This window comes from Streptomyces sp. NPDC050423 (assembly GCF_040655445.1).
Lineage (GTDB): Bacteria > Actinomycetota > Actinomycetes > Streptomycetales > Streptomycetaceae > Streptomyces.
This window is the reverse complement of the sequence record NZ_JBFAJY010000009.1, coordinates 111,187-166,457: the sequence shown is the minus strand read 5'-3', so window position 1 is coordinate 166,457 and position 55,271 is coordinate 111,187. Positions and strand designations below refer to the sequence as shown.

41 protein-coding genes, 2 tRNA genes and 1 pseudogene (1 of these 44 running past the window's edge) are annotated in these 55,271 nt (G+C 68.7%); 22 read left to right on the top strand and 22 right to left on the bottom strand.

What is annotated here, in order from left to right; translation table 11 throughout:
* Positions 1–1,414: 1,414 nt before the first annotated feature.
* A pseudogene (locus AB0I52_RS10030) lies at positions 1,415–1,905 on the bottom strand (DUF4157 domain-containing protein); the annotation flags it as partial.
* Positions 1,906–2,355: 450 nt separating this feature from the next.
* On the opposite strand from AB0I52_RS10030, the gene AB0I52_RS10025 reads away from it, so the two are divergent.
* The 4 genes from AB0I52_RS10025 to AB0I52_RS10010 all read left to right on the top strand — a co-directional run bounded on the left by AB0I52_RS10025 (position 2,356) and on the right by AB0I52_RS10010 (position 5,733).
* Entirely contained in the window at positions 2,356–2,631 is a 276-nt protein-coding gene (locus AB0I52_RS10025) for a hypothetical protein (RefSeq protein ID WP_363070732.1), read from the top strand.
* A 636-nt stretch (positions 2,632–3,267) separates the two neighbouring features.
* On the top strand, positions 3,268–3,894 hold the full coding sequence (locus tag AB0I52_RS10020; RefSeq protein ID WP_363070730.1) for a hypothetical protein: 627 nt from the start codon (positions 3,268–3,270) through the stop codon (positions 3,892–3,894).
* A 70-nt stretch (positions 3,895–3,964) separates the two neighbouring features.
* Positions 3,965–4,801 (top strand): hypothetical protein, encoded by an 837-nt coding sequence (locus AB0I52_RS10015; protein WP_363070728.1) that lies wholly within the window; start codon positions 3,965–3,967, stop codon positions 4,799–4,801.
* Positions 4,802–5,148: 347 nt separating this feature from the next.
* A complete protein-coding gene (locus tag AB0I52_RS10010; protein ID WP_363070726.1) occupies positions 5,149–5,733 on the top strand; it encodes a hypothetical protein in 585 nt (194 codons plus the stop codon).
* 168 nt (positions 5,734–5,901) lie between these two features.
* On the opposite strand, the gene AB0I52_RS10005 is transcribed toward AB0I52_RS10010, so the two are convergent.
* Positions 5,902–6,111: a helix-turn-helix transcriptional regulator gene (locus AB0I52_RS10005; protein WP_363070756.1), complete on the bottom strand. Its 210-nt coding sequence runs from the start codon at positions 6,109–6,111 to the stop codon at positions 5,902–5,904.
* A 45-nt stretch (positions 6,112–6,156) separates the two neighbouring features.
* On the opposite strand from AB0I52_RS10005, the gene AB0I52_RS10000 reads away from it, so the two are divergent.
* The 3 genes from AB0I52_RS10000 to AB0I52_RS09990 all read left to right on the top strand — a co-directional run bounded on the left by AB0I52_RS10000 (position 6,157) and on the right by AB0I52_RS09990 (position 8,746).
* Positions 6,157–6,318 (top strand): hypothetical protein, encoded by a 162-nt coding sequence (locus tag AB0I52_RS10000; RefSeq protein WP_363070758.1) that lies wholly within the window; start codon positions 6,157–6,159, stop codon positions 6,316–6,318.
* A gap of 794 nt (positions 6,319–7,112) precedes the next feature.
* The gene (locus AB0I52_RS09995; protein ID WP_363070724.1) at positions 7,113–8,222 is read left to right on the top strand and encodes a hypothetical protein; all 1,110 of its coding nucleotides are present in this window, start codon (positions 7,113–7,115) and stop codon (positions 8,220–8,222) included.
* On the top strand, positions 8,219–8,746 hold the full coding sequence (locus tag AB0I52_RS09990; RefSeq protein WP_363070722.1) for a hypothetical protein: 528 nt from the start codon (positions 8,219–8,221) through the stop codon (positions 8,744–8,746). Before AB0I52_RS09995 ends, AB0I52_RS09990 begins: the two co-directional genes overlap by 4 nt.
* A 233-nt stretch (positions 8,747–8,979) precedes the next feature.
* Here the strand turns inward: AB0I52_RS09990 and AB0I52_RS09985 are convergent.
* The 7 genes from AB0I52_RS09985 to galU form a co-directional block, all read right to left on the bottom strand.
* Positions 8,980–9,053: transfer RNA gene (locus tag AB0I52_RS09985), tRNA-Ala, on the bottom strand.
* Between the two features lie 95 nt (positions 9,054–9,148).
* The gene (gene glpR / locus AB0I52_RS09980) at positions 9,149–10,300 is read right to left on the bottom strand and encodes a gephyrin-like molybdotransferase receptor GlpR (protein WP_363070720.1); all 1,152 of its coding nucleotides are present in this window, start codon (positions 10,298–10,300) and stop codon (positions 9,149–9,151) included.
* 162 nt (positions 10,301–10,462) lie between these two features.
* Positions 10,463–11,077 carry a GNAT family protein gene (locus tag AB0I52_RS09975; RefSeq protein WP_363070718.1) on the bottom strand — a complete coding sequence of 205 codons (615 nt, stop codon included), beginning with the start codon at positions 11,075–11,077 and terminating at the stop codon, positions 10,463–10,465.
* Between the two features lie 17 nt (positions 11,078–11,094).
* Complete coding sequence (locus tag AB0I52_RS09970) at positions 11,095–11,613, bottom strand: MogA/MoaB family molybdenum cofactor biosynthesis protein (RefSeq protein ID WP_363070716.1); 519 nt, start codon at positions 11,611–11,613, stop codon at positions 11,095–11,097.
* Complete coding sequence (gene moaC / locus AB0I52_RS09965) at positions 11,610–12,110, bottom strand: cyclic pyranopterin monophosphate synthase MoaC (RefSeq protein WP_363070714.1); 501 nt, start codon at positions 12,108–12,110, stop codon at positions 11,610–11,612. Before moaC ends, AB0I52_RS09970 begins: the two co-directional genes overlap by 4 nt.
* A gap of 122 nt (positions 12,111–12,232) precedes the next feature.
* Entirely contained in the window at positions 12,233–13,543 is a 1,311-nt protein-coding gene (gene glp / locus AB0I52_RS09960; RefSeq protein ID WP_363070712.1) for a gephyrin-like molybdotransferase Glp, read from the bottom strand.
* Positions 13,544–13,547: 4 nt separating this feature from the next.
* Positions 13,548–14,450 (bottom strand): UTP--glucose-1-phosphate uridylyltransferase GalU, encoded by a 903-nt coding sequence (gene galU / locus AB0I52_RS09955; protein WP_363070710.1) that lies wholly within the window; start codon positions 14,448–14,450, stop codon positions 13,548–13,550.
* Between the two features lie 107 nt (positions 14,451–14,557).
* On the opposite strand from galU, the gene AB0I52_RS09950 reads away from it, so the two are divergent.
* Positions 14,558–15,142 (top strand): 5-formyltetrahydrofolate cyclo-ligase, encoded by a 585-nt coding sequence (locus tag AB0I52_RS09950; protein ID WP_363070754.1) that lies wholly within the window; start codon positions 14,558–14,560, stop codon positions 15,140–15,142.
* Between the two features lie 70 nt (positions 15,143–15,212).
* Here the strand turns inward: AB0I52_RS09950 and AB0I52_RS09945 are convergent, their stop codons facing one another.
* Positions 15,213–17,963 carry a penicillin acylase family protein gene (locus AB0I52_RS09945; protein WP_363070708.1) on the bottom strand — a complete coding sequence of 917 codons (2,751 nt, stop codon included), beginning with the start codon at positions 17,961–17,963 and terminating at the stop codon, positions 15,213–15,215.
* Positions 17,964–18,239: 276 nt separating this feature from the next.
* On the opposite strand from AB0I52_RS09945, the gene AB0I52_RS09940 reads away from it, so the two are divergent.
* The 5 genes from AB0I52_RS09940 to AB0I52_RS09920 all read left to right on the top strand — a co-directional run bounded on the left by AB0I52_RS09940 (position 18,240) and on the right by AB0I52_RS09920 (position 23,694).
* Positions 18,240–19,862, top strand: coding sequence for a potassium/proton antiporter (locus tag AB0I52_RS09940; RefSeq protein ID WP_363070706.1), 1,623 nt, complete (start codon positions 18,240–18,242; stop codon positions 19,860–19,862).
* Between the two features lie 399 nt (positions 19,863–20,261).
* The gene (locus tag AB0I52_RS09935) at positions 20,262–21,545 is read left to right on the top strand and encodes an MFS transporter (protein ID WP_363070704.1); all 1,284 of its coding nucleotides are present in this window, start codon (positions 20,262–20,264) and stop codon (positions 21,543–21,545) included.
* A gap of 66 nt (positions 21,546–21,611) precedes the next feature.
* Positions 21,612–21,977, top strand: a complete 366-nt coding sequence (locus tag AB0I52_RS09930; protein WP_363070702.1) for an FmdB family zinc ribbon protein — start codon at positions 21,612–21,614, stop codon at positions 21,975–21,977.
* Positions 21,978–22,061: 84 nt separating this feature from the next.
* Positions 22,062–22,895: an S-methyl-5'-thioadenosine phosphorylase gene (locus AB0I52_RS09925; protein ID WP_362965113.1), complete on the top strand. Its 834-nt coding sequence runs from the start codon at positions 22,062–22,064 to the stop codon at positions 22,893–22,895.
* 289 nt (positions 22,896–23,184) lie between these two features.
* Entirely contained in the window at positions 23,185–23,694 is a 510-nt protein-coding gene (locus tag AB0I52_RS09920; RefSeq protein WP_363070700.1) for a hypothetical protein, read from the top strand.
* 56 nt (positions 23,695–23,750) lie between these two features.
* Here the strand turns inward: AB0I52_RS09920 and AB0I52_RS09915 are convergent, their stop codons facing one another.
* On the bottom strand, positions 23,751–23,966 hold the full coding sequence (locus AB0I52_RS09915) for a hypothetical protein (protein ID WP_363070698.1): 216 nt from the start codon (positions 23,964–23,966) through the stop codon (positions 23,751–23,753).
* A 183-nt stretch (positions 23,967–24,149) separates the two neighbouring features.
* Between AB0I52_RS09915 and AB0I52_RS09910 the strand changes: the two genes are divergently transcribed.
* Both AB0I52_RS09910 and AB0I52_RS09905 read left to right on the top strand, forming a co-directional pair.
* On the top strand, positions 24,150–25,307 hold the full coding sequence (locus tag AB0I52_RS09910; RefSeq protein WP_363070696.1) for a P1 family peptidase: 1,158 nt from the start codon (positions 24,150–24,152) through the stop codon (positions 25,305–25,307).
* 134 nt (positions 25,308–25,441) lie between these two features.
* A complete protein-coding gene (locus AB0I52_RS09905) occupies positions 25,442–26,212 on the top strand; it encodes a DUF6227 family protein (protein WP_363070694.1) in 771 nt (256 codons plus the stop codon).
* A 110-nt stretch (positions 26,213–26,322) separates the two neighbouring features.
* Here AB0I52_RS09905 and AB0I52_RS09900 read toward each other — a convergent pair whose 3' ends face one another.
* A complete protein-coding gene (locus AB0I52_RS09900) occupies positions 26,323–27,900 on the bottom strand; it encodes an MFS transporter (protein WP_363070692.1) in 1,578 nt (525 codons plus the stop codon).
* A 62-nt stretch (positions 27,901–27,962) separates the two neighbouring features.
* On the opposite strand from AB0I52_RS09900, the gene AB0I52_RS09895 reads away from it, so the two are divergent.
* Complete coding sequence (locus AB0I52_RS09895; protein WP_363070690.1) at positions 27,963–28,940, top strand: YafY family protein; 978 nt, start codon at positions 27,963–27,965, stop codon at positions 28,938–28,940.
* A 146-nt stretch (positions 28,941–29,086) separates the two neighbouring features.
* Here AB0I52_RS09895 and AB0I52_RS09890 read toward each other — a convergent pair whose 3' ends face one another.
* Positions 29,087–30,085: a sigma-70 family RNA polymerase sigma factor gene (locus AB0I52_RS09890; protein WP_363070688.1), complete on the bottom strand. Its 999-nt coding sequence runs from the start codon at positions 30,083–30,085 to the stop codon at positions 29,087–29,089.
* A gap of 605 nt (positions 30,086–30,690) precedes the next feature.
* On the opposite strand from AB0I52_RS09890, the gene AB0I52_RS09885 reads away from it, so the two are divergent.
* A complete protein-coding gene (locus tag AB0I52_RS09885) occupies positions 30,691–31,731 on the top strand; it encodes a questin oxidase family protein (RefSeq protein ID WP_363070686.1) in 1,041 nt (346 codons plus the stop codon).
* A 121-nt stretch (positions 31,732–31,852) separates the two neighbouring features.
* Here the strand turns inward: AB0I52_RS09885 and AB0I52_RS09880 are convergent, their stop codons facing one another.
* Positions 31,853–32,635, bottom strand: coding sequence for a class III extradiol ring-cleavage dioxygenase (locus tag AB0I52_RS09880; RefSeq protein ID WP_363070684.1), 783 nt, complete (start codon positions 32,633–32,635; stop codon positions 31,853–31,855).
* A gap of 134 nt (positions 32,636–32,769) precedes the next feature.
* Here AB0I52_RS09880 and AB0I52_RS09875 point away from each other — a divergent pair, with 134 nt between their 5' ends.
* Complete coding sequence (locus AB0I52_RS09875) at positions 32,770–33,282, top strand: MarR family transcriptional regulator (protein ID WP_363070682.1); 513 nt, start codon at positions 32,770–32,772, stop codon at positions 33,280–33,282.
* 83 nt (positions 33,283–33,365) lie between these two features.
* Here the strand turns inward: AB0I52_RS09875 and AB0I52_RS09870 are convergent, their stop codons facing one another.
* Together AB0I52_RS09870 and AB0I52_RS09865 are read right to left on the bottom strand one after the other, a co-directional pair.
* A complete protein-coding gene (locus AB0I52_RS09870) occupies positions 33,366–34,904 on the bottom strand; it encodes an MFS transporter (RefSeq protein ID WP_363070680.1) in 1,539 nt (512 codons plus the stop codon).
* Between the two features lie 202 nt (positions 34,905–35,106).
* Positions 35,107–35,769, bottom strand: a complete 663-nt coding sequence (locus tag AB0I52_RS09865; protein ID WP_363070678.1) for a TetR/AcrR family transcriptional regulator — start codon at positions 35,767–35,769, stop codon at positions 35,107–35,109.
* A 305-nt stretch (positions 35,770–36,074) separates the two neighbouring features.
* Between AB0I52_RS09865 and AB0I52_RS09860 the strand changes: the two genes are divergently transcribed.
* Positions 36,075–37,352: a M6 family metalloprotease domain-containing protein gene (locus tag AB0I52_RS09860; protein ID WP_363070676.1), complete on the top strand. Its 1,278-nt coding sequence runs from the start codon at positions 36,075–36,077 to the stop codon at positions 37,350–37,352.
* Here AB0I52_RS09860 and AB0I52_RS09855 read toward each other — a convergent pair.
* The 3 genes from AB0I52_RS09855 to AB0I52_RS09845 all read right to left on the bottom strand — a co-directional run bounded on the left by AB0I52_RS09855 (position 37,339) and on the right by AB0I52_RS09845 (position 46,222).
* The gene (locus tag AB0I52_RS09855) at positions 37,339–39,129 is read right to left on the bottom strand and encodes a class I adenylate-forming enzyme family protein (RefSeq protein ID WP_363070674.1); all 1,791 of its coding nucleotides are present in this window, start codon (positions 39,127–39,129) and stop codon (positions 37,339–37,341) included. The two genes, AB0I52_RS09860 and AB0I52_RS09855, sit on opposite strands and share 14 nt — an antisense overlap.
* A 627-nt stretch (positions 39,130–39,756) precedes the next feature.
* Positions 39,757–40,023: a hypothetical protein gene (locus tag AB0I52_RS09850; RefSeq protein ID WP_363070672.1), complete on the bottom strand. Its 267-nt coding sequence runs from the start codon at positions 40,021–40,023 to the stop codon at positions 39,757–39,759.
* 58 nt (positions 40,024–40,081) lie between these two features.
* Positions 40,082–46,222 carry an RHS repeat-associated core domain-containing protein gene (locus AB0I52_RS09845; RefSeq protein ID WP_363070670.1) on the bottom strand — a complete coding sequence of 2,047 codons (6,141 nt, stop codon included), beginning with the start codon at positions 46,220–46,222 and terminating at the stop codon, positions 40,082–40,084.
* 613 nt (positions 46,223–46,835) lie between these two features.
* On the opposite strand from AB0I52_RS09845, the gene AB0I52_RS09840 reads away from it, so the two are divergent.
* Positions 46,836–49,892 carry a VCBS repeat-containing protein gene (locus AB0I52_RS09840; RefSeq protein WP_363070668.1) on the top strand — a complete coding sequence of 1,019 codons (3,057 nt, stop codon included), beginning with the start codon at positions 46,836–46,838 and terminating at the stop codon, positions 49,890–49,892.
* Positions 49,893–50,757: 865 nt separating this feature from the next.
* Here AB0I52_RS09840 and AB0I52_RS09835 read toward each other — a convergent pair.
* Entirely contained in the window at positions 50,758–50,913 is a 156-nt protein-coding gene (locus tag AB0I52_RS09835) for a hypothetical protein (protein ID WP_363070666.1), read from the bottom strand.
* Positions 50,914–51,368: 455 nt separating this feature from the next.
* Between AB0I52_RS09835 and AB0I52_RS09830 the strand changes: the two genes are divergently transcribed.
* Positions 51,369–51,441, top strand: a tRNA-Arg gene (locus AB0I52_RS09830).
* A 463-nt stretch (positions 51,442–51,904) separates the two neighbouring features.
* Here AB0I52_RS09830 and AB0I52_RS09825 read toward each other — a convergent pair.
* Entirely contained in the window at positions 51,905–52,243 is a 339-nt protein-coding gene (locus AB0I52_RS09825; protein WP_362963815.1) for a MerR family transcriptional regulator, read from the bottom strand.
* A 1,377-nt stretch (positions 52,244–53,620) separates the two neighbouring features.
* On the bottom strand, positions 53,621–53,866 hold the full coding sequence (locus tag AB0I52_RS09820; RefSeq protein WP_363070664.1) for a hypothetical protein: 246 nt from the start codon (positions 53,864–53,866) through the stop codon (positions 53,621–53,623).
* An 836-nt stretch (positions 53,867–54,702) separates the two neighbouring features.
* On the opposite strand from AB0I52_RS09820, the gene AB0I52_RS09815 reads away from it, so the two are divergent.
* A protein-coding gene (locus AB0I52_RS09815) for an immunity 49 family protein (protein WP_363070662.1) crosses the window boundary here: on the top strand, positions 54,703–55,271 show its 5' portion. It continues 934 nt past the right edge of the window; the window shows 569 of its 1,503 coding nt (coding positions 1–569); its start codon is at positions 54,703–54,705; its stop codon lies off the right edge, out of view.

Here is a 55,271-nt window from a genome sequence, read left to right as displayed (position 1 = left end):
CGGTTGCGGCGGTGGCGGCGCTCTCCGCCCATGGTGGGTCCGGCGCGGCCGTGCGCGCGGGCGCGCCCCCGCCCCCGCCCGCCGCCTCGTCGGGGGGGGGGGGGGGGGGGGGGGGGGCAGAAAGCAACCGCATACGGTGCTGAAGACGTGCTCAGGGAATCAGCAGCTGGCCCAGCTGAGCCCCGCAACGTAGATCGGGTTCCCGGCAACGAGTGGCTTTGACCAGCACTGTCGCAACAGGCCCCAAGGGCTTACAGGGAAGCAACGCGTTGTTTTTTTACGAGCTCTTAGCTTAGCGGCTGGTCCGGATCACCACGCTTTTGAGGGTCGTGCCCTCCAGCGTGTACTCGGCCCTGTCTCCCATGACGCCGTCCAGGACGATTTTGTCGACATTCTTATGACCCAGGACTTCAGTGATTTGTCTATTCACGGTAGTGGTGGCGCCTCCGACTTCTTGGGTGAGGGCTACGTAGATGCTTCCAGTGTGATTGCTCCCCGCTGTTCCCTCGGGGCTGCGCAGGGCGACTTCCGGATTGGTAGGCGAAGTTCCTTTACCACTTCCGTTCAGTCCAGCCAGCTGGCTGGCTGGCTGGCTGGCTGGCTGGCTGGCTGGCTGGCTGGCGGCCGATTTCATCATCTCCTTGAGATTGGTCAAATTGGTCTGCTTGAGCTGGGAGAATTCACCGACATAGTCCGACTGCTCCGGGCTGGAGCTGTTCTGCTCGGCTTGAGGGATCGGGACCCAGAACACCAGGTCGGCGCCGATCTTCCCGTCCTTCTTCTTCTGGTACGCGGCGATTCCTCCCGGAAGCGCATCGTCAATGTCAAGTGTGCTCAGTGCTCCGTACTGAACCCAGCAGGTGGGGTCTTTCCTGATGGCCTCGGCCCCGAGCTCCAGCTCGTAGGCGAACCCTCCCGGACGCTTTCCCACTGCCTTGGCTGCCACGGCGTCGACCTCCGCCATCGGAAAGGCGCGTTCACTTTCCTGCAGGGTTTTGACGTTGGCCCGAATGTCCGCGTGCCCAGAAAGGGCGTCTGCATCCACAGGTGTCGAAGCAGTCATGCGCGCCGACGATGCGTTAAGTGCCTGTCGTTCGCCTCGCTTCTGCCTCAGGAAATCCTTCGGATTGGCCGTGGTCGTTGAGAATTGATCGCCCTCTGCGGTCAGGAGGTAGTTCAGGGTCTCCTCCAGATCCTGCCTGTAGTCCTTCTCATTTACCCTTTGCTTGTAGAGCTCCTTCTTCTTGTCCTTGCTGAGGGTGAAGAGAAGGTCATAGGCGGAAGTGCCGATGCCTGCCTTCAGGTCCGGCAAGTTCGTGTACTCCTGGAGACCGACCTTGAGCGTTCGCTGCCCCGAGGGGTTCGCTGGGGCGGCGGCCGGGCCGGTCACCTCCCGGCCCTCGGGTCGTTCGATGGACATCGCGCGGACGGCGTTGGCCTCAGCTTCGCGTTCGAACCGGTCGGACGGGTCGGATACCTTCAGTCCCGACCCGTTGTCACTGCCGGCGACAGGCCCCCGGCGTTGCTGGATCACATGGGTCAGCTCATGGGCGAGGGTATGGCTGTCCGTACCGCCCTCGCCGATCACGACGTGGTTACCGGACGTGTAGGCGCGGGCGCCGACCTCGGCTGCGGAAGCCTTTGCCGCGGCGTTCGTATGGACCCGTATGTCGGAGAAGTCCGCGCCCAGGCGTAGCTCCATGTCGCTGAGGGTCCCCTGGTCCAGGGGGCGGCCACTGGTGCGCAGCACATCGTGGACTGTGGAGCGCTGCACGGCGGGTGTCTCCGGCTGGTACCCGCAGCCGCCGGTGTGCTGGTGCTGCTCGGGCTGGGCCCAGGGGGCCCGGCCCGCCGGAGCATCTGCACGACCGAGGCGTTGCCGGCCGTGGCCTGCAGGCCGAGCAGGCTCTGCAGGTGTCCGGGGAGGGCCGGTCCGGGCCTGTGGGACGAGGGCTTGACCCTCTTGGCCTCGTCTGCTTTGGCGTTCTCGTGACTGTGTAAGGGAGCACCTCTGGTGGCGTGGGTTCATCGGCTCTTCCCAGGTACACCGCGCGGACTGCTGACGCCAGGTACTTTCGGGCACTACGAGCTGACCGGACGGGCGACTTCCGGCCTTGGGCGCGGCGGCGGCCGGGGCGGTCCTTCAGGTGCGTAGTCCTGCGAGCAGGATGCCGACGAGCGCGGTGGCTCACTCCCCGGAGGCAGCGGCGTTGCCCGTCAGGAGCTGGTACAACAGAGCGCTGAACGCCGTCGCCGAGACGCTGCGGGGCGAGGGACATGATGTCGTGACGCGGCCCGTCGACTTCTCCTCCCGCCGAACGCCTCGCGCCACCACCGAAGGAAGCCCTGCCCGCGGTGTGCGTGGCAGGCTCGGTCACCGTGCCCGCCGACGCCAAGGGGGCCGACTGGCGTCAGGCCAAGTACCGCCAGGACGTCCCCTACCTCCACACCCCCTGGCTGAACACCTACAAACCCATCCGCAGCCACAACGAAGGCGCCAACGGCCGCTTCAAGAGCGGGACCCTCGACATCGGCAACCGCAAGCACCGACCCGCCCCGGGCCAGGTCACTCAGGCCCTCTTCCTCGCCCTGATGCTTACCGTCGCGAACCTGAGAACCCTCGAGACCTGACTCACCGAACGGGACGGACCCGGCGAGCTCACCGACGCCGACTTCGACACCACCGGCCCGCTGCCCCCGCTCAGTACCCCGGCCATCACGCTGCCGAGGACAAGCAGAGGGCGCCACCCGCCCCCACGCTCTCGCTGAAACCAGCCCCGTACGACAACTCCAGCCCACCCACGCACGCCGATCACCCCACAGACCGGCGTGCACACCCATGCCCACACACAGGCAGACGCCGGTACGGCGCCCACCGAACCACCCCGACGCACGCACCCAGACCTCCCGACGAGCCCAGAAACGACGAAATCCCGTCCGATCGAAGCGATCGGACGGGATTTCGTGAACCGCTTACGAGCTAACTCGTGAACGGCCTTGCGGTGGGGAGTTCACGAGTACCTCTGATCAGCCTGATTCGCCACTTTGTGGCCCTCTCCCCGACAGGTCAGTGATCGTTCCCCGACTATGTCGCTACAGACAAGGACGACCGCAAGGGCATGCGTACTCCATGCGAGGCGTGTGCTCACCCTTTAGGTGGACCCTCCCTCTCGTTTGTGGCTGAACGGAAGCACCGGATCAGAAACTGGCTCGGCCCGCAGCAACTACAAGATGCGGCCACGCACGTACTCACGGAACAGGAAGTACATGTCGAACCGGGGACTCCGCCGCACTGCCATCGCCGTACTCACCGTCCTCGCGGTGGGAGGCGCGTCCGCGTCCACAACCGGCGCCTCCGGTCACGAGAAGCATCTTCAAGGTGACCCCATCTCTCGGGTTACCGCGTCAGCGGCCGAGCCGGGTATCGCTCCACCCGACCCCGGCAACACAGCCGTCTACCTGGGCCAGGCAGGGCAGGTCCTGGACATGTCCCCGAGCGCGGGCGCGACCTCGAAATCCCCCAAATCCTCGAAGGTGGGCGGGCTCCACTGCACACCGATCAGCGGGAGGGACAACCCTCACGTCTCCGAGAACAAGATCGACATGTCCGGGCACGGGTGGTGGAAGAAGGGGGACTGCTCCAATAGTCGTGCCAAAGTATTCAATTGCATCTACGAATACTTCACGGATCACAGTTGGCGGCAGCAGGCGTGCTCGCCCACCAAGGAACTCAAGCCGGGTGGTGGCAGCTCGAACCGTACGGTGGCCCGCATCAACTGCCGCACGTTCCAGCAGACGTCGTGGCGCAACCACGTGGAAGTCGACGTTATCGGCGAGCTCGACACCGGGGAGAAGCCGATGAACCAGGCCAAAGCCGCATGCCGAGCGCAGTAACGGAAGTCGCCACCCCTCCGTGACGTGAGGGCCGGTCAATGAACAGCCGCAGCAGGACCGAGGGGATCAGTTGTCCGAGCAACACGACGTCGTCCAGCCAGGGATCGACCCCGCGGGCTTGTCCACGGCAGGCCCCATGTTCGCCGCGTTTCATGGCGAGCTGGTCCCGCACCCGTGGCGCGACCCCGAGTCCGAGCATGACGCGTACCAGCTGTTCCACCAGCGGTCGATTGCGATGGGCTGGCTGGACGAGCAATCGAGCGCCGCACGGGACGAACGCGCGTCCAAGGCTCCGGGCCTGTGGGCCATGAACAACGCCTTCTGCAGTACCCGCCATGCCGCTGCCGAGCCCTTCGCCCGGTTCCAGGTCGAGTGCAGTATGCCGGCGAACGACCGGCCGTTGCCCGTGCAACCGTTCCTGCGCTGCGCCGAGGACACCACCGCGCGCATCGGCACGGCACATCTGTCCGCGGTACAGCTCCTACTGCCCCTTCAAGGGATCGACCCCGCCTCCCGCCCGCGCAACGCGCTCGTGCCCTCCATGGAGACCTGCGACTGGTTCGGTGAGCACGCCCCGCAGGCCCAGACACCGGTGAAGGTCACCATTGACAGCGGGCGCACCCCCTCCATCCCTGCCATCGCGCAGCAACTCGTCAGGCTCATCGGGCACTTGCAGCAAGACGCATTCATCCCGGGCAAGTCGGGAAGAGCCGACGAGGACGAGACTCTGCCACCGCCGTTCGCCGACGGATTCTGGAACGGCCCACCCCTGCACGGCATGACCCTACGAGGTGAACTCGCCGAGTGGTCCTGCGACGCAGTCGGCTGGCTGGCCGCGACGATCGCCGACTCCGCATCCCACCTCGGCGTGCGCACCCCCCTGCTGCTTTCTGTCGTACGAGGCTGAACGACGGCGATTGGCTGCACTCCGGCCGGGCCAAGAAGAAGGCGAGCTGCCGGTCCTGGAGTTCAGCGAACACGCATGTCGGCGTCGCTTGAACCGCGCCCCTCTGACGGCGGAACTCGGGAACACTGGCGCGATCAGCCCAGAGGGACTGACCTGTTCCGCCCCTGATCCGTCTACAACTGCCCCCGCCTCGTGCAGCAAGTGGCATTGGGTGAACGCGCGTTGTCGTTTGCGGTCTTCAGCGAACAGCTCCTGCGATCTTGCGGCTTTGGCTCATACGGTGTGGCGAAGGCTCCGGCGGAAGCGCTGGGGGCTTCAGGGATGTCGCCCAGGACCGGGGGCTGGTTGTGACGTCGGTGTACGACCGTCTGAAGCGGGAAGTGGCCACCGTCCGCGCCAGTGCGGCCTCGCTGCACGAGGATATCGGGACGATCCGCCGGCAGATCGCGGCAGCCGAGGAACTGCTGCGCGATTTGGCACTGACCCAGAAGACGCTCGATTCGCTGCCTCCGGATGATGCCGAGGATCCGGGTGGCTCTGCTACACCGACGGGCGAGCCAGACGGTCAGGACGCGGGCGAAGCGGACACAGGCTCCGGCACCGCGCAGGATTCCGACGCGGTCGACGACTCTTTGCCCGGAGTCGACACCGGGTCTGCTGGCTCGAAGCCGTCTCTCGAGTGGGAGGAGGGCAGATGCCGGATGCTGTCGGTGCTGACGACAGCCGGGCCGGAGCGGGGGATGAAGGCGAAGGCGGTCGCCGCCGCCATCGGCGAGGACGTGTCCACCCCGGCGCGGGTGGAAACGACCCGGGCCCGGCTGAAGAACTTGGTGAAGGAAGGGCTCGTCATCGAGGACTCCGCCTCCCGGCTCGCCATCGCGACCACCGACAACACGGCTACTGCCGACGAGGGGGCGCCCAGGGCCGCCTGAACCCAGACTCCCGTCCCACGTTTCACTGGTGGCACGGGGAGGTCCGGCACCGCCGTCAAGCCGTGGAAAGCGTCGGCGGTGCCGGCACGTGAGCACCCTGCAGGTGGCTCCCGGGTGTCCGAGCGTAGGCGAGACGCGCTGCGCTCGGCGGGCGGAGCCACGAAAGCGTCATGTCCGATCGCGAAGTGAGCGAGTTCGGACACGAAGTGAGGCTTCATGCCCGATCTCCCTTTCACATGCGACTGCTTGGGGCCACAGGGCTGTGCCCGTGGCGGTTCCGAGGCGGGCCACCGTGGCCACGTCAGGCCAGGAACGCCCGGCCAGGAGATCGGCGATGGCCTGCCGGTTCACCCCGGATGCCTCCGCGAGGCCACGCATGCTGAACCGCCGCTCAGTCATGGTGGCGGTGAGAATCCTTGCGATGTGTTGGACAGCGACGGCGCCGGGGTCAGCGAGGTCCGCGTGGGGCCAGACTTCCGGATCGCGGGCAAGCTCGCGCGGCGGGGTTCGCCGGTTCATGCCACCGACCATTGTGTTGCACTCCTTTACGTGAAGATCGTCGCCGATCCCTTCGTGGCTGCTTGACCAGCCGGTGGGATGGGTCTGTGACACTGAACCCGCAGGTCTCCGCCCGTATCCGCCGCTACCGTCCCCGACTGCCGCCGGAGCGGTGGGGGCCGGTGGCCGATCAGGTGCGGGCCACGGTCGCAGCCGCCGCCCCGGCCACCTGTTACGAGGCCGGACACTTGCTCCATGTAGTCGGCCGCCTCGCCGTCTGGGCCGACAGCTGCGGACTGTCACGCGATCCTGGGCTGTGGCTGCGGACCGAGACGATTGATCTGTTCATCCTGCGTGGGCCGACCGGACGAGTGGGAAGCAGTCGGCAGACCTTCCGCACCTGGCTGCGGCGCACCCGTGAGGCACTGGTGTGGGTGGAGCGCGGGGAGGCTCCTGCGGTCCGGATCTCCGCCAATCGGCGACCTCAACCACCATATGAACATGGTGAGTTGTTGCGTTGAGTAGGTGGGCCGAGTTGCTGCCGGGGCGGGCCCGGCTGGACGGGCTGGCGATGATGACCCTGACGGCGGGCTGCGGGCATGACCTCGGCTGCTTCCCTGGGCCCCTACTTCCACTGGGTGCCGCCGCTCGCGCCCGAGCAGGCCGCCGAACTGCTGCGTGGGCAGAACCGATGATGCACCGGCCGGAAGACCCCGCCGCTCCGGCCGCTCATATCCGACAGCTGCGGCCCAAACCGCCGCTGAGCGGACCTGCGGAGATCCCTGACTCCAAGGTCGGCCAGTTGCTGACCCTGATCGACCGCTCCGGCTATTCCCCAGGAACTCGAAGAACTCCTCAAGAGCCGTCCCGGCCCCAAGGGCATGCGCCCGCGAGTGGTACTGGCCGGACTGCTGCTGGCCGTGTACTACAACGACCGCGCCACCGTCGCCGACGCCTGGCGCATCCTGCACTACAGTCTCAGGCCCAGAGCACGCGGCTGGCTGGGCATCCCGGACCTGCCCCCACGTGATCCCTGGGCGCGTATCGCCTCCAGCAAGCGCCTCTACCGGGGCCTGGACACGATCACCGCTGCCCTGGACCCGGCCCGCCACGACCGCCGTTCCCGTCTGCCCCTGCGCCTGGCCGATTTCCACGCCGCGATCTGGGACAGCCCAGAGGGCCAGCAGGCCGCCGCCCGGCTGCAGGCCCTGACCAACCGCCTGGTGCTGACCTCCGTCCGCATGGCTCACCAGCGCGGATACCTGCGCGGCTGGAACGGCGACGTCGGCGTGGACGCCACCGACATCACCGTGAACACCCACCCTCACAGCCCCCGGCGCGGTACCGCCTCGACCGACATCACCGCAGGCTGGCACTTCAAGGGCGGCACCGGCGATAAAGTCTTCGGCTACAGCGCGACCCTGGCCATCGCCGCCCACCACCGCGACGCGGACAACAACCCGCCCAAGGCGTACCCCCAGCTGTGCCTGGGCTTCGAACTCGACACCCCCACCGTCCGCACCGGCCCCAACGCCGTCACGGTCCTCACCCAGCTCACCGAACTCGGCCTGCCCACCGGCATCCTGGCTGCCGACCGCGCCCACACCGGCTGCAGCCCACCCACTTTCCAGACACCCGTCCGCCGCCTCGGCTACCGGCTCGCCCTGGACTACAAGGTCAAAGAGCGAGGCCTGCAGGGCAGTTGGCAAGCAGCTCCACTTGTCGACGGCTCCCTGCTGTGCCCGCTCACGCCGGCCCCCTCGTCCACGCCACCACCGGCGCCGACGACGACACCGTCCGCGCACCCGGCGACGTCCTCGGCAAGAAGATCGAGGCCCGCGGCCCCTTTCACCTCAAGCTCAAGCAGGGCCCGGACGCCCGCGGCTCGATCCGTGTCCAGTGCCCCGCCGGCGGCTCCTGCCCGTCGGTCAACTGCGCACGCCACGACCAGCTGCATCCCCGCGCCTCCACCAAAATGCCGGCCCGAGTGATCGACCTCGATGCCCCGCAATTCCGTACCACCCACGCGGCGACCCACCCCACTATCCACATCTCCTACGCCGAACGCCTCGCGCCACCACCGAAGGAAGCCCTGCCCGCGGTGTGCGTGGCAGGCTCGGTCACCGTGCCCGCCGACGCCGAGGGGGCCGACTGGCGTCTGGCCAAGTACCGCCAGGACGTCCCCTACCTCCGCACCCCCTGGCTGAACGCGTACAAACCCATCCGCAGCCACAACGAAGGCGCCAACGGCCGCTTCAAGAGCGGGACCCTCGACATCGGCAACCGCAAGCACCGACCCGCCCCGGGCCAGGTCACTCAGGCCCTCTTCCTCGCCCTGATGCTTACCGTCGCGAACCTGAGAACCCTCGAGACCTGGCTCACCGAACGGGACGGACCCGGCGAGCTCACCGACGCCGACTTCGACACCACCGGCCCGCTGCCCCCGCTCAGTACCCCGGCGATCACACCGCCGACCCAAGGTTCCGGGCGACATCCGCCTCCGCGCCTCCGCTGACGCCGGACTCGTACGACAACCCCAGACGATCCACGCACGCCGATCGCCCCGCAGGTCGGCGTGCACACCCATGCCCGCACAGGGCAGGCAGCAGTACGGCGGCCACCGAACCACCCCGACGCACGCACCCAGACCTCCCGACGAGCCCAGAAACGACGAAATCCCGTCCGATCGAAGTGATCGGACGGGATTTCGTGAACCGCTTACGAGCTAACTCGTGAACGGCCTTGCGGTGGACCTGTGGGGATTTGAACCCCAGACCCCCTCGATGCGAACGAGGTGCGCTACCAGACTGCGCCACAGGCCCTTGCAACGAGTGAAACTTTAGCACCCTCACCGGGGTGCTCGGAAATCCGTTCCGCGCGGGTCAGCCGAGTCGGTGTCGTGGTGCGGGCGGAGGTCTCACTCGTTGGCCGCACGGGGGCGGTCGTCCTCGTCGTACTGGTCGAAGAGGGGGGTGCGGCCCCGGTCGCGGGAGCGGCGGGACTGGTTGGTGCGCTGGCGTGGCGCCGGGTCCACGGGGGGCGCCGCGGGGTGCGGGGCGGCCGGCTGGGTGGGCTCGGCGGTGCTGGAGCGGGCCGCGCTCCAGGTCTCCGGGTTGCCGACCTCGACGCCGCCCGTGGCGCGCGGGGCGACCGGGGCGGTGACGTAGGTCGGCAGCGGGACCGGGACCGGCTCCCAGCTGTCGCCCTGGACCCGGCCGCGTTCGCGCTGCTGGTCCACCCACTCCGCGTGGTCCGTCTGCTCGACCAGGGCGCGGCGGCCGGCCTCCTGCGGGGAGACCGTGGGGGTGGGCTCGGGGACGGGGTGGCGCGCTTCGGGGTCCTCGTCGGACTCCGCGGGGGCCGACGCGGCGGGCTGGTGCCTGCGCGGGCGGTTCTCGCGGAGCCGCTGTGCCGCCACCTCGGCCCGTCGCCGGTCCATGGTGAAGGCGAACCTGCGCCGCTCCTGGGCGCGCAGATGCACGATGTACGTGCTCAGCAGCACCGCCGGAACCGCGGGGGCCCAGAGGAAGCCGAGGCCGCCGACCGCCGCGACGACCGCGCCGAGCGTGAAGGCGAGGAAGAGGACGACGGTGGTACGCCGACGGCGTGCGAGGACCTGCGTGCGCTGCGCACGCCGGGCTCGTTCGGCGTCGATACCGCCGGGGCGCGAACGCGGGCGCCGGGCGGGCGCGGGGGCGGAGGGGGATGCCGGCCGTTCCCGGGCCGGGTGCTCCTTCGGTGCGCGCTCCGGCATACGAGCCGGGTCGTACACCCGGGCCTCGGTGTGCGCCGGAGGCGCGGAGAAGTTCCGGACGTCGACGGAATCCATTCGATCCGTGCTCACGTCCGGCTCGGCGTCGGGCGCCGCCTCATCGTCGGTGCGCTCCTGCAGGCCCTTGGCATACCGGCGCTCCATCGCCGCCCGTCCGGACAGCAGCCGGATGGCGGTGCTGAAGCGTTCCGTCGGACGGGCTTCGTTGAGCTCGTCCTGCCTGCGGAGCCACATCGGCACCAAATAGGCGGCCCAGGCCCCGACGATGACTGCGTAGATGAGGCCGCTGCTGCTCACATCTCACACCGTAGAGGGGTTTGCATGGAGGCATCCGCCAATTGGCGCGGTGTGTCGCACGATCCGGCTGATATCACGGACTTTTTTTGTGATTGTTCGAACCAGCAGTCGGCGTTTGGTGTTCGTTAGCAGTCAAACAGCGGTCAATTTCGAACATATATTTCATTTAGTGTGATGTTCAGGGCGTTCCGGCCGGGCCCGCTGCCACCTCCGGAGCAGCCCGTCGGGCACCTCCTCGGCGGTGAGCGCGTAGATCAGATGGTCCCGCCAGGCCCCGTCGATGTGCAGATAGCGGGGCCGGATCCCCTCCTCGCGGAATCCGAGTTTCGCCACCACCCGCCGGCTGGGCGCGTTCTCCGGGCGAATGCACACCTCGATCCGGTGCAGTCCGACCGAGCGGAAACAATGGTCGACGGCGAGGGCGACCGCGGTCGGCATCACCCCGCGGCCCGCCACCTCCTGGTCGACCCAGTAGCCGACGTGGCCCGAGCACATCGAGCCCCAGGTGATCCCGGCGACGGTCAGCTGGCCGACCAGCCGGCCCCGGTACTCGATGGCGAAGGGCAGCATCCGGCCCGCGTTGGCCTCGGCCCGCAGATGGCGGATCATCTGCCGGTACGTGGGGCGCTGGGCCACCGGGCCACCGGGGGCGGGCGGCGGCACGGTCGCCTCCCAGGGGCGCAGCCAGTCCCGGTTGCGCCGGTTGACCTCGCGCCACATGGCCTGGTCGCGCAGCTTTATCGGCCGGAGGGTGACGTCGCCGTCCACCAGGGTCACCGGCCAGGTCGGGACGTTCAGCTCGGGCTCCCGGGTCGGGGGTGATCGCCGCCGCGGAGCTGGTCGACGGCGTGCACCAGGAGTCGGGTCAGGACCGCCAGCCCGTCGCGCACCCCGCCGGTGGAACCGGGCAGATTGACGACGAGGGTGCGGCCGGCCACGCCCGCCAGACCGCGCGAGAGCGCGGCCGTGGGGACCTTGTCCCGGCCCTCGGCACGGATCGCCTCGGGGATACCGGGAATCTCCCGGTCCAGGACACGGCCGGTCGCCTCGGGGGTGCGGTCGGTGGGCGAGACGCCCGTACCGCCGGTGGTCACGATGACGTCGTACGCGGCGGCCACGCCGGCCCGCAGCGCCTGCTCGACCGGGTCGCCGTCGGGGACGACCCGCGGTCCGTCGACCGTGAAGCCGAGCCCGGTCAGCGCCTCGGCGATCAGCGGGCCGCCCTTGTCGGCGTAGACCCCGGCGGCGGCGCGGTTGGACGCGGTCACCACGAGGGCGCGGTACCCGGACGGTGAGGTTCCCGGCGTCGTCATGCGTCCGCTCCGCCGGGCGCGGTGCGCCGGTAGTCGCCGGACTTGCCGCCCGACTTCGCCTCGACCCTGATGTCGGTGATGACCGCGGCCTTGTCGACCGCCTTGATCATGTCGACGACGGTGAGCGCGGCGACCGACACCGCGGTCAGGGCCTCCATCTCCACGCCCGTGCGGTCCGTGGTCCGCACCGTGGCGCGGATCTCCACCGCGTCGTCGGCCACGCTCAGGTCGACCTTGACGCCGGAGACTGCGAGCGGGTGACAGAGGGGGATCAGGTCGGGGGTGCGCTTGGCCCCCATGATCCCGGCGATGCGCGCGGTGGCGAGGGCGTCGCCCTTGGGGACCCCTTCACCCCGGAGCAGTTCGATGACACGCGGCGAGACGAGGACCCGGCCGCTGGCACGGGCGACGCGCGCGGTGACGTCCTTCTCGGAGACGTCGACCATGCGGGCGGCGCCCGCCTCGTCGATATGCGTCAGCCTGTTCTGCGTACTCAACTAACTCCGCCTAGCGGTAGGGCGCCGGTTGCCCCTGGGCCGCACCGGGGTGCGGGCCCGGGGTCCGGGGGGTGTCCCCCGGAAGGCACAGCGGCAGATACCGTACCGCCACCCGGCGCCCGTCAGCGGATCAGGATCACCTCGGCGTCCGTGCCGGGCTCGGCGGAGGTGACGTCCTCGGGCAGCACGATCAGCGCGTCCGCCTGGGCGAGAGCGGCGATCAGATGCGATCCGGAGCCGCCCACGGGCGTGACGGTGCCCGCCTCGGCGTCGTACCTCCCGCGCAGGAACTGCCGTCTGCCGGCGGGCGAGGACAGTGCCTTGTCGCAGGCCAGGGTGGCTCTGGCGGTGGGTCGGTTCACGTCCTGAAGGCCCATCAGGGTGCGGATCGCGGGCCGTACGAACAGCTCGAAGGAGACGTAACTGGAGACCGGGTTTCCGGGCAGCGCCAGCAGCGGGGTGTGGTCGGGGCCGATCGAGCCGAAGCCCTGCGGCTTGCCGGGCTGCATGGCGAGCCGCCGGAAGTCGATGCCGCTCCCCGGCTCGTCCTCGTCGCCCACCGAGGACAGGGCCTCCTTGACCACGTCGTACGCGCCGACGCTGACGCCACCGGTGGTGACGACGATGTCGGCGCGGATCAGCTGGTCCTCGATCGTGGCGCGCAGCGTCTCGGCGTCGTCGGTGACGGCACCGACCCGGTAGGCGATGGCTCCGGCGTCGCGCGCGGCGGCCGTCAGCGCGAAGCTGTTGGAGTCGTAGATCTGGCCGCCGGTCAGTTCCTCGCCGGGCTGGACCAGTTCGCTGCCGGTGGAGATGACGACGACGCGCGGCCGGGGCCGCACCTTCACCGTCGAGCGGCCGATCGCCGCGAGCAGCCCGATCTGCGGCGGTCCGACCACCGAACCGGCCCGCAGGGCCAGATCGCCCGGCCGGACGTCGCTGCCGCGGTCCCTCACATGGGCGCGGGCCTCCACCGGGCGGTGGACGCGGACCTCGCCGCCCGCGCCCTCCGGGGCGTCGCTGTGGGCGCGCATCGCGGCGGCGGGGCCCTCGCCCGTGCCGCCGTCGGTCCACTCGACCGGGACCACGGCCTCCGCACCGGCCGGCAGCGGGGCGCCGGTCATGATGCGGGCGGCCTCGCCCGGCCCCACCCGCTGGTCGCCGAGGAGTCCGGCGTCGCCCGCCGCGACGTCACCGATGACGGTGAGGACCGCGGGGAACTCCTCGGTGGCACCCTCCACATCGGCGACGCGGACCGCGTAACCGTCCATCGAGCTGTTGTCGAAGGGGGGCAGGGCGATCTCCACCACGACGTCCTCGACCAGGACGCAGCCCTGTGCGTCGTGCAGTTGCAGCTCGATGGGTTCGAGCGGCTTCACCGCGGCGAGAATGTCTTCCAGGTGCTCGTCCACCGACCAGATCGTGCTGCTCAAGGTCTTACATCTCCTCGGTGACGTAACTGCGGAGCCAGGTCCGGAACTCCGGGCCCAGATCTTCACGTTCGCACGCGAGTCTGACAATGGCACGGAGGTAGTCGCTCCGGTCACCGGTGTCATAGCGGCGGCCCTTGAAGACGACGCCGTGCACCGGACCGCCGGTCTTCTCGTCCTCGGCCAGCAGTTGCAAGGCGTCGGTCAGCTGGATCTCGTCGCCGCGGCCGGGCTCGGTCCGGCGCAGTATCTCGAAGACCGCGGGGTCCAGGACGTAGCGGCCGATGATGGCGAGGTTGCTGGGCGCGTCGGCCGGCTCCGGCTTCTCGACCAGGCCGGTGATCCGCATCACGTCGTTCTCCGCGGTGGGCTCGACGGCCACGCAGCCGTACTGGTGAATCAGCTCGCGCGGGACCTCCATCAGCGCGACGACGCTGCCGCCCTCGCGCTCCTGGATGTCCACCATGCGGGCCAGCAGCGGGTCGCGCGGGTCGATCAGGTCGTCGCCCAGGAGCACGGCGAACGGCTGGTCACCGACGTGCGGCGCCGCACACAGGACCGCGTGCCCGAGGCCGCGCGGGTCGCCCTGGCGGACGTAGTGCATGGTGGCGAGGTCGCTCGACTCCTGGACCCTGCGCAGCCGTTCGGCGTCACCCTTGCGGGTGAGCGCGGACTCCAGCTCGTAATTGCGGTCGAAGTGGTCCTCCAGGGGACGCTTGTTGCGACCGGTGATCATCAGTACGTCGGAGAGCCCGGCTGCCACCGCCTCCTCGACGACGTACTGGATGGCAGGCTTGTCGACGACAGGCAGCATCTCTTTGGGAGTGGCTTTGGTGGCCGGCAGGAAGCGGGTGCCGAGGCCCGCCGCCGGAATGACAGCCTTGCTGATCCTGGGGTTCGACTGAGTCATGCGCAGAACCTTAACCGGCGCACATGGGCGGAAGATGAGTCTCCGGTTAACTTTGTACTCATATATGCCAGTACGAGAGATCCGTGGGTGCCCCGTTGAACGACGACATGTCCGCAAAGGCGCTGCTGCGGCGTGAACTGCTCGCCGCACGACGCCTCCTGACCGGGGAGGACGTCGAACGGGCCGCCGCGGTTCTGGCCCGTCACGCACTCGCTCTCCCCGAGCTCTCCGGGGCCCGCACCGTCGCCGCGTACGTCTCGGTGGGACGCGAACCGGGCACCCGCGCCCTGCTCGACGCGCTGCGCGCGCGGGGCGTCCGGGTGCTGCTGCCGGTGCTCCTGCCGGACAACGACCTGGACTGGGCGCCGTACGAGGGCGCCGGGAGCCTCGCGAAGGCCGGTCGCGGACTACTGGAGCCGGACGGGGAGCGGCTCGGGCCCGACGCCGTCCTGGACGCCGACGCGGTGCTGCTGCCCGGCCTCGCCGTGGACGGGCGCGGGATGCGGCTAGGCCGCGGCGGCGGCAGCTACGACCGGGTGCTGGCCCGGCTCTCGGCGGCCGGGGCGCACCCGGCGCTGATCGTCCTGCTGTACGACGACGAGGTGGCCGCGCGGGTCCCGGAGGAACCGCACGACCACCCCGTGGACGCGGTGGTGACACCGGCGGGCTCTCGGCGCTTCAGCGGTGGCTGAAGAACCACGGGCCCGCCCCTGACACTCCAGGAGCGGGCCCGTACCTACGGCTTCAGGGGCGGCGCGCCCCCTACGGCTTCAGGGTCAGCGTGTCCCTCGTCGACCCGGCCACGGCGTTCGTCCCGTAGGACCAGTCGAGCAGCTCGCCGTTGACCCACTTGTCCGTCTGGTCGGTGTAGTGCGCGCTGAACGCGTGCCCGGAGGCGCCGGTGAGGTTGATCCAGCGGGACTTGTCCCAGTCCCCCACGTTGACGACCATCCGCATCGACGGAACCCAGACGACCTCGTAGCCGCCGGCCGCGTTCCAGCCGGTGGCGTCCACCGCGGCCTCGCCGCCGCCGAGGTTCCACGGTCCCCGGTTGAGCGCCCGCTGGAGCAGTCCGGGCCCCTCCGTACCGAGGGTCTGGTTCTTCAGGGTCAGCTGGTGCAGCCGGCCCCAGTTCCAGGTGGTGATGTCCTTGCCGAGCTTGGCCGTCAGCTCCCAGCGGGCGTCCTTCATGGCGCGGGCGAAGAGCTCCTCGCGGTTGCTGGTCGCCTTGTCCTTGCGGTTCGCCGGCGCCTTCCACCAGTCACTGTCCGGCTTGTCCATGAGGCTCTCGACGACCTGGTACCAGCGGTCACCGCCGTCCGGCTGCGCCGAGTCGGGGGCGCGCTGGCCGCATTCGCGTACCAGCCTGTCCTGCTCGTCGACCGGGCCGGAGCTCTTGGCCGGGGGCACGTTCAGGCACTCACCCTTGACCCGCATCTCCTTGGGCAGCTTGTCGCCGAAGGCCAGCTTGAGGATGTTGCGCCAGACCGCGTTGAAGTACGCGGCGGCCGCCGAGTCGGACTCCTGGGTGTAGTCCCATCCCTCCAGCAGCTTCTGCGCCTCCCGGACGTCCTTGTCCGAGATGTTGATCTTCATCAGCTCGGGCACCAGCAGCGTGGCGATCTCGCTGGTGTTGTCCATCTGCATCTTCTGCATGTCATCGGTCGAGATCTTCCCGCCGCCCTTGATCTTCGACTGGATGAGGTCGTTGATCCGCTGGCTGCGGGTGCCGTAGCCCCAGTCCTTGGTGAGCATGTACGGGTACTTGTCCTCGTCTATGACCGCCTGGTTGGCGGTGACGATGTACCCGCGCTTCGGGTCGTACTCGTACGGCAGCTCGTCGAACGGGATCGGGTCCTTCTTCCAGCCGTAGGCCGAGGACCAGCCGGGGCTGGGCATCGTGCCGTCGCCGGACTTGCGGACCGGGATCTTCCCCGGCGCCTGGTAGCCGATGTGGCCCTTTGTGTCGGCGTAGATCAGGTTCTGCGAGGGGACCTCGAAGTGCTCGGCCGCCGCGCGGAAGGACGTGAAGTCCTTGGCGCGGTTGAGCTCGAAGACCGCGTCCATCGACTTGCCGGGCTCCAGCGCGGTCCACTTCAGCGCCACCCCGTAGCCGTCCGCACGGTCCGGGGCGGCGTTGGTGACCGGCGCCTTCTGGCCGACCTTCTCCAGTTCGCTGCTGCGGTCGGAGACCAGCGGACCGTTGTTGGTCTCACGGACGGTGATGTGCCGGTCCCCGCCGCCCGCGACCTTGATGGTCTCCTCACGGGTGGTGAAGGGCTTCATCTTGCCGTCGTACTGGTAGCCGTCCGACGAGACCTTCTCCAGGAAGAGGTCGGTGACGTCCGCGCCCAGGTTGGTGAAGCCCCAGGCGACGTCCTGGTTGTGGCCGATGATCACGCCCGGCATCCCGGAGAACGTGTAGCCGGCGGCGTCGTACTTACAGGTCGCCGAGACACTGCGGCAGTGCAGCCCCATCTGGTACCAGAGCGAGGGCAGCTGCGGCGCCAGGTGCGGGTCGTTGGCGAGCAGCGGCTTGTCGGTCGTCGTGTACTTGCCCGAGACCACCCAGGAGTTCGACCCGATGCCGGTGCCGTTCGGGCCCAGCAGGGAAGGGATCTTGTCGAGGGTGTCGGAGAGCGCGCCGAGCTGGGTGTTCAGCCCCGCCGTGGCGCCCTGCGCGGTGGACGAGCCGAGGCCGTCGGACGGCGTCGCCTGCGGGTCGAACTTCCCGGTGTCCGAGGAGATCGCGCCCTCGGCGACGATCGGCTTGTGCTTGTCGTACGGGTACGGCGGGTACAGGTCCTCGATCTGCTTCGCGTCCAGCCTGCTGGTCATCAGCGAGCGGTCGATCTCGTCCTGCATGTTGCCGCGGAGGTCCCAGGCCATGGCCTTCAGCCAGGCGACCGAGTCGACAGGGGTCCACTTCGTCGGCTTGTAGTCGTTGGTGAGGCCCAGCGCCGCGTACTCGACGGAGATGTCCTTGCCGTCGCGGCCCTTGAGGTAGGCGTTCACCCCGTCCGCGTACGACTGGAGGTTCTTCTTGGTCTCGGCGGACAGGACGTGGTCGTACTCCTCCTGTGCGACCTTGCGCCAGCCCAGCGTGCGCAGGAAGGAGTCCGTCTCGACCTGTCCGGACCCGAACATCTCGGAGAGCCGGCCGGCCGTCATGTGACGGCGGACGTCCATCTCCCAGAAGCGGTCCTGCGCCTGGACGAATCCCTGGGCGCGGAACAGGTCGGCATCGGAGTCCGCGTAGATCTGCGGAATCCCGTAGCTGTCGCGCTTCACCTCGACATTGCTGTCGAGGCCGGCGAGCTCGGCGGTCCCGTTGGTCTGCGGGTACGAGGCCCGCACGGTGGATACGGACCAGTACGTGCCGTATCCGATACCCGCGACAAGCGCCAGCACCAGGACGATCACGATCAGGCGGGCGCGTCGCCCCTTCTTCTTGCGCGGCCTGCCACCGGCGGAACCGGTGGAGCCGGAAGAGGCGGTTGTGTTGGCGGGCATCGCTGTCCTTCGAGGGGCAGGGTGGTCCTGGGAGTGCAGGAGCAACCATAGGCGCAGCGCCGGAGCCCCTCTGACGCGGTATCGGGATGGTTCGAATTGCGTAGCGGTCGCACGAGTACTCGAACGCATCAAGAAAGCGTTAAAGATTAGGTAAGGTAACGAAGTACCGGCCGCCGGAACACGATCCGGCAGGCGCTCACAGGGAAGGACCGGCCACTGACTGTCCACGCGCTCAACGAGCTCCTGCTCGTCTGCTCACTTGTCCTGCTCGTCGCGGTGGCGGCGGTACGGATCTCGTCGCGCAGCGGGCTTCCCAGCCTGCTCCTGTACCTCGGCATCGGGGTCGTCATGGGGCAGGACGGGCTCTTCGACGTCAAGTTCGACAACGCGGAACTGACGCAGGTCATCGGGTACGCGGCCCTGGTCGTGATCCTCGCCGAGGGCGGCCTCGGCACGAAGTGGAAAGAGGTCAGACCCGCGCTGCCCGCGGCGGCGCTGCTCTCCACCGTCGGCGTCGCGGTGAGCGTGGGCGTGACCGCAGCCGGAGCGCACTACCTGGTCGGCCTGGACTGGCGGCAGGCACTGATCATCGGCGCGGTGGTCTCCTCCACGGACGCCGCCGCCGTCTTCTCCGTCCTGCGCAAGGTGCCGCTGCCCGCTCGGATCACCGGTGTCCTGGAGGCCGAGTCCGGCTTCAACGACGCCCCCGTGGTAATCCTGGTGGTGGCCTTCTCGACCGTCGGTCCGGTGGACCACTGGTACGTACTGGTCGGCGAGATAGCACTGGAGCTGGCGATCGGCGCTGCCATCGGCATCGCGGTCGGCTGGCTCGGCTCGTTCGGTCTGCGGCATGTGGCACTGCCCGCCTCGGGCCTCTACCCGATCGCCGTGATGGCCATCGCGGTGACCGCCTACGCGGCGGGCGCCATGGTCCACGGCAGTGGCTTCCTCGCCGTCTACCTCGCGGCGATGATCCTCGGCAACGCCAAGCTGCCGCACTGGCCCGCCACCCGCGGCTTCGCCGACGGACTCGGCTGGCTCGCCCAGATCGGCATGTTCGTACTGCTCGGCCTGCTGGTCACCCCGCACGATCTGCTCGACGACTTCTGGCCCGCCGTCGTCGTGGGCCTGGTGCTCACCATGGTGGCCCGGCCGCTGGAGGTCTTCCTCTCCCTGGCGCCGTTCCGATTGCCGTGGCAGGAGAAGGCCCTGATGTCCTGGGCGGGGCTGCGCGGCGCCGTGCCCATCATCCTGGCGACCATCCCGATGGTGTCCGGTATCGAGGGTTCCACCCGGGTCTTCAACATCGTCTTCGTGCTCGTCATCGTCTACACCCTCATCCAGGGCCCGACACTGCCCTGGCTCGCGAAGGCCCTCAAGATCGCCGACGACCCGTCCGAGGCGGCCGACCTGGGCATCGAGTCGGCGCCCCTGGAGCGGCTGCGCGGACATCTGCTGTCGGTGGCCATCCCCGCCAAGTCGAAGATGCACGGCGTCGAGGTCGGCGAACTGCGGCTGCCCTCGGGGGCCGCGGTCACCCTCGTCGTACGGGACGACACGAGCTTCGTCCCCAACCCGGCGACCGTGCTGCGCCGCGGCGACGAACTGCTGGTGATCACGACCGATCCGGTGCGCGACGCGACCGAGGCGCGGCTGCGCGCGGTCGGCGAGGGCGGCAAGCTGGCCGGCTGGCTGGGCACCGACGGAAACCCCGGCACGGAACCCTTCACCGGACCGCATGTCTCCAATGCGCTCAAGGCCGTGAAGAAGCTGGGCCGGATGCCGGACGAGACGAAGGCGCACGAGACGACGCCCCGGGAGATGAAGACCCGTGAGGCAAAGGCCCGCGAAGCCAGGACCCGTGAAGAGAAAGCCCGTGAAGCGAAGGCACACCAGTGAGAACACACACGCGTTCTCAGGTCACGGAGGGTGACTGGCACACAATCGCAGGTACGGCTGGAACCCTGCCTGTACCATGAAGGAAACCTGCCCATGCTCCGCACGGCTGTGACGCACTCCGGTGCCGCATCGCCGTGCGACACGTGACCGGCAGTGACTGATCCACCCGAATTTATCGTCACCGATACTCAACGATCTTGATCGACCAACTCTGCCTGACGCAGAGCTGGCGCGACCGTATGGCGGTCGTGGCGTCCTCCGCCTCTGCTGTGAGCGCCCGGCATCTACCGCAGTCCCGCGCGAAGAGGACAGCTCTCGGCAGCTCCTGACCGGGCCCGCACCCAGGTGCGCGACCGACCCGAAGGAGCACGGCCACCAGGCGGCAGAAAGGCATGGACCGTGGCGTCCACGGTCTCCGACCGCCCCGGATACGGGCAGTTGCTGCGCACTCCGGGTGCGTGGACCTTCCTCCTGCCGGGCTTCGCCGCACGGCAGCCCTTCGCCATGCTGACCATCGGCATCGTCCTGCTGGTCCAGCACACCACCGGCTCCTACGGCAGCGCGGGCGCCGTCGCGGCCGTGAGCGGCGTCTCCATGGCCCTGTTCGCGCCGCAGACCGGCAAGCTCGCCGACCGCATCGGACAGCGGGCCGTACTGCTGCCCGGTGTCCTGGTGCACGCGGCCTCCGTGTCGGTCCTGACGGTCCTCGCGCTCTCGGACGCGCCGATCTGGGCCCTGTTCCTGGCGGCCGTGCCGACGGGTGCCTCCATCCCGCAGGTCGGCCCCATGGTGCGGGCCCGCTGGGCGGCCGTGCTCGGGGCGGCGCCAGGACGTGAGGCCTCACCCCTGATGTCCACCGCCGCCGCCTTCGAGTCGGTGACGGACGAGTTCACCTTCGTCATCGGTCCGGTCATCGCCACCGCCCTGTGCACCGGGGTGCATCCGGCGGCCGGGCTCATCGCGGAAGCCGCACTGACACTGACCGGCGGGCTGTTCTTCGCCGCGCAGCGCGCCACCCAGCCGGCCGTGCGCGGTGCCGGACCCGCCGGCTCCCCACGCCACGCCTCCGCCCTGTCGGTACCCGGCGTACGTGTGCTCGCGGTCGCCTTCCTGGGGATCGGCGCGGTCTTCGGCGGCATGCAGGTCTCGCTGACCGCCTTCGCCGAGGAGATCGGCAGCCCCGGCTCGAACGGGATGCTGTACGGAATCTTCGCGGCCGGCAACATGCTGGCCGGGATCGCCTGTGGCGCCATCGCCTGGAAGACCGGGCCGCGGCGCCGGCTGATCGCCGGATACGCGGCACTGACCCTGACCGCATCGGGCCTGTGGGCGGTGCACTCCGTGCCCCTGCTGGCCGGGCTCGGCCTGCTGGTCGGTCTCTGCATCGCCCCCGCGCTGATCAGCGGCTACACGCTGGTCGAGGCGCTGGTCCCGGCGTCCGCCCGGACCGAGGCGTTCACCTGGCTGACGGGTGCGGTCGCGCTCGGGCAGGCGGCGGCCGTCACGGTCGCGGGCCAGCTCGCCGACGCCTACGGCGCGAGCACCGGATTCCTGGTGCCGCTGGTGGGTACGGCGCTGGCGCTGGCGACCCTGCTGGCCCTGCGTTCCAGGCTCGTTCCGAGCACGTCGGGACGGACCGTGGCACGTGGCATCGGTCACCGCGGGCCGGTCACGGTGGACTGATCCAGCGGAATACGTCACTATGGAGCGTCGTTAGCACTCATTGAGTCAGAGTGCCAGGAGGAATAAGTGCCGACCTATCAGTACCAGTGCACCGAGTGTGGCGAGGGCCTCGAAGCGGTGCAGAAGTTCACCGATGACGCCCTGACGGTGTGCCCGAGCTGCGAAGGACGCCTGAAGAAGGTGTTCTCGGCGGTCGGCATTGTCTTCAAGGGCTCCGGCTTCTACCGGAACGACAGCCGCGGCTCGTCGTCGAGCAGCACGCCTGCGCCGGCCGCCGCGAAGGCCTCCGATTCCGGATCGTCGTCCTCGACGGGGTCGGACACCAAGTCCGCGGCCTCGTCGTCCTCGTCGACGTCCTCCTCTTCGGGTTCCTCGTCGTCTTCGTCGTCCACTTCGTCCTCGTCCTCGTCGAGCGGTACGTCGGCCGCCTGAGCCGCCGCCCCTCCTGCTTCGGCCGGTACCCCGCTGATCCACTCGGCGGGGTACCGGCGTTTGCGGCCCCGCTAGTGTGACCGCATGGTGAACGCAGAGATCGGTGTGATCGGCGGCTCGGGGCTGTACTCCTTCCTGGAGGACGTCACCGAGGTTCGCGTGGAGACCCCTTACGGAGAGCCCAGCGACTCCGTCTTCCTCGGCGAGATCGGCGGCCGCCGGGTCGCCTTCCTCCCCCGGCACGGACGCGGCCACCACGTGCCGCCGCACCGCATCAACTACCGCGCCAACCTGTGGGCGCTGCGCTCGGTCGGGGTGCGCCAGGTGCTCGGCCCGTGCGCGGTCGGCGGGCTTCGGCCGGACTACGGGCCGGGGACGCTGCTCGTGCCGGACCAGCTGGTGGACCGTACGAAGACCCGCGTCCAGACCTTCTACGACGGGGAGACCCGCGCGGACGGCGTGGCGCCGAACGTGGTTCACCTGGGGTTCGCCGACCCCTACTGCCCCAAGGGACGCAAGACCGCGCTGGCGGCGGCCCGGGGCAGGGACTGGGAGCCCGTGGACGGCGGGACGCTGGTGGTCGTCGAGGGACCGCGCTTCTCGACCCGGGCGGAATCGCGCTGGCACGCGGCGATGGGCTGGTCGGTGGTCGGCATGACCGGGCACCCGGAGGCCGTCCTCGCCCGCGAACTGGGGCTCTGCTACACGACGATGACGCTGGTGACGGACTTGGACGCGGGCGCGGAGACCGGCGAGGGCGTCTCCCACGGCGAAGTGCTCAAGGTGTTCGCGGCCAACGTCGACCGGCTGCGCTCGGTCCTCTTCGACGCGGTGGCCGCGCTGCCCGCGGAGGCTGACCGCGACTGCCCTTGCGCGCATGCGCTGGACGGGATCGATACGGGGATCGAGCTGCCGTAGGGCGTACGGGGAGAGGCGAGGCGGGGCAGTGGGTGAGGGAGGGTGAGGGAGTTCTCCACATCGGCTGGGGCGTCCACAGGGCGCAGCGGGAATCTCTCGGATGCCGGATCGTGAGGTCTGTTCATCCGGAGCCACTCGGTTCCCGACTCCCTCATCCCAGGCGGTGTTCGACATGCGCTCTCCCGGTTCACCCCTATCGACCCGCTCGCCCAGCTCACCCGTGTCTCCGCAGTCCGCTTCCCCGTCCGGCGCTCCGTTGCCGTGTGCGCCCGCGCCCGCACCCTGCGGGGTGCCCGCGTTCCCGCCGCTGCGGGTGCGCGGGGGCGGCGGGCACCGGATGTGGCGGGCCGCGTGGCGCCGGCGGCGGGCGATGGCTGCCGGGCTGGCGCTGACAGCCGCCGCGCTGGCCGCCTCTGGGCTCGGAGGGGGCGGGAGCGGGGACGGAGACACGGGACATGAAGCGGCCGGTACGGCAGTGGGCGCGGCAAGCACGGCCGGGACGGCGCGGGAGCGGGCATCGCCACCGGCCCGGCTGGTATCGGCGCCGGTGCGGATCGCGGATGCGGCGACCGTGCGACTGTTACGGCCGGGAGACCGCGTCGATGTGATCGCGTCCGCGGGATCCGGGACCGAGGCCCGGGTACTGGCGAAGAGCGCGCGAGTGGCCCAGGTGCCGCAGCCGTCCACCGAGGGCTCGATGGAGAACGGGGCGCTCATCGTGCTGTCCGTGCCGCGAGCGACGGCAACGGCGCTGGCGGGCGCGGGAGTTTCGGCCGGACTTGCGGTGATTCTGTGCTGATTCGTACCGACGAACCATCATGTCACCTGACGCCGGCACGGAAGGTGGGCGCGGGGTCAGATGTGGTGCGGCGGCTTCTCGTCGAGGAACCGGGCCAGGTCGGCGGCGCTGCCGCCGGAGGGGCCCCGCTCTCCCCATCCCCGGTCCGTGTCGTCCGCCGACTGCTGGTCCAGCGGATCGTCGAAGATCAGCGCCGGTTTGGGCTTGGGCTCGGGCCGGTCCGACGGATCCGGCTTCGGATCACGCGGTCCGGGGGCGGGGGCGGTACTCATACCCCCAGGGTACGGCCGCCCTCCAGCAGGTACGTTCGCCTTGCACTGCCCAGCGGCCGGCTGCCCGATCACCGCCACAGTCACCACCACGGCCATCACCACGATCGGGATCACGCCCCCGGAAATCCCGAGCGCGGCCCTGAGCACGGCCCTGAACACTGCCTGAACACGAGGAGCACCCGGATGACCGGCCAGGACAGCGCGGACCCGCTGAACCGCCCTTCGCAGTCGCCACAACCGACGCGCCGCCGGCTGGACGCGCTGACCGATGTCGCCGGAGTGCGGGTCGGTCATGCGCGGCTCGCGGATGAGGGGGCGCTCAGCGGTACCACCGTGGTCCTCGCCCCCGAGGGCGGCGCGGTCGCCGCCGTCGATGTGCGCGGCGGCGGCCCCGGCACCCGGGAGACGGACGCGCTCGACCCGCGCAATCTGGTGCAGCGCATCGACGCCGTGGTCCTCACCGGCGGCAGCGCGTACGGGCTGGACGCGGCGTCCGGCGTGATGGCCTGGCTGGAGGAGCAGGGGCGCGGCGTACGGGTCGGCGCCGATCCGGCACAGGTCGTTCCGGTGGTCCCGGCTGCGTGTCTCTTCGACCTGGGCCGGGGCGGCGACTGGCGGGCCCGCCCGGACGCGTCGACCGGCCGGGCCGCCGTGGAGGACGCCGCGCGCACGGAGCCGGGGGCGGCGGTCGAGGAGGGGTGCGTCGGTGCGGGCACTGGCGCGGTCGCGGGGCAGCTGAAGGGCGGGGTGGGGACGGCGAGCGTCCTGCTGCCGTCCGGGGTCACGGTGGGCGCGCTGGCCGTGGTGAACGCGGCGGGCTCGGTGCTCGACCCCCGCACCGGAGTGCTGTACGGGGAGTACGGCGCAGCCGAACCGGCCGTCGCCCCCGCGCCGGAGATCCACCGGGCGGCGCAACAGCGCCTGGCGCAGGCGCACGACGCGAACGCGCGCCCCCCGCTCAACACCACGCTCGCAGTCGTCGCCACGGACGCCGATCTCAGCCCGGCGCAGGCGCAGAAGCTCGCGGGCACGGCGCACGACGGGCTGGCGCGCGCCATCCGGCCCGTGCATCTACTGACCGACGGGGACACCGTTTTCGCACTGGCCACCGGCGGACGGGCGCTGGACCCGGCTGACCCGATCGCACTGAACGACCTGCTGGCAGGGGGTGCGGAGGCCGTGGCCCGCGCCATCGTGAAGGCCGTGCGGGCGGCGGCGGGCGTCAACGGCCGCGAGGGCGGCGCCACATATCTCTCGTACAGCGATCTCTACGGCACGCGGCACCATCCGCGGCGGCCGGCGGACGGCAGCGGCCCCGCGACCGACTCGGCCTCCGCGTAAGGAAGTTCGGGCAAAACGCCGGGAACCTTCTGCGTGCGTCGTACGTTTTCCGGGAAGCCCGGTCGCAATGTCAGACCCAGGGACTACGTTAAGCACGCATCGGGTAACACGCGGCGACGGCCTGGAGAAGCACCTTGAGTGATCCGTACGAGACAACCGAGCAGCACCTCGAGCGACTCCTGCGACGGGCTCTCAACTCGTTCGACCTGACCGACAGCACGGTGGAACGGCTCGGCACAGCCCTCGCCCACAGCAGCTCCCTGCACTCCTCGCACCACAGTTCGGCGCTGCACCGCGAAACGTACCGGCATACGTATCTGCTGGCCGACGGCAGCCCGTTCGCCCTCTGGGAGCTGGTGCACTGCGGTCAGCGCGACACCGGGGACCCCCGCCACGGCTCGCAGCCCGGTGCCCGGCAGCACGAGCTGTACGACGACGAGGCCGACGTGCACATCGCCGCGGCCCGGCTCACCGGCGGGTTCTGCGACGCCCCGGTCTTCGGGGACGACGGGCCGCAGGCCGACCTGGAGATCCTCACGGCCCTGATGGCCGCGCCCCCGGCACCGCTCCCCCGGATGTACGCCCCGGACAACTCCGCGGACCACGCCCGCCGCGTGCTGCGCCGCGCGGAGAACGGGGACGTCCCGGGCGAGGAGACCGCCCACCTGCTGCGGGCCGCCTTCGCCCACCACATCACGCAGATCTTCGGCCGGCAGTGCCACGTGGACGGGCGGGACGCGGGCTTCACGCTGTACGAACACGCCTTCCTGCTCCTGGACGGCAGCGAGACGAGCCTGTGGGAGGTCGAGCACACGGCGACGCCCGACGGCCGCCACATGTGCGAGGTGTACGGCGACGAGGAGACCGCGCGCGGCGCGATGGAGAGCCGTACGCGCATCTGCTGACCGCCCCGCAGGGCACGACGGCGCGGCGGAAGCACCGTCCGGTGCCGTGGGACCGGACGTGACAGTGCCCGCACCCCAGGGGTGCGGGCACCGTCAGGTTCTCCGTCCGCTCAGTGCGTGAGCACGGGCTCGTCGGCGGGCTCGTGGGCGGGCTCGTGGGCGGGCTCGGCGGCGGGTTCCGCGGTGGAGCCGTCGGCCGCCTCGCCACCCTCCACGTGCTGCTTCTGCCGGGCCGGGAGCGCGAACATCAGCAGGAAGATGGCCGCGAGCACTCCGGCCACCCACCACAGCGAGTGCTCGAAGGCGTCGGCGAACGCCGGACCCACCTGTGCGGGCGTGAGCCTGTCACCGATCGCCCCGAAGAAGATGACCGAGACGAGCGCGAGCCCCAGCGCGTTGCCCATCTGCTGCACGGTGTTGAACAGCCCGGAGGCGGAGCCGGAGTGCTCCTTGGGCACCTCGGACAGCACCGCGTCGGCCAGCGGGGCCACGATCAGCCCCATGCCGATGCCCATGACCACCAGCGGCAACGCCATCTGCCAGGGCGTGATCCCCATGCCGTAGCGGTCGGACTCCCAGATGTAGAGCAGCAGCCCGGCCGCCATCAGCAGCGCCCCCGCCTGGAGGACCTTGCGGCCGAAGCGCGGCACCAGCTTCTGTACGGAGATCCCGGCGGCGAACGAGACGGCGACCGAGAACGGGATGCCGGTCGTACCGGCCCGCAGCGCGCTCCAGCCGAGTCCCTGCTGCATGTACAGCGTCCAGACCAGGAAGAAGATGCCGAGTCCGACACCGAAGGTCAGCTGCACGGCGATGCCCGCGGCGAAGCTCTTGACCCGGAACAGCGACAGTTCGACCAGCGGCGAACCGTCCCGGCTCGCCTTCGACCGCTCGAAGAGCACCAGGACCACGAACACCACGAGGCTGCCGGCCATCGAGAGGTAACCCCAGAGCGGCCAGCCCAGCTCCTCGCCGCGGGTCAGCGGGTAGATCAGCATGAGCATCCCCGCCGTCACCAGCGCCACCCCGATCAGGTCGAGGCGCAGCGCCTTCGGTGCCTTGGACTCGGTGATGAACTTGCGGCCCAGGATCAGGCCCGCGATGCCGACCGGCAGGTTGATCAGGAAGATCGGGCGCCATTCGAGACCGGCGATGTTCCACTCGGTGAGCAGCGCGCCCAGCAGCGGACCAGAGACCGCGCCCAGGCCGACGATCGCACCGAAGAGGCCGAAGACCTTGCCGCGCTCGTGCGCCGGGAAGGTGGCGTGCACGATCGACAGCACCTGCGGGACCATCAGCGCGGCCGTGGCACCCTGGAGGATGCGGGAGACGACCAGCATCTCCGGGTTGGCGGCGAAGCCGCAGAGCGCGGAGGCCACGGTGAAGCCGCCGATCCCGATGAGGAACAGCCGCTTGCGGCCGTAGATGTCACCGAGCCGGCCGCCGGTGATCAGCCCGGCCGCGAAGGCCAGGGCGTATCCGGCGGTGATCCACTGGATCGAGCTGAACGTGGCGCCGGTGTCCCGCTGGATGCTCGGGATGGCGATGTTGACGATCGTGACGTCGACCAGGTCCATGAAGGCCGCGGTCATCACGATGGCCAGCGCGAACCACCGGCGGCGGTCCGAGGCGTCCGAGGACACCGCGGGGGCGGCCGCCCCGGACGGCTGAGGTGCGGAAGAAGTCATATGAAGAAGTTAAGGGCCTATTAGGTCAGGTCGTGACCCATTGGGCGGGCATCCTGGGTGACATGACCGACACCCCGGCACGACTGCTGAATCTGCTGTCACTGCTCCAGACGCCACGCGAGTGGCCGGGCAGTGAACTCGCCGACCGGCTCGACGTCAGCCCGCGCACCATCCGCCGGGACATCGACCGCCTCCGCGATCTGGGGTACCCGGTCGAGGCGTCGCGCGGTTCGGTCGGCGGCTACCGGCTCGTCGCCGGCACGGCCATGCCGCCGCTGCTGCTGGACGACGAGGAGGCGGTGGCCATCGCGGTGGGGCTGCGTGCCGGGGCCGGTCACGCCATCGAGGGCGTCGACGAGGCCTCCGTCAGGGCGCTGGCCAAACTGGAGCAGGTACTGCCGTCGCGGCTGCGCCACCGCGTCTCCACCCTCCAGAACGCGACGGTGCCGCTGACCCGCGGTGACGGTGCCACGATCGACCCGCAGACGCTGACCGCGATGGCGTCGGCGGTCACCGGCCGGGAGCGGCTGCGGTTCGCGTACCGCGCGGGGGACGGCGCCGAGACGCGGCGGCAGGTCGAGCCGTATCGCCTGGTCAGCACCGGGTGGCGCTGGTATCTGGTCGCGTACGACCTGGAGCGGGAGGACTGGCGCACCTTCCGGGTCGACCGGGTGAGCGATCCGCTCGCGACCGGGGCCCGCTTCGCACCCCGTGAGCTGCCCACCGGCGACGCGGCGGAGTTCCTGAGCCGTTCCATGTCGCGCATCCAGCCGCGGGTGGAGGTCGAGGTGAGCTTCGCGGGCCCGGCGGATTTCGTCGCCGCGCGGCTGCCGGCCGCGCTCGGACCGCTGGAGCCAACCGGCGAGCACAGCTGCCTGCTGCGTACGGTGCTGGCGGACTCGCTGGAGTGGGTGGCGGTGCGGCTGGCGCTGGCGGACTGCGAGTTCACCGTGCACCGGCCGCCGCAGCTGGTGGCGCATCTGAACGACCTGGGCGGCAGGCTCACCCGTGCGGCGTCCTCGGCGGCCCCGAAAGGCTGAGCACCGGCACAAGGCCGGGCTCTGGCGCAAGGCCGGACCGCGGAAAGAAAAAGGATGAGCCCCGGCGCCAGGGGGGGGTGGGCGCCGGGACTCAGCTCAGGGGGCCGATGTGAAGCGGCCCAATTCGGAGGTTACTGGACTTCGGCTCACGCCGCAGCGTCAAAGCCCGTGTCGTGAGCCATTCGCTTCAGTTCGAGCAGTGCGTGCTTCTCGATCTGGCGGATTCGCTCCCGGGTCAGCCCATGCTGCTTGCCCACCTCGGTCAGCGTCCGCTCACGGCCGTCCTCGATGCCGTACCGCATCCGGATGATGGAGGCGGTGCGGTTGTCGAGCCTGCCGATCAGCTCCTCCAGCTCCTCGCTGCGCAGCAGCGTCATCACCGACTGCTCGGGAGACACCGCCGAGGTGTCCTCCAGGAGGTCGCCGAACTGCGTGTCGCCGTCGTCGTCCACCGACATGTTCAGGCTGACCGGGTCACGCGCCCAGTCCAGCACGTCACCCACCCGCGACGTCGTGGAGTCCAGCTCGGCGGCGATCTCCGCGTGCTCCGGGTCGCGCCCGTGCTCGCGGTTGAACTCGCGCTGCACCCGGCGGATCCGGCCGAGCTCCTCCACCAGGTGGACGGGGAGCCGGATCGTGCGCGACTGGTCGGCAATGGAGCGGGTGATGGCCTGCCGGATCCACCACGTCGCATACGTGGAGAACTTGAAGCCCTTGGCGTAGTCGAACTTCTCGACCGCACGCACCAGGCCCGCGTTGCCCTCCTGGATCAGGTCGAGGAGGGGCAGCCCGGCCCGCGGATACCGGCGGGCGACGGCCACCACGAGTCGGAGGTTGGACCGGATGAATACGTCCTTGGCGCGCTCGCCCTCGGCGACCAGCGCCTCGAGCTCCTCGCGCGAGGCCCCGCCGGCATCGCTCTCCACCACGCCGTCGAGTATCCGCTGCGCGAAAACGCCCGCTTCGACGATCTGCGACAGCTCGACCTCCTTGGCGGCATCGAGCAGCGGCGTGCGCGCGATCTCGTCGAGGTACATGCCGACCAGGTCGCGATCGGCGATCTCCCCGCCCGCGGCGCGAACACTGCTTGCCCGGTTGGTCCCACCGGTGGCGGACGAACGACGGGCGACGGCACGGGTTGCCATGCGTGCTCCTTGCTGAGTAGGTCGCGACACCCTTTCGGATGCCCAGCTTCCGATGGAAACAACGACTGGAATCCGGACAGAATTCCCATGCCTGGCATTCATTTTCGCGATCATGCAGTACCCTGTCGCGTCACCGACGGAGGACACATGGTGCAGTTCGGGACGGAAGCGCAGGTCAGACGGGGTATCAAGAGCGAATCGGAGGCCCTGGCGGACATCTACGGCCATTACGTACGTGAGACCGCCCTCACATGCGCCACGATTCCCTCCACCCCGGACCGGCACCCGCCCCGGCCGCGCCTCCCGCTCCACCCCTGAAGACGGCCCGCACCGGCTCCTGGTTGCTCAGGATGTCCGTATTGTCGAGGGACCGGTTCCCCGGACCCCGATTGTCGAGGGACCGGTTCCCCGGATCCCGCGCCCGCGAGGCCGGGCCGGGCGGACTCCGCGGACACGCCCCAGTCCCGGTCGCTGCGTTCCCTAGGACCACAGCCCGTCCTCTCCCTAGGACCACAGCCCGTCCTCTCCCTAGGTCCACAGCCCGTTGCCTCCCTAGGACCACAGCCCGTTACGGAGCGCCGGTGCGGTGCCTAGCGTGATGCCGCATGGACGACACGACACGCAGGACGCCCGACACCTCCGGAACGCTCGACGAAGCGCTGGAACGGCTTCACTCCTTCGGCCCCGAACGCGAGGGCTGGCTGAGCAATCACGCCCCGATGGCCGTGGAGGCGCTGGTGCACCACGGCCAGGCACCCGGTGTGCACCGATGGCTGGACCACTACCGCGCGAAGCTGGAGGACATGCCGGACCGGTTCACCGAGGTGACCCCGGCGAACTGGCGCGAGGCCCTGGGCGACCCGCGCCGCATCGCCGACTGGACGGCGCACTTCGAACGGGAGACGGCCGACCGGCCGTGGCGCGAGGTCCTCGCCGAGTGGTGGCCCCGGCTGCTCCCCGGCATCTCGGCCGGCGCCACGCACCCGGTGATCCGGGTCGGCCACTGCGTACGCACCCTGCTGACCTCCGGGGAGAACGCGCCCCGCGTCGCGGAACTCGCCCACGGCCTCGGCTACTGGGCCGCCCGCCACCAGCCGTTGCCGCCACTGGCCTCACTCGCCCCCGCAGCCGGCGCCGCTGCCGCGCTGGACGCGGTCGACCGGGTGCCGGACCAGAGCGGCGGCATCCGGGAACGGCTGGGACAGCTCACCGCGTTCCCGCTGTGGCCGCGGCAGCCCGTGACGGACCCCGACGTCGCCCGAGCCCGCCTGGAGGAGCTCGTACGGGCCGCGACCCACCGCTACGCGTCATACGCGCACGGCTCGCCGGTCATGCTGGTGCACGCCGCCACCGCGCCCAACGCCGTACTGCGTACGCTGCCGGCGCTCCCCCGGGACCTGTGGGCGCCGAGCCTGGATGCCGCGTGGGCGGCCGGCGCGGCGGTCACCGCCGCGTACTCCCCGGCGCGGCCGGCCGACTGCCCGGACGCGCCCGACGGCCTGACTCCCGAGGAGATCTTCGCGCGGGCGGCCGCGCACGGTGACGACCACACCATCAAGTTCACCGACACCGCGCTGGACGTCGGCGGCCCGACCGCGCTGGCCGCCGCGCTCCGCTCGATCGAGCTGAACCCTCCGGTGCTCTGATTCCCTGCCATGAACCGGGGCCTGTCGGGCCGGCGAGCGAGCGAGCGGCCGGCCCGACAGGCCCCGGCGGCCGGTACGGCAGCGGGCCGCGGACGCTTCCCCGGGCTGTCCCGGGGCCGTCCTAGCCGTATTGCAGCGAGCGCTTGGCCAGTCCCATCCAGAACCCGTCGATCACGCTGCGCCCCTGGTCGAGCTCCTGCTCGGCGGCGCCGAGCGTCACGAAGAGCGGGGCGAAGTGCTCGGTGCGCGGATGGGCGAGCCGGCCCGCCGGGGACTTGTTCTCGAAGTCCAGCAGCGCGTCGATGTCCTGCGCCCGGAGTGCGCGGCTCCCCCAGTCGTCGAACTCCGCCGACCAGCCGGGGGTGCCGCCGCCCGGATGCCGCAGAGCGGCCAGGTTGTGGGTGAAGAAGCCGCTGCCGACGATCAGGACGCCCTCGTCGCGCAGCGGGGCGAGCTTGCGTCCGATGTCCATCAGCTTCTGCGGGTCCAGCGTCGGCATGGAGATCTGCAGCACCGGGATGTCGGCCTCCGGGAACATCTCCACCAGCGGTACGTACGCCCCGTGGTCGAGTCCGCGGTCCGGGATGTCCTGCACCGGCGTACCGGCTCCGCGCAGCAGCTTGCGGACGCTCTCGGCCAGTCGCGGGGCACCCGGCGCGGCGTACCGCACCTGGTAGTAGTGCTCGGGGAAGCCCCAGAAGTCGTAGACGAGCGGAATCGTCTCGGTGGCGCCGAGAGCGAGTGGGGCCTCCTCCCAGTGGGCCGAGACCATCAGGACGGCGGTGGGCCGCGGCAGACCGGCGGACCAGGCGGCCAGCTCGCCGGGCCAGACCGGGTCGTCGGCCAGCGGCGGGGCGCCGTGGGAGAGATAGAGGGCGGGCATGCGCTCCGTGGTGTCTGTCATTGCACTCCCCATCCGCTGTTGCTCAAGGTAAGTCTTCTACTGGGCCTTCAGAAGGAACACTTCTTTAACCTTCAAGTTCCTATGTTCGGAGACCTTAGCTCTATCTAGTTCAACTTTCAAGAAAAGGTCGTACAGTGGAGTACATGACCACGGCATCCACCGGTGCGCCGCGCTGGCTCACCGACGACGAACAGAGTGTGTGGCGGGCGTACCTCCACGCCACCACGCTCCTGGAGGATCACCTCGACCGCCAGTTGCAGCGCGATGCCGGCATGCCGCACATCTATTACGGGCTGCTCGTCCAGCTCTCCCAGGCGCCCCGCCGCCAGAAGCGGATGACCGAGCTGGCCAAGGACGCCAAGATCACCCGCTCCCGGCTCTCGCACGCCGTCGCCCGGCTGGAGAAGAGCGGCTGGGTGCGCCGCGAGGACTGCCCGTCCGACAAGCGCGGCCAGAACGCGGTCCTCACCGACGAGGGCCACGAGATGCTCCACCGCTCGGCACCGGGCCACGTCAGCGCCGTACGCCAGGCCATGTTCGACCGGCTCACCCCCGAACAGGTGCGCTCGCTCGGCGAGATCATGCGGGTCATGGCGGCCGGACTGCAGCCGGAGGGCCCGAACGCCGACCTCCCCTGGCTCCGCTGACCCGGCGCACACGCCACCCACCGCACGCGCCTCTGCCCCGGTTCCGTCGGACGGAACCGGGGCAGAGGAGCGCGCGAGAAGGGTCAGTGAGCGACGACCGGGATCCTGAGCTCGTCCTCGACGCCGTCGGCGGAACCCGAACCGGAACCGGTACCACCGGACGTCGTGACCGACGAGGGACGGCCGGCGTTGATGAAGGTCACCGCGATCGCGGAGGCCACCACCAGGATGCCGACGGCCCACCAGATGGCGCCGGTGAAGCCGTGCACCATCGACTGGAGCTTCAGCAGCTCCGGGTCGGTGGCACCGAGCGCGGCGTGCGAGGTGGCGTACGCCGTGGCGGCCGAGGCGGCGATGGTGTTGAGCAGCGCCGTACCGATCGCACCGCCGACCTGCTGCGAGGTGTTGATCATCGCGGAGGCGACACCCGCGTCACGCGGCTCGATACCGTGCGTGGCCAGCGACATGGCGGGCATGAACGCCGTACCCATGCCCAGGCCCATCAGGAGCTGACCCGGCAGGATGACCGCCGCGTAGGACGAGTCGACCTGCAGCTGCGTGAGTACCAGCATGCCGACGGCGGCGGTCAGGAAGCCGGGGCCCATCAGCATCCGGGCCGGAACCCGGGTCATCAGCCGGGCACCGATCTGCGTCGAACCGGTGATCATTCCCGCGATCATCGGGAGGAAGGCGAAGCCCGTCTTGATCGGCGAGAAGCCCTGTACGACCTGCAAGTAGTACGTCAGGAAGAGGAAGAGGCCGAACATCGCGATGACGCCGAGGCCCAGCGAGAGGTAGACGCCGCCGCGGTTGCGGTCCATCAGGACGCGCAGCGGGAGCAGCGGCGACTTGACCTTGGACTCGGTCAGGACGAAGGCGAGCAGCAGCACGCCCGCGGCGACGAACGTACCGATGGTCATCGGGTCCGACCAGCCGCTGGACTCGGCGCGGGTGAATCCGTACACCAGCGAGACCAGACCCAGCGCGGACAGGACGACGCCCGGGATGTCGAGCGACGAACGGTTACGGCTGCCGGCCGGCTCGCGGATCACGAAGTACGCGCCCAGGGCCGCGACGATCGCGAACGGGATGTTGACGAAGAACGTCCAGCGCCAGTTCAGCGTCTGGGTGAGGAAGCCGCCGAGGATCAGACCGACGGCGCCACCGCCACCGGCGATCGCACCGTAGATGCCGAACGCCTTGGCGCGCTCCTTGGCGTCGGTGAACATCACCGCGAGCAGCGAGAGGGCCGCGGGGGCGAGCAGCGCGCCGAACACACCCTGGAGTGCGCGCGAGCCGAAGAGCATGCCCTGGTTCTGGGCCGCTCCGCCGAGCGCGGAGGCCAGTGCGAAGCCGATCAGACCGACGACGAAGGTGCGCTTGCGGCCCCAGAGGTCGGCGATCCGGCCTCCGAAGAGCAGCAGCCCGCCGAAGGCGAGGGCGTAGGCCGTGATGACCCACTGCTTGTTGGCATCCGTGATGCCCAGGTCCGTCTGGGCGTGCGGCAGGGCGATGTTCACGATCGTGGCATCGAGCACGACCATCAGCTGAGCCAGCGCGATGAACGCCAGCGCTTTCCAGCGACTCGGATCAGGGAGTCGGATATCGGCTGTTTTTGACATGGGAGTAGCCACCTAAGGGCGCGCTCGGGCGCGCAAAGTCGTGAACCGTGAAAGCGGTCGTGAGCCGTGGAAGCGGTACGGAACCGCGAATGCGGAGAAGGCTCGGTAAGTGCGAGGGTGGGACGCGGGTCGGGAAGAAAGGGGTGGTCGAGGCGTGGCGGACGCGCGGCCGGGCGGCTGTCTCAGGAGCCCGGCGCGATGGTCATGTCCGGCGCCGCAGATCCTCCAAGGTCGCCGCCGTTCCGGGCAGTCGGGACCGGGCCGGGGCCTCCAGTCCGTCCAGGAACAGCTGGATGTGACGGTGGGTGAACCGGTCGATGTTCATACAGGCGATGCCTGGCAGCGGCCGGGTGAGCTGGGAGAGGGCGACCAGTACGTCACCGACGGCGATGTCGGCACGCAGGCGCCCCGCGGACATGGCACGCCCGACGAGTCCTTCGACGGCCTCTTCGAGGCGCCGCCGCTCGGCGAGCAGTTCGGGGTGATCCTTGTCGAAGCCGCCGGACAGCATCGGGCACAGCGCCCCGATCCGCTCGTCGGCCGCCGCGTGCACGAAGCGGCTGAGCGCGACGAAGGGGTCTCCCCCTTCGTTCGCGGCTTCCTCGGCGCGATCGGTGGTGCGGGAGGTGACCGCGAGGACGACCTCGCGGGTCAGCGCGGCACGGTCGGGGAAGTTCCGGTAGAGCGTGGCGTTGCCGACGCCCGCGCGACGGGCGACCTCGTCGAGCGGCACATCGGGCCCGAACTCGACGAACATCTCGCGCGCCGCCGTCACGATCCGCTCCCGGTTGCGCAGTGCGTCGGCCCGCGGGCGGGGCGTATGCGGCTGCGCCGTTCCGGCGGCGGTACGGGTGACGGTGTCCACGACGGCGCCCCTTCTCTCCCTGGCCTTCCGGCCGGTATCAGTCCGTGCTGTTCGCACCTGCGCAACTCGGGCGACCCCTCCACGTAACCGGGGAGCGCCTCCCCGTTTCGCAGGGACACCGGTGCAAACGGGGAAGTGGTCCCCGGTTATTTCGCCACCCGATGTGACCTGAGTCACATCACCCTCGAGCGGGAAAATCCCACCCCTTCGGCGCACCCAACGCGCGGCGCCGCACCACCCGACACAGGCTGATCCGCAGAGCGCAGCCAGGGTCGGCCGGCTGCCGCGGCCCCGAAGGCGCCTCCATGCAGCAGCCCCGCCACCGGATACGCAAGCACCGCCACCCGGTCGCCCTTGGCGCGGCAACAGCCCTGGCCATCTCGGCTCTGGCCTCGGCCAGCAACACGCTCCCCCTTCCCAGCCGGGCCTCCGCCGGCCCGGTCTCCAGCACCGGATCGGCCGGGCTCGGCCCGTGCCGGATATCGGCGACCATGGGCGTACAGATGTCGGAGGGCATGCCGACGCAGCCGGGCTACGCCCGCTCCACCGGTCAGATCCACGCGCTCAACCTGATGGTCGACTTCCCGGACGCGCCGGGGAAGGAGCCGGCCATGGACCGGCTCGCCGAATTCTTCCCGCAGACCACCGACTGGTTCCGCACCAGCTCGTACGGACGGCTCACCTACGTGCCGGAGGCCCCGGTGAAGTCCTGGCTGCGGATGCCGCTGCCGTTCTCCGGATACGGGATCGAGCGCGGGTCACCGTACGAACCGGGCTACCGCCACCTCGTCCAGGACATCGTCGCAACCGCCGATCCGAAGGTGGACTTCAGCGCGTACGACCTGGTCAACATTCTCGTCAGCCCGACCGCCGGACCCTCCGCCCTGGACACCGTGCTGTCCGTGACCTTCTCGGGCAACGACGACGCCCCGTACGCGGACGGCGTACCGCTCGCCAACACGTCGTTCGTCTACAGCCGGCAGGACGACGGCTCGGGGTCGTACGCCCAGACCGGGTACCGCGTCCTGCCGCACGAGAACGGCCACGTCTTCGGCCTGCCCGACCTCTACACGATGGAGGGCGGCGGCTCCGTCGGGCACTGGGACATCATGTCCGAGGACTGGGGCGCCAACAACGACATGCTCGGCTGGCACAAGTGGAAGCTCGGCTGGCTGGACAACAGCCAGATCAGCTGCGCGTCGCAGACCGGCACCAGCGACCACGTCCTGGAACCACTGGCCACCCGCGGCGGCACGAAGCTGGCGTTCGTGCCGCTGACCGCGGAGTCCGGCTACGCGGTGGAGGTACGGACCCAGGCGGGCAACGACCACGCGGTCTGCCGGCCCGGCGTACTGATCTACAAGGTCAGCTCGGACGTCGACACCGGCCAGGGGCCCATCTCCGTCGCGGACAGCACCAAGGACAGCAGCGGCTGCACCCGGCTGCCCAATGTGCACGCCGAACTCTCCGACGCCCCGTTCCAGCCCGGCCAGACCTTCACCGACCGGGCCACCGGGATACGCATATCGGTGGTCGACAAGGACGCCAAGGGGGACTACCGGGTAAGGATCACCCGCCCCTGACTTCCCGCGCTTCCCTTACCTGCCGCTCCACCGGCCCGCGCAGCTCCCGCTTGAGGATCTTCCCGGTGGCGTTGCGGGGCAGCGCCTCCCCGGACACCACCACATGGGCAGGGACCTTGAACGCGGCCAGGCTCCGCCTCACATGCGCCCGCAGGTCCTCGGCCGTGGCGGCGGCACCCGGGCGGAGCCGGACGACGGCGGCGACCTCCTCACCCAGCACCGGGTGGGCCACTCCCAGGACCGCCGCGTCCTCGACGTCCGGGTGGTCGTGCAGCACGGCCTCGACCTCGACGCAGTACACGTTCTCACCGCCGCGGATCACCATGTCCTTGATCCGGTCGACGACGCTGATCCGCCCCTCGTGGACCACCGCCAGGTCTCCGGTGCGGAACCAGCCATCGGTGAACGCCTGCGCCGTCGCCGCCTCGTCCCGCCAGTAGCCCCGGACCAGCGCCTGCCCGCGCAGCCACAGCTCGCCGACCTCCCCCTCGGGAAGCGCCTCCCCCGCCGGACCGGCGATACGCACCTCCGTGGTGGGGGTCGGACGGCCGACGCTGCCCGGGTGCAGCCGGTAGTCGGCGCCGAAATTCGCCAGGACACCACCGCTGGTCTCGGTCAGCCCGTACCCGTTGCGCGGCTCGATCCGCTCGCCGTAGCGGGCGGTCAGCCGAGCGACCAGATCCGGCGGGGCGGCGGCCCCGCCCGTGTTGAGCATCTGGAGGCTCTCCAGCGCGTCCCCCTCCCGGGTGGCCGCGGCGAGCAGTTCGAGCGCGGTGGCCGGCACCCCGGCGTAGTGCGTCACCCCGTGCTCATGGATCAGCCGCAGCGCCTCCTCCGCGTCCCACTTCCGCATCAGGACGAGGGCGCCACCCGCCGACATCGCGGCGTAGAAGCTGGTGAACGCGGCGACGTGGAAGAACGGGAACGTCAGCAGCGAAACGGGGGCCGGTCCCTGCCCCGGGATGACGCCCCGGCCGAGCGCGGAGGCCGCCGCGTGGAACCGGGGGTTGCGCGCGGCACCCGCCTGGGCGAGATGAGTGGCGACGGCGCCCTTGGGCCTGCCGGTGGTACCGGAGGTGTAGATGATCGTCGCGTCGTCCTCGGGCCGGATCTCGACCTCCGGCGGCGCGGCGAACGGATCGGCGGCGGGCAGATCCTCGTACCACTCGACCCCGCCCGACGCCTCCGCCCCACCCGACTCGCGCTCGTCACGCTCGTCGTCGTGAAAGACGATCAGGCGCGCCCCGGACCCACGGGCCCAGGCGGCTACCCGCGGCAGCCGCTCCCCGTCGACCAGGAGCACCCGCGGTCCGCAGTCGTCGAGCGCGTACGTGAACTCGGCCTCGGTCCACCAGGCGTTCAGCGGGACGGCGACCAGCCCGGCCAACTGGACGGCCCAGAACGCGATCTGCCACTCCGGGTGATTACGCATCGCCACCACGGCCCGGTCACCCGGCCGGAGCCCGTACGTCTCGCTCAGCCGGCACGCCAGCGCGGAGGCCGCGGCGAAGAACTCCCCGTACGAACAGCTGCGATCCCCCGCGATCAGGAACGGCTGGTCGCCGAACGCCCAGGTGGTCTCCACGAACTCACGGAGGGTCCTGGGCCCGTCCGCGTACACGAGCGAGCCCGCCTGCGGCCCGTCCTCGGCACGTACAACGGCGAACGGACCCCCTGGCCCGGTCAACGCGGCCTCCACCCGGGCAGCCGCCTCGGCGGTGGAGTCGGCCGTGGGCTCGGGAGCGGGTGTGGCCGGCGTCGGATCGGTGTGCGGCACGAACGACCTCTCTAAGCGCTTGCTCAGGGCTTTCGCGACGCTATGCCCGCGCCCCGACCCCGTCAAGAGATCCCGGCCCGGCCCCCTGCCCCGGCCCCCTGCCCGCCCACCCTCACAGATTCCAGCGACCGAGTCACACCTCAAGTACCCATGACGCGTCATCAACTCGTCGTGCACCGGTTCCGATGGAGGACGGCGGCGACAAGGCCACAGGCGAGCGCGGCCGACAACAGGGCGGCGAGGTGCGCCGCCGCCGATCCTGCCGGGTGAACCGCGAGCACAGGTACTGAGGGATCGCTTCTTCACGCAGGACGGAACCGGTCTCGGCGGGCAGGTGGGAAGCCATTGAGTATGGCGATACCGAACACGGAACGATTCAGTCTGGGTGGGGATGATGCCTGCGGCCCGGATCATCTGATCACGTGCCGTATTCAGTGCTGGTGGACGAGGCGCGGCCGGTGCAGAACAGCGTCACTCATCGCGGTGCGTAGTACCTGGTCGGCAACCAGAAGCGCCCGGTCTCCTGAATCCGAATTGCCTAAACTCGGGCGACCGAAAGCCAGCTACCGCCCCCACCGACAAACCGACGAGGAGCCATGAAAGATTGAGACACTAATGGTGCTGGCGCTAGAAGCCAAAAAATAGGATTTTGACGTTTATCAAAGCGAAGACAAACCCCAATATAGCAAAGAATGCGGCCGGAATTCTCAAGAAGATTTCATTGTGATAGAGGGCCGAAAATACCTTATCCCCCAAGAAGTCGGCAGCCACCTCGGCCCAGCCTCGAATGTTCAATGCCAGCACGGATCCCAAAATAGCGACAACTGCCCCGATAACGAGTTCTCCGTAGTTCACGGAATGCGAGGTTCGAGCCGCAAGGATCATTTCGTACATTATTACCTCCGGAGGCGCACGAGCCGGCCGGCCCGTGCGCCTCAGATAATCTCAAGAGTTACCAGGTGAAGAGGTGCCCTATCCTAGTGCCATATGAGCTCTGTACGCCCAATTCGACCCCAACCCCAGCCCCTACGGCCAAAGAAGTGGTCGTGACCGGCTCTCCGCGACTATTTCGCACTACACCGACCGAGTCTCCCGATCGATTTATGGCGTATTCATGACTTCCGGAGACTTGCACGCCTAGCCCCAGGGATGCATTGGCTCCAGTACTGTCTCCTCGCAACTGCTCGAAGTCGTCAGCGTTGCTGCCGTACATCTCGTACTGTACGCCGCCCCCGAAAGACATGAACTCCGCGCCGTAGTTGACAGACAGGCCGTAGTCGGTTTTTCCGTCGGGACGCTTGGTTGTAACCAAGCAGACTTGCCCAGTCCCCCCGACTATGAATCCCGCCGAACCGCTAAGGCAACGCCCCGCAGAATCTCCCGCAGTGTAGCTATTCCACAACTTCTTCAGGTTTCCGACGGTCATCTCCGAGAGAGCCTCTTTGATGCCCATCTCGCGACCCTCCGCCGCCTTTTGTTCGGCTGCACGCTTCGCCGCCTGGGCATGATTTATCGCAGTCTTCGCTCTGCGCAGCGCAGCAGCTTGCTGACTGGTCTTCTTGCCCGGGAAGGTGACGGCTTTCCCGCTTTTACTGACGTAGGGGCCGAGTTGCCACCGGCTTCCCGTGGAGGCGTTTTTGGTGTAGCGGGTTTTGTCGCCCTTGACCTGGCCCGTGCCGCCGATGGGGTATCCGTTGCCGCAGAGGTCTGCGGGGCAGAGGCCGTCGGGGTCGGAGAGAGTGAGGGGGTTGTTGTGGGCGTAGCTGTAGGCGTTCATCTGGGCGGGTTGGTTGATGTCGATGATGGGGTCGACGCTGAGGAAGCGGCCGAGGGTGGGGTCGTATTCGCGGGCGCCGAGGTGGGTGAGGCCGGTGGGGTCGTTGGTGCCGCCGACGTAACCGCGAGTGCCGAAGGCGGTGGATTGTTCGGTCCGGAGTTGCCCGAAGGGTAGTTGCTTGCGGCGGGTCAGGGCGAGAGTGACAGCGGTGACGGCGCTCATCGCGGTGCCTTGGTGGTCGCTGATGAGGTAGGAGATGGTTCCGCCGGTACGCATGGCGACGGTTTCGCCGTTGTGGGTGTAGTAGCGGGTGCCGGTCTTGGTGCCGTCAGCGGCGACGGTGAGTTCGTTGCCGCCGGGGAGTGTGAGGGTGCTGGAGCCGTCGGCGTTCTTGGCGATGATGCGGTTGCCGTCCGCGTCGTAGGTGTAGCTGGTTGTCCTGCCGGCCTGGGTGAGGGTGGCGAGGTGGCCTTCGGCGTCCCAGTCCAGGTCCTGGGTGGTCGTGCCGATGGTGCGCTTGGTGGTGTTGCCGACGCCGTCATAGGTGAAGGTACTGGTGCGGCCGTTGTCGGCACCGCCTGCGACGGTTGCCTGCTGGACGGCGTGGGGTCGGTCGGCGCCGGGGGTGGGGTGTGTGTAGGTGGTGGTTGCGTCCGTGCCGGTAGTGGTGCTGTGTTCGGTTTGTTTGGTGCGGTTGCCGAGCTTGTCGTAGGCGAAGGTCTGCCAGTAGGCGTCGGGGCCTCCGACGGTGTCCTTGGCCGGGGTGGTGGTGCAGGTGTTCTTGGCTGTCCAGGCTTCGGTGAGGCGGCCCAGGGGGTCGGTAGTGAAGCACTGGGTGTCGGTGGTCTGCTGGGCGTCCTGCCCGCTCACGGTCTTCAGTCCGGTGACGTTGCCGGCGGGGTCGTAGGCGTAGTTGGTGTCGTCGATGCGCTGCGGGGCGATGTCCCGGTCCGTGGTCTGGCGGGTCATACGGCCGGTGTGCTCGTCGTAGACCTGCTGTTGGTAGACCTTCTGCCCCAGGGCGTTGCCGAACTCTGTGCGAGTCGGGCGGTTGAAGACGTCGTAGAGGGTGTTGTTGACCAGTGCGCCGCGTTGCCCGGTGGTGCGGATGGGCTGGTCATCGCTGTTGTAGAGGGTCGTGACATGTTCGGAAGGGACGTTTCCGACGGCAGGTTCGAGGGTCCATTCCAGGGCACCGGTCTCCGTGTTGTACCCGTAGGTCCAGGCGTAGGTGCCTGCGAGTCCTCCCGCGGCGGCCGGGACGGTGAGGGTGCTGGAGGTCGGCTGGTTGCGGTCGTTGTAGCCGCCTGCTGCGGTGGTGTAGGCAGCACCGTCGACGTAGCGGGTGCTGCTCGTCAGCTGCCCCTTGGCCAGGGTGTCGTAGGTCCACTTCGCCAGCAGCTCGGTGCCCTGCCTGGTCTCGGTCCTACGGCCGAGGGCATCGTAGGTGGTGGTCATGGCTATGTTGCGGGCGTCAGTGACGGTGGTGGCGCGGCCGAGATCGTCGTATGCGGTGTTGGTGGTTCCGCTGTCGGGGTCTTCGGCTCGGGTCCTCTGGCCTCGGAAGTCGAAGGTGGAGGTCCAGGTGTTGCCGGCCGGGTCGGTGACGGTGGCGGGTTCGTCGTACTTACCGTACGTGTACGAGGTCTTCTGTGAGGCCGTGCGTGCCGCGTCGGTGTACTGAAGCAGTTCGGTGGTCCGCCCGAGTGCGTCTGTGACGGTGGTCGAGGCGGTGCCTCCCTGTGGCGGGATGACGGTGGTGCGGTCACCTGCGTAGGCCGTCGTGGTGCGCCACTGCTCGTCCCCGTCCTTGACGGAGAGGACGTCGGTGATGCGGCCCATGCCGTCGTACTTGTTCTGCGTGGCGGCGGGAACGGTGTTGATGGCCGCGCTCTGGATCGTGGCCGCGGGCGCACCGGTGGCGTAGTAGGCGGAATAGGACGTCGCCGGCCAGCCGTGGCTGTCGTACAGGGTTTCGGTCATGATCCGGTCTTGGGTGCCGGTGGCCGGTGCCTGTGTCTGGCGTTCGCGCAGTAGTCCGTCGAACAGCGCGTAGGTGGTGCGGTAGTCGCCGTTTTGCTTGAGGGTCTTGGTGGTGATGGCGTTGGCCGCGGTCCGGGAGATCGTGTAGGCGTACTCCGTGGACGGTTTGTCGGCGTGGTCGGCCTTCGTCCACCCTGGCTGCCAGACCTTCGTGACCCGTCCGAGTGCGTCGTAGACGGCGTCGGTGCGCTTGCCGTTCGCGTCCACCTGGGCGGTGGCGACGCCGCGGGCCGGCTCATAGGTGGTGGTGGCTGTGTGGCCGAGCGCGTTGGTCACGAGTGTCGAGGTCGGGGCCTCGTTGATGGCCGGAACGTAGTCCGTCTTGGTGGTGTTCTTCAGTGCGTCCGTGGACGTCTTGGCGCGGCCGTACTGGTCGTAGGTGTAGGTGGCGGTGGTGAGGTAGCCGGTGCCGTTCTTGTCCTGCTCATCGCGGCGGGTGATATCGCCCTTGGCCGGGGCGGTTGTCAGGCTGGTGGCGCCGTCGTAGTAGTAGCGCGTCGTGGAGATCAGGTCCTGGGGCAGTTGGGCGCTTGTCCCGCAGGCTTTTGCCACGGTCTGAGTCTGGGAGACGAGGCTCAGGATGTTCTTGGCCGCGTTCTTGACGTACGCGGTGGTCGTGCATTCCTCGTCGCCTGTCTTGGCCGTGTCTCCCAGAGCGGACTCGGTGAGGGTTTGACCGACGCCGTCGAAGGTCCGTGCGATACGAGTGGTGCGCCAGGCGGATCCGACCGCGGTGCGTGTTTCATCGCTCTGGACGGCGGTGGCGTATGCCTTGACCGCGGGGAGGCTCTCAGCCCGGGTTTCCGTAGCAGTAGCGGCAGAGAGCCACGGCACGTAGCTGGTGGCTGTTTCGAGTTTGCCACCGTCGCCGTTGTAGACGGACTCTTCACGGGCCATGCCGGCGAAAGCTTCCTTGTCGGTGACCGCTACGCCTGCCGAGTTCTTGACCTGGGCGCCGTCGATACCGCGGAAGTAGCGGTACTCCTCCAGCGTCCTGTGCTCAGGGGCGGAACCGGTACGGACCTGTACGCGGCCGTAGCCCTTGCGGTCCCCGTAGGTGAGGTACTTGGCCTGGGTGAACTCGTCGTCCTTGGACTTGGCCCAGCCCATGCCGTCCAGGTACGTGTAGTCGCTCTGCTTGACCGGAGCCTTGCCCTGGGCGTCGTTGTCCGCCTCCAGGACCTGGGTGACGACGTAGGTGTGGAACCAGTCCAGGTACGGCTCGTAGTTCGCACCGGGGGCGTCGGGCGGTGACCACTTCACGGGGTAGCAGCGCCGGTTGTTCGAGGTTGGGGTGGGAATGTCTCCGGCCTTGCAGTCGGGCTCGGTATAGGTGACGCCGATGGTGCCGCCGCTCTCGTTGACGATGCCGTTCACTCGGAAGCGCCAGAACGCCGACACCGGATCGGCGTTTCCACCCGTGGTGGCACCTTCTACGCGGTTGGCGAGCGTCGTTCCCTTGAAGTTGATCACGAGGGGGGTGACGGCGCTGCTTCCCGTGTGGCCGGTGCGTGTGATGGATGACAGCCACAGTGCGGGGGCCCCGCGGCCGTCGTTGGTGTTGGGGAACTGGTGAGCCAGCGCCCAGGTGTCAACGGGCTTGTAGACACCGCCGGTCAGCAGGGATGTTTCGATCTTCGTGACGCGGGTGCGGGTCCAGAACGACGGGGAGTAGCGGTCCTTGCATTCGGTGCCCTTGGCGCAGTATCGGTCGAAGGGGACGTCGGGCCAGTACTTGGCGTTGTTCTTGTCGAAGGTGGTGCAGGTGCTGAGGCACCGCTCGGTGTTGGTGAAGTCAATCTTGCCGGCGGCCTTGACCGTGTAGACCGTGTTGAAGCGCAGGCCGTACTCGATGCGTGCGAGGGATCCGCCGCGGGTGTATTCGGTTGCGGTGGATGCGCCGGTGTTCGGGTTGACGTTGCGGCCGTAGTAGTTGACTTCTTTGTTCCAGAAGTACGCCATTGCGTCGCCGTGCGGGTCTTCGACGTAGTCGAGGTTCCACCGCCATGCCTGGTCGCACATGGAGTCCGCGAACGCGGTCGCGTGGCACGGCTCGCCCGTCTGGTTCCCGAACACCGGTACGGTCCAGGTGGAGTTGGTTTCGGCCTTGCCTGTCGTCCAGCCGGGCAGTCGGTTGTAGCCGAAGTGGTACTTGGTTCCGTCCGGGGTGGTGACCACCCAGTACTCGCCGTCGTTGTCCTTGTTGCCGCGGGTGGTGTCGGTGAGCTTCTCCACCGTGGTGCCGTCGTCGCTCTCCAGGTGCCACTTGCCGGAGGCGGTGTCCTTGACCAGGACGTTGGACTGGCCGCCGAGGTTGATGACGGCGTTGTCCTTCTTCCAGCACAGATCGCCGACCTTGGCGGTCGTGTTGCTGTTCGTGGTGTCGTCGGCGCAGGAGACGTACTGGCGCTCGATGTATCCCGGCTCCATCGACCAGCCGTCGCCGATGCTGTTGGCCTGGTTGTTCGTCGCCGCGGTGCGGCCGTCGATGGACTGAGACGAGTAGGCCAGCTTCAGGTCGGGTGACGTTCCTCCGGGAACATCGGGGACCGCTATGGGGTACTGCCAGGTGAAGGAACCGCTCGAACCGCCGCCCGTCCACGACCCCGAAGGCGCCAGCGAGGTGGCATTGAATGTGCCGGCCGACCCGGAGGCTTCAGCTGTCGCGGCCAGCAGAACGGTGCCGGAGGCGGCAGCCAGTCCCGTGGCGGACGAGCTGGTGTCTGCCGCCTTGGACACCGGTGCGGCGGTGCCGGTCGCCGGGCCCGACGGCATGGTCACTGCCGCCGAGAGGGTTCCCGACTTGGCATCATTGGCGGTCTTCAGGGTGGTTCCAGCCGCGCACCCCTTTGCGTGGGGGGTGGTCAGCGCGCAGGCAGGAAGCTGCCGCAGCGTCAGCCGCGAGGCCCAGTCGCCACCGTAGGCGTACTGGAAGCCTGAGTAGTCGACACTGACCTCGGCCTGGCCCTTACTGCCTTCCACGGGGCGGACAGCGAAAAGGACGCCGTCTACGCCCAAGGTCTCGGCGGCCTTGCGTTCCAGCACCTGCACCTGCACGCGCCCGGGGCCGGTTGCAGCCTTCGCCTTGTCGCTGGAGGCGGATCGGCCCACCTCGATGGGCAGTGCCCCTGCTCGGGAGCGCCCCGTGGCCGGCATATCCACGGTCACGGTCTGCGGAGCGGGCCAGGACACCTTGGGAGGTGTCTTCCAGGCGTGCTCAGACGCCTCGTCCCCCAGCGAGACCTTCCGCTGCTTCACCTCTGTCGTGGGCACGGGATCAGGTTTGCCGAGCTTGAGCAGATGCAGTTCGGCCGCAGCGGCCACAGGCCCGCTCAGCAGCCCCGTAAACAAGAACGCAGCCAGCCCGAAAGCCACGGCTCTCAGCGTTCTGCGACGTCTGGTGAGCGACCGACCTGATCGCCACTTCACTGACCGCACCACGAAAAACTCCCCCACAGGATGTTCACATTTTGAAGATCCTGCCGACTTTATCCACCAGAAAGATGCCAGGGAAGGCCGACAGGGAACATAAATTTCATGCCCATTCGATACCTTTTAATCGATTTGACCACTTCGACTCATGGCGCATTCTGTGCAATTTAAGACACCACGCATCTCAACAACCCTGGAACGCTGACCTGCGGCAACGCTTCACGCATACACCACATGGGCACGTAAATCACAGCAGTAAGCGCATAACAGACAACACCGCCGCAATGGAATCAATTATTTCAAGAGCCTCAGTTTTCTTGAGCCCGTTGTTCGCGGCGGAAAATCTCACCATCATGAGGTAGAAATTTGTAGGTTCTGAAAAGGGAGCTCCATGCGTACAGACAGACGGGGCGCCCCGCGTCCGCCAGTTCGCCGAAGACTCACAACATTGGCCGTGGCCGCGGCACTGTCCATCCCAACTGCCCTAACTCCACTGACAATTGCGCATGCCGAGCCATCTGAATCCTCGGCAGGAGACCCTGGTCTGCACACGCCGGCGGAAGCCGTTGCATTGTCGGAAGCGGCTGACAGCGGTGAGGCCGTCGAGGTCGTGGCGCAGCGCACTGAGACTTCTCAGGTGTTCGCCAACCCGTCCGGGACGATGACCGTGGACACCTACGCCACTCCTCAGTGGACACGGCAGGACAACCGTTTGGTAAAGATCGACACCGCGCTGAAGAGCGAGCCTGGTGGCCGGATCAGCCCGGAAGCCACCTCGGTGGACCTGTCGTTCTCCGGTGGCGGAGCAGGCCCCCTGGCCACCGTCACACGCGACGGCCGAAGCATGTCGCTGACGTGGCCCGGCACTCTGCCGGCACCCGAGCTAGCAGACGACACCGCCACCTACAGCGAGGTGCTGCCCGGTGTCGACCTCAAGGTCAAGGCGAGCACGACTGGCTTCAGTGAGGTCCTGGTCGTCAAGTCCGCTGAGGCGGCAGCCAACCCGGCGCTGAAGGCCATCGCCTTCAAACTGGACACCGACGGCATCGAAGTCTCCGTGGATGAGCATGGCAACCTCAAGGCGGTGAACCCCGCCGGCCAGGAAGTCTTCACCGCCCCGACACCCCGGATGTGGGACAGCCGCAGCGCCACGGCCTCGCCTGCAGCGCTGCGGGCCGCCGGTGGGCCACTAGACGCCGGGTCTCCTCCCGGGGACGAATTCGAGCCCGGGAACGGTGCACAGGAAACGCCGATGCCCATCGATGTCGCTTCCGGGCACGTCACGGTGGCGCCCGACCAGTCACTGCTCACCGGCAACGACACGGCCTACCCCGTGTACATCGACCCTGCGGTCGACGGCGGCCTCAAGGCGTGGACCATTGCGTACAAGAAAACACCGAACACCGGCTACTACAACGGAGCCGGCTGGGGTGGGAGCGGCTCGTCGACGTCCACGGCACGCGTCGGCTACGAGAACGAGACGAACGGGCTCGGCCGGTCGATCTTCCAACTGAATACCACGAACCTGTGGAACACGAACAAGCAGGTCCTGTCCTCAACGTTCAGGATCAAGAACACCTGGTCCTGGTCCTGCAACAAGCGCAAGATCGGCATCTGGCTGACCGGCGGAATCTCGAAAGCCACCACCTGGAACTCCTCGAACAACAACACGTTCTGGGACAGCAAACTCGACGAGACCGACGACACGCGAGGCTGGGGATCCGACTGCCCTGCCGGGAAGATCGCGTTCGACGTCAAGACTGCCGCCGTCAAGGCCGCAGCCGGAGACTGGTCCAACGTCACCCTGGGGCTCAGGGCCGTGAATGAGGGTGACGAGTACGCGTGGAAGAAGTTCGACGCCAACAGCGCCGTCATGTCCACCACGTACAACACCATCCCCAACACGCCCGCGAAGCTGGACACCATCCCCAGCAGCGGGGGCTGCCGCACCGCCTCACCCTTCGAGACGATCGGCAACACCGACATCTACCTGACCGCACAGGTCAAGGATGCCGAGGGCGGCAACGTCAAGGCCCAGTTCAATCTGTGGCCCACGGGGCACCACCCCAATGACGACCCGAACGGCGTCATGATCGTCAGCACAACCGCATCGGCACCTTCCGGGTCGGTCGCCAAGCTGAAGGTCTCCAAGGAAACCTTGAAGAAGTACATCTCCATGTCCAACGGCAACTTCTCCTGGAAGGCCCAGGCCAAGGACGCCACATCCAGCTCTGCCTGGGTACCCAAGACCGGGCTTCCCGGATGCCGCTTCGTCTTCGACCCCAACCGCCCGAGCAACCCGCCGGCCATCAGCTCCGCCACCTTCCCGAACGGCGACGACGGCTGGCCGGCCGTCACCGGCCAAGCCTTCACCACAGGTGACTTCACCGTGAAGAGCGGCGAAACCACCGAGATCCCCGACGTGGTCAAGTACGAGTACTGGACCGACTGGGACCCCACCGTCCGCACCAAGACAGCGGCCCGAGCAGGCGGACCCGTCACACTCCCCCTGCGACCTCCGGGGGCCGGATCACACAGCCTGTACGTGGTCAGTATTGACGGCGCCGGTAACCGATCAGACCGAACCCAGTACCTCTTCTACGCCGACAGCCCCACCGCTCCGGCCAAGGACGGAGACCTGAACCGAGACGGCAACGCGGACATGTACGGTGTCCGCTCGAATGGTGAGCTCTGGCTCTACCCCGGCCAGAACAACGGCTACGTCGGCACGTACACCATTGCGAGCAACGCCGACTTCACCGGCGCAACCGTCACTCACCGCGGGGACTGGAACCAGGACGGCAACGAGGACCTCATCGCCGCCATCCCCAGCAGCACAGGCAAGAACCTCAGCCTCTTCCCCAACAACGGACTCGGCTTCGCCTGCACCGCACGAGACGAACAAGCGGACGGAGCATCCAAGGCCTGCACAGACGACCAACAAGCACTCGACGTGTACGACCCAGCTAACAACCACTGGGCCAACGCAGACCAGATTCTCGCCATAGGCGACGTCGACGGGCCCCTCGACACCGACGGCGACGGCATCACCGACGTCCCAGGCTTCCCTGACCTCCTGGTCAAGGAAGGCCAACTCCTCTGGCTCTACTACGGTTCGCAGTCCCTCTACCTCGACGAAAGCCGCGCTCCCGTCCTCGTTGGAACCGGAGGCTGGGCCAGCTACGACCTCGCCGCACCCGGCGACCGCACAGCCAACGGACACGTGGACCTCATCGCCAGGAACAGGACCAATGGCGAACTGCGCCTCTACGCAGGAACCGGCCCCGACGGCCAGGGACTCGGCACCGCTGCAACATCCTCCGTTATCGGCACCGGCTGGACCCCCGCCAACCGGCCGCTGATCACGGCAGTACCCGACGCAAACGGTGACAACAAGGCCGATATCTGGGCCACTAACACCGACGGGCAACTCCTCTACTACTCCAACCTCGCGGGAAGCGGTACAACCGTTGGAACTGGCGGATGGAAGGATTTCCAGTCCCTCAGCTGATCGGACGGGTGTGTGTCAGGCGTCGAGCCACGCCTGACACACCAACGGCTCATTCCGTCTCGAGTCAGAAGCCGTTGTCCTGTCGATCTTGAGTGCGGTGTGATCGAAAGCGGCGGCCGGGGCGGGTGAACCTGCTGTGTTCGTGCATGAGGACAGGGCCTCTGGTGCAGTTCGGACTTGCTGAGACACCGAGCACGCCAGGAGGCCCTGTTGTCTATGTTGTACGCGGTCGAGGGCGGACTGATCTGCGAGCTCCAGGAGCGCTTGCGCGAAGGTCCGCGAGCAGGCCGGACGGGAAGCAGAGCCGACGGCCGCGGTCATCGACTCGCGGTCCGTAAAGACCGACGCGGTCGTCGGCGGCGGCAGCGGCAGCGGCAGCGGCAGCGGCAGCCGGGGCTACACGGGAACCCTGATCACCTGGGCCCTGGCCGTCACGAGTCCGCCTTCTCCACTCGTTCAGTGCGCCGAACGTTGTGCGGGCAGCCTCCCGCACCCTGCGCGAGCTCGGCCTGAGTGACCAGGCCCCGAGCCGGGACATCGTCCTGCCCGTCCACGCCTACGACGGCATCCGCGTGCTGACCGAGGACAAGGCCAGGACTGCCTGCACTATCCACTGCTGTACGAAGTGGCGGAACTGCTGCCGCACCTCACATGGTCGGCTGCCCACGCGACTACCCGTCCATCGTCTGCCTGCCCATGGCGGCCCTCACTCCCGTGACGAAGTCCAAGAGGTCCACAGCCGGCCTCCTGACCTCAACGAGTCAGCGGCGCAACCCGCGCGCGGCCGTCCGTCACCACATGGGCCGCAGGGCCGCAGGGCCGCAGCCGCACTGCCTCTGATCGCGCCGACTCGCGGGCAGCACGACTACGCCGTGAAGACGCTCCTCGTGCCGTTGTCCTGCAGCTCGCCGATCTCACCGGCAAACACCCCCCGGAGTTCCCGGTCCAGCTCACTCACACGGCCGTCGAGGCCTGCGATCGACGTCTTCATCTCGTTCTTCGTGTCGATCAGGATCGACACGATGTCATCCCTGCGCACTGAAGCGCCCTCCACCCCTGGGGAACAGTAGTCAGGCAAACGCCCTGAGTAGTGTCACGAGGCGAGGGGGCGTACGCCCATCCACGAACATGGCCGAATCCCTGCACGGACTGTCCGAAGACGCCGCCCCACCTCCCGCGCCACAACCGTGCCCGCGTACGCACCGGAACGGACATCCTGCGCTGCCCGCATGCGCCCGACACCTTGATCGCACCGGATCCAGCCCCCGCATGCCTCAAGGAGAACTCGCAGTTCAGAAGGCATGCCATGAACCCGCGACGACGCATAGCGATAACGGGGGCGACCTCCGCGAGCTCCATCCGCTAGGCTGTCAGCGGTCGGCCGACCTTCTGTGCGCCTGCTCGGGAAAGTGTCCCTCCGGACTCCTATCCCGACACCGCCGCAAGGTCGCATGACCAGGGCGTTTGTCTCACTCCGCCTTCGTAGCTCAGGGGATAGAGCACCGCTCTCCTAAAGCGGGTGTCGCAGGTTCGAATCCTGCCGGGGGCACAACGCGTTACCGCTCTGACCTGGGGTTTCTCTCCCAGGTAAGGGTCTTACTCGGCCTCGGACTTCCCGTCCGGGGCCGTTCGCGTGAGCGGACGGGGGCGGCTTCTGCAGGGCACGGTGGGGATCCCGGAGACGGGCGGGATGTACCGCGTGGCGATCGCCGACGTCACCGCTTGGACCAGGAGCAGTCGCTGTTTGCGGCCCGGAGGGCACGACTACTGCGGCGGCATCGACTTGCGACGCCCGCGTCAGCCAGCCCGTATATCGGTCCCGACGCAGATCAGGGCCGCGCAGCACTGCTGCTGAGCGGCCCTGTCACTTGTGCTCCCAGCACCATCAACTGAAGGTCGACGCCCACTGTTCGTGCGAGCCAGTTGGAGCGGGGGCGGGTAGGTCAGGCGGGGTGATGTGTTGGCCCGGGGCGCCGCCAGGTGTGTGCGGTACCCGGCGGGCACGCGCCACCTCAACTCGCGGTCGCCTGGTTCTCTGATTCGGCGGCGCGGCGGTATTGGGCGTTGATGCGCTGTGCTTCTTCGAGCTGGTCTTCCAGGATGACGATGCGGCAGGCGGCTTCGATGGGGGTGCCCTGGTCGACGAGTTCCCGGGCGCGGGCTGCGATGCGCAGCTGGTAGCGGGAGTAGCGGCGGTGGCCGCCTTCGGATCGCAGCGGGGTGATGAGGCGGGCTTCGCCGATGGCGCGGAGGAAGCCCTGGGTGGTGCCGAGCATGTCGGCTGCCCGGCCCATGGTGTAGGCGGGGTAGTCGTCGTCGTCGAGACGGCCGAACGAGTCGTCTGCTGTCATTTGCACCTCTCTGTGGAACGCGTGGAGGGGCCCGGGTGCCGTATGGCACCCGGGCCCCGAAGGAACTGCTACACCATCTGCCGGCCTTGATGCTGCGCCGGCGTTCTGTTTCCGCTGACCCGACCTGGAAGGCGTCGGGATTGCGGGGATCGCGATTGCTTGACCGGAGACCACCTCACTATCGATGTCCTGCGGTACCCGGACTCAAGACTTCCGTCCGGGCGATCCTGATGGCGCCTGGTCCTCCGTTTCTTCCCTCTGGGATCAATCACTTGCCTGCTGCTGGTACTGCTTTCCTTGGTACTGCTGGTGATGCGAACTGCTCTGTGGCCTGCGACAGCGCCACCCTTCGGCAGCCAGCCCCGTTGCCCGTCCTGCGTCTGCTCTGGCTTGGAACCCCACTGCCGAACTTCCCGGTACGCGCGCCCGCAGCCGACGCCTTCACCGAGGTACCGCTCACTGACTTCACTGCTGGGTACTGCACTTGCCGAACTACTACTGCGTGAACTGCGGTCCTGCTGACGGCAGCCCCTGATCACTGCGGGCCACCCGGTCCGGTCGTCAGTCCCGTCGCCGTCCTGCAACAACCCTGGCTTCGAAACTCCACCACCGCACCGTCCTGGCGGTTACTGCTGCCCGGCAGTTCGTCTCTGCCGCGCCTGCTGTCTCTCTGGGCTACGAGAGAAACCATAGCCACACCACCACCCAATGTCTACTCTGGCCAACATAGATTTCCGTGGGTCAGGTTGAGAGATAGTCGGTCTTGGCCACCGACCGGGTGCGCGGTGGTCCCGCTCCAGCCGGCTCGCCCCCGCTGACCAGGGCCGTTACGCCAGCTCGATGCCGCGAACACCACAGCCGCCGGCCAGCGCGGTTGAGGCAAGCCGACACAGTGGCCCTTGTTGTCTCGGAGCCCTTGTTGTCTCGGAGCTCGTCATCAATGCCCTGCGCCACAGCGGCGGCACCCGCGGCCTGGAAAACTCCTGCTGCTGCGGCAGGTGGATCAACACGGGCAGCGTCGCGAGCCGGTCACCTGTCACAGAAGCCGAGTGACTGGGTTCGCTGCCAAGCGCCTCGATGGATGACAGCGGACAACCACCCCCGGGGCCGTGCGCTCCGGCCTCCTGGACTCCGCCTGCCCCGGTGTCCTGCACAGCGTCGTCGGCCAAGTCGGCGAAACGCACGCACCGCCTTCAGGGCACTGGCACCGTGCGTGCGCGATGCATGAGCGGACTGTCCGGCACGAAGCTTCGTACAGTGAGTCAGCCGGTAGTTCTGTTCCCCGCCCGCTCGCTCTGTGGGCAATCCGGTGCTGTCGACGAAACGAAAGCGGATCAGTCTGTCGTCTTCTGGGGAATTTTTCAGGAACGCTGACCGCTACTGCCCACTCACATTTGCTGTTCCCACGGATTGACGACCAGAGCCCCGGTTCGGGCCATGTGTTTGATGTTGCGGGTGGCGACCGTCGACCGTCCAGCCGTTGGCCAGGGCGGTGGCGGCGATCAGTGCGTCCGGCGGATCGATGCTGGCGCCGGTGGCCTTGAGCGTCTTGTGGATGGCGAGGGAGGCGGCCGCCTCCCGTTCGCCGATCGGCGCGATACGGCCGCCGTATTCGTGCCGCACCGCGGCGAGGGCTCGGGCGTAACGGGCCTGTCGTACGGGATCCGGGGGTCAAGGGCGAGGGCATGGGGAGCGGAGAGGCGAAGGCCGCACTCAAGCCCGGCGACGCCGAGATGGACCACGCCGATCCCGACGCCACGAACAACACGCGTACCTTCGACCTGTTCGGGCCGGTGCCCGACGAGGCCGGCTCCGGACCGAAGACAAGCGTCGGTGTCGTAGTTGTCAGCGTGGTCGTCGGCTGCGTGGTCCTCGCGGGAGCCGGCGTGCTGGTGCGACGGAGGCTGCGGCTGCCGCAGGCGGTGATTCCGTCGCGCCGCGGACTCGCCGAAGGAACGACCCCGGTCCGGAGAGCCGCTGGGTCGCGACGGCTTGGCCCCGTCGGGCGGAGAAGGCGGGTCGTTCAAAGACCGTCCAAAGACGTGAAGCGGCAGTTCTTTCCGGTGCTCCGCCCCGGAAAGTTCCGGGATTCGTGCCACGGCTTCAGGTCGCAGCGCGAGGGTGCCCGGCCAACCGTCCAGTTTGGCTGCTCCAAGGGTGACGACCGCGTCCCAGTCAACGTCCTCGGCTGTGCCCAGCCGGTCGATCACGAAGGCAAGGGACCGCACGAGTACCTCGGCGTCAGACGGCTCCCAACCCGTTCGGTACCAGTAGATAGCCATTGCCCATTTTCAGCTCACCTGTGAATGTGCGGACGTTTACATGCCGAGGATCTTCCTGGCCCAAGGGCCCAAGGGCCCAAGGGGCGTACCCGCGCGTCCACTTGGGTTCCCGGCGGGGCTGAATCGGAGGGCGGGCCGCGTCACCCGGCCGCGCGCCGTTTTCGTAGAGTCGGGGCGATGAACACGGAACACACTCCCGACACCGGCGAACTGCTGCGCGGTACCTACGCACGGCTGCTGCCCACCGCCTCGATCCCCCCTGAGGTCACCGGCGATCTACGCTATGCGCGGCTGGTGGCCGACGACCTCGTCTTCGTCTACGCCCTCGACCGGCCCACCGACGTACGGCTCCTCACCGACCGGGACGTGGAGCGAGTCGGCCTTCAGGAGCTGGGACAGGCGGCGTACGGGAACCTGATGCGTGTCCCCGTCACGCACGAGGAGATCTCCGTCGAGGGGACGATCCTGCACTCCTTCTACGGGGACTCGCACTTCGTCGGCAGTCAGGCCCTGTTCCTGTCGGCGGCGGTCGGACGGGTCACCGGTGAGTCGCTTCCGCCCGCCGGGGCCCTTGTCGTCATGCCGAGCCGCCACAACCTGGTGTACCACCCGATCGCCGACGGCACGGTGGCCGACGCCGTCAACACCCTCGCCAGCTACGCGCTGGGCGCTTTCGAGGACGGGCCGGGCGCCCTGTCACCGCGGGTCTACTGGTGGCACCGGGGCAGCCTGAAACCGCTCACGGT

Bases quoted from the DNA above. Each gene is read 5' to 3' on its own strand.
- AB0I52_RS09860 (WP_363070676.1), top strand. From the start codon at position 36,075: ATGCAGCAGCCCCGCCACCGGATACGCAAGCACCGCCACCCGGTCGCC.
- galU (WP_363070710.1), bottom strand. From the start codon at position 14,450: ATGACTCAGTCGAACCCCAGGATCAGCAAGGCTGTCATTCCGGCGGCG.
- AB0I52_RS09850 (WP_363070672.1), bottom strand. From the start codon at position 40,023: ATGTACGAAATGATCCTTGCGGCTCGAACCTCGCATTCCGTGAACTAC.
- AB0I52_RS09915 (WP_363070698.1), bottom strand. From the start codon at position 23,966: ATGAGTACCGCCCCCGCCCCCGGACCGCGTGATCCGAAGCCGGATCCG.
- AB0I52_RS09880 (WP_363070684.1), bottom strand. From the start codon at position 32,635: ATGACAGACACCACGGAGCGCATGCCCGCCCTCTATCTCTCCCACGGC.
- AB0I52_RS09870 (WP_363070680.1), bottom strand. From the start codon at position 34,904: ATGTCAAAAACAGCCGATATCCGACTCCCTGATCCGAGTCGCTGGAAA.
- AB0I52_RS10005 (WP_363070756.1), bottom strand. From the start codon at position 6,111: ATGCGTGGCCTCGCGGAGGCATCCGGGGTGAACCGGCAGGCCATCGCC.
- AB0I52_RS09885 (WP_363070686.1), top strand. From the start codon at position 30,691: ATGGACGACACGACACGCAGGACGCCCGACACCTCCGGAACGCTCGAC.
- AB0I52_RS09900 (WP_363070692.1), bottom strand. From the start codon at position 27,900: ATGACTTCTTCCGCACCTCAGCCGTCCGGGGCGGCCGCCCCCGCGGTG.
- AB0I52_RS09945 (WP_363070708.1), bottom strand. From the start codon at position 17,963: ATGCCCGCCAACACAACCGCCTCTTCCGGCTCCACCGGTTCCGCCGGT.
- AB0I52_RS09895 (WP_363070690.1), top strand. From the start codon at position 27,963: ATGACCGACACCCCGGCACGACTGCTGAATCTGCTGTCACTGCTCCAG.
- AB0I52_RS09950 (WP_363070754.1), top strand. From the start codon at position 14,558: ATGTCCGCAAAGGCGCTGCTGCGGCGTGAACTGCTCGCCGCACGACGC.
- AB0I52_RS09825 (WP_362963815.1), bottom strand. From the start codon at position 52,243: ATGACAGCAGACGACTCGTTCGGCCGTCTCGACGACGACGACTACCCC.
- AB0I52_RS09995 (WP_363070724.1), top strand. From the start codon at position 7,113: ATGCGCCCGCGAGTGGTACTGGCCGGACTGCTGCTGGCCGTGTACTAC.
- AB0I52_RS09970 (WP_363070716.1), bottom strand. From the start codon at position 11,613: ATGACGACGCCGGGAACCTCACCGTCCGGGTACCGCGCCCTCGTGGTG.
- AB0I52_RS09925 (WP_362965113.1), top strand. From the start codon at position 22,062: ATGGTGAACGCAGAGATCGGTGTGATCGGCGGCTCGGGGCTGTACTCC.
- AB0I52_RS09890 (WP_363070688.1), bottom strand. From the start codon at position 30,085: ATGGCAACCCGTGCCGTCGCCCGTCGTTCGTCCGCCACCGGTGGGACC.
- AB0I52_RS09910 (WP_363070696.1), top strand. From the start codon at position 24,150: ATGACCGGCCAGGACAGCGCGGACCCGCTGAACCGCCCTTCGCAGTCG.
- AB0I52_RS10020 (WP_363070730.1), top strand. From the start codon at position 3,268: ATGTCGAACCGGGGACTCCGCCGCACTGCCATCGCCGTACTCACCGTC.